This is a genomic window from Bradyrhizobium sp. UFLA06-24, assembly GCF_054967145.1.
Genome location: NZ_JADFUE010000015.1, coordinates 57,672 through 115,342, shown reverse-complemented (window position 1 = coordinate 115,342; position 57,671 = coordinate 57,672). Strand labels below are relative to the sequence as shown.

Below are 57,671 nucleotides of genomic sequence, written 5' to 3'. Positions count from 1 at the left end.
TGGACCCCAAAACGCTGGGGAGCGGACAGGCCGCGAGTGGCATCGGCTGGTTCGCCGCCCGCAAGCCCATCGATGGCAAGATTGGCGTGTTCGATCTGAAGGCGATTGCGCTCGGGCAGCGTGTCGATCCGCTTCCGGCGACCCAGCCTCCTCCCAGGACCACCAAGGAGGTCGTCGGTCGCTTTACGGCCCTGACATCGAAAGCGCCGTATGACCAGGATCCTGGAAACAACGAGACGGCCGCGCTGGACAAGATATCCACCGCGATCGAGAGGGACTACATCCGCTTCGACCCGTCGCGAGGCTGGTCCGTCGGCTTCTCCGCAGTATTCGCCGATCGCGTCGAGCTCGGCCTTGCGATGCGCGACGACGACATCTATGGCATTCGCTTCGGTGTCACGCTGTCGCCCGGCTCCAGCGACTATCTCTTCTCGCTGGATGTGCTGTATCGGAAGCTCAGTGAAAAGCTCGGCGTCTATTCGATCGAGATCGTCGCGCCGCCGGCCTGGCGTCAGCTGGAATTCGGCGTCGTCAGTGTCACGCTTCCAACGATCGCATTTGAGATCTATACCGACGGCGGTTTCACCGTCGATCTCGGTTATCCCTTCAACAAGGATTATGGACGCGCCTTCGGCGTACAGGTATTCCCGTTCATCGGATCTGGCGGGCTCTACTTCCGCCGCGTATCGGGGCCTGCTGCATGGTTGATCCCACAGCCTAGATTTCACCAGGGCGGCGGATCGGGCGCATTGATCGTCGATGATAGCCTTCTGACCTACAAGCCCGTCACCGAGGTCGGCATGGCGTTTCGTGTCGGCCTCGGCAAGGAGATCAACAAGGGTATCTTTCGTGCCGGGCTCTCGGTCACGGTGTTCGCCGAGATCGAGGGAGGCTATGGCGTGCTCTGGCACGATCCGGCTCGCCCGGAGGTGCGCCAGTGGACGCAGGCAGCATCCACCTTCGTCGCGATCCGCGGGCAGGTCGGCATACTCGGCGAGATATACGGCTATGTCGACTTCGGCATCGTGAAGGCCGGAGTCTCCATTCGCGTATGGGTTGCTTACGGCTTCGATATGAAAACGGACCACCGCATTCGCCTCTATATCGAGGCCGGTGTCAGCGTGCGGATTTCGGTCGTGATCGCCCGCTTCAGGGTGTTCGGCAAGACCATCGAGATCAGTCTGCATTTCAGCTTCTCGACGACCGTAGACTATTCCGTCTACGTCGGGTCGGACCGCAACACGCAGTACTACCTGTTCCAGCCGCGTGCCGGCACCGAGTCGATTGTCGTGACCGAAGCCGGCAGGCCGCTTCTGGTGTTCAAGGAGCCGCCGGCCTGGACCGAAAACATCAATCCGGCAGACTGGCGGCTCGCACCGGATCTTGGGCCATGGCGGATGCCCGTGTATCTGATGCCGGACATGACGCTCGCAGCGGCAGCCGACGCGTCCGTTCGCGCCAACGCCGTTTTTCTCGGCGTCATTCCCGATAGTACGGCCGATGGGCATCCCGTCGGCGGATCGAGCCTGGCTGTCTTGATGGCGGCCTGGACGATCGCAAACACCACGAACCGGAGCCCCGGTGTCGCCTTGCGCGATCACGAGATCACGTTCGACACGCTCGACAGAATTTCGCTTTGGGTTGCTGCGGGCGACACGATCTTCGACGGAACCGCCCACGCATCCGAGCGTCGGAAGCGCCAACCGTCTTTCCTGTTTGTCGATGCGCTGTTTCGGACCAATGTGGACGCGACGATCTCGCGTGCGCCGGACGCGGTCGATGGTGCCGCGCAAATCGGCGGCGTGTTCTTCCCGCTTCCGCCCACCGCGACGATCACCCGGAGCGGCTTTGCCGAATCGGAATGGCCGGTGACGACGCGCCTTGCCGACAAGCAGGTCGTCAACGATGCCTACCGCGAAAAGATCGACGCCGAACTCCAGCGTCAGATGGCCGCTCTTGTGCCTTCCCGAGTTGCCGAGTCGGTCGGCGCCGAGGCGGAGCCGCAGCGGCTCCCGATCGCGCAGGTCCTGTTCGAGGACTATGTCGGGTTGATCATCCGCGGCTCGATCTCGCGCCTTTGTGCCATCGCCGCGGAGAAGATCAGGACCGCAGCGCCGCGTGCGGATGGATCGCCTCATGCCTTCAGGCTGGGCGATCTGCTCGACGAACTGGAACGGGACGAGGTTCGCTCAGGCGTTCTCGCAATGGCGACGCGCCTGTTCTTGCATGGACCGCGGCTCCCCGACCCGGATTCGCCGCCCGCCGGCGTCATGCCTCCGAACCTTGCGCCCGGAATGCATCATGGTCTCTACCAGCTCGCCTGGCTGCAACATCCGCTCGGGCGCCCCGCCGTCCCGGCTGAGCGGCCGGCCTTCGTCATTGAGACGGGAGATTCGTTCCTGCGTGGCGGGGCGCTCACCTTTGCTATCGACGGCGTCGAGAGCGATGCCTTGGTCCAGTTCGCGGCCAGTGCGCACCTGTTTACCGACCTTGGCGGGCGCATCAGCGCCGCCGACAGGTTTCGAACGGTGCCGCGCGACTTCGCCGTGGGGCGCCCCCGCGTTCTCGGTGGCAACCGTGCCCATCTGGTCCCGTTCCCGGCCGAGGTCATTCGTCACCAGGCGAGGACGCGTAGCGAGGGCCTTCTCAGTCGTCCAGGCCTCCGTGCCTTCAGAATCGGCGAGCGGACGCGTCCGGAAGCCGCGGCAAAAATCGGCTCGCACGCCGTCATCGCGGTGACGCTGCGGCTGCAACTGGTGAAACCGGCCCCGGGTGCTGCCGTCCTCGATCGCTTCGAGATCGCCGGTATGCCCGAAGGCGATCGCGTTTGGCTGGATGCCCTCAACCTGGAGGCCGGCGGCGCGCAACGGATCGCACGCGCCGAGTTCTACAACGTCAAGCCGGATGGGCTTGAGCCGCTGGTTGGTGCAGCGACTTCGGCCGTGGTCGTGCAGAGTGACCTGTCGGCCGAAGCAAGGCCTTTCGGAGCGACAGAGCTGGCCGCGGAAACGGCTATCTCGGAGACCTATGTGGCTTCGATCGACGAGCTTCAGGCTTTTGTCGAAATCGTGCGGCGCGCGGGCGTCACGAACCGCGCCGGCACGAGTATCGGCTGGCCGACGGCTGGCAGTTCGATCCAGCAGCTCCCGCCTCGCCCGGAGGGTGATGGAAGCACGCCGCCGATCGAGCTAATGATGATCCTGTACCTGACCGAGGAGAGCGCGGGATACGCGAACGCAGTCGTATTCGATGTTCCTGCCGACCAGGCCGATCCTGCGGCTTATCTGGATGGTCACTCGTTCACGTTCCAGATCGACAGCGAAAACCCGTTGGCGCGGGCGGAGCTCAGCGAACCAATCGCTCCGGCCGGGGTCTTGCCCATCATCGTGACGCGGCCGGAGCGGCCCGCCGTTCCGACCGGTCTCAACGAGGAGCTTTGGGACCAGTTCGCCGCGCGCTTCTCCATGTTCGCCTATTCGGTCAGGGATGACAATGCCGAGCTGGTCTCGATATCCGAGAGCCTCGCTGTGGGGCACACCGACGACGAGGGCGTGACGGAGATGCTCACCTACCGGCTGGCCCTGCCGTTCGCCAAGCTGATGAATGCGAGGTCGCCCTATGCTGCCGTAGGCAAGACGCTGCAGCTCGCCGGTCAATGGCGCGACGTCTACGGCAACGATTGGTCGGGGCCGCCGCTCGCGAGCGTCCCGGTCAAAATCCGATACTCCGATCGCCTGATCCCGCTGAACGATTTGCCCGGGCTGCTGCTCGCATGGTGGCCTGGCAGCACTGCCGGCCGGCTCAACGTAGCCATGGTGCTTGATCCCCGCTCTGCGTCGTCAATCGTGCCGGAAGGTGAAGGCCCCCTGACCGACGACCAGTACCGGGCGCTGATTGAAATGTCAGATCGCGCCAGGGTCATCTACGCCCAGGCGGCATTGCAGCTTCGCGACGAACACATCGGCGTGTCGTTGACCGATGGCGGGAGCGAGCAGACTCGTGCCCTGAAGCGGTCGGTCGCGTTTGCGAGGCCCGACGTCGAGAAGCTCTGGAAGTTCATGGAGGCTGCCAGCGCAGCGTTCGGTGCGATGACGAGCGTGAGAGACTTGCGGACAATTCCGGCGACGACGGTCAGGACGGAAGCCGAACGGCTGTTGTCTCGCGATCCTGTCGTGTTCGGATTTGATGTCGAAGTTTCGGATGGAGAGTTCGCTGAGCTTGCATTGGCGCTTCGGGTCGAGCGCACCAGCCTGGATGGGCTGGATGGCACTGAGCCTTCCGATGTGAAGAGCGTGGTTGTGCCGTTGCCGCTGCCGCTGCGCCATGACGGCTCTGCCAAGCCTGCAAACACCGTGGCGTTCCCCGCCGGTTTTGGGCGCACCCTGGAAGAACTGGAGGCTTCCATGGCACACTTTGCGCCGCAGTTCCTGCTCGCAACGGGGTATGGCAGCGTCCCGGGGCTGGTCGAGCGGGCGATCTGGCTGGTGCGGCAAGACGTGCTTCCGCCGGCCAATCATTTCACCACCGCCGTGCGCCACGACCTCGCACTGCCACCCATTTCAACCGGCCTGCACAGCTTCGTTGCCGACGTGCCGACGTTCGGGGACGAAAAGCCCGTGCGGTCGGTTGGCTTCGACCGGATCGATGCAGATGCAACCGCTGCCCGTGCGCTTACGCTGTACGACGAAGTGCTCGATGTTCCGGCCGTGCAAAGACTGTCCGACACGCAAGGAGGCCGCGACGCTCTGCAGCAGATCCTGATCGCCAAGGCGTCGATTGCCGCGTCACTTGTCGCAGATCTTCGCCCCGTTCTCGATGGCCGGCCGGCCATCGGAAACGTTCCAAACGCGATTTTGAAGGACAGGGTTCTGATGCGGCTCTCCGCTGCAGATGCAATCGACACGATCTCGTATTACGAGGATCAGGCTGCCGTCCCGCATGACGAGGAGAAGCGACCGCAGGCATATGGAAGCATCGTGTCGCGTGACACCGGCGTCGTGCCGTACACGATGCGGCCGTCCGCGATGCAGATCGGAGCTCCGGCGAGCGGGAGACGGCACTTGTTTGTCACGACCGACGTGACGCCGAACTACGACAAGAACACCGTTCCTTCGCCGGCCGGGTATCGGCTGACGCACGTGCAGCGATTGCCGCGACCCGCACTCGAGGCCGTGGTGCCGGGAGATCCGGGGCGTTATCGGCCGACCGCATGGCTCAAGCTCGCGACACCACGGGTCTATGAGCTGCCCGATGCGGACATCCCGATCGTGCGAAAGCGGTATCCGCGGACGCCCGCGATCGAGGTTGAATCAATTGGAAACACGGTGGCGAACACGATCGGCGATGCGCGGCTTTGGAGGCATTCGCGAACGTGGAGCTACGAAGGCAGCGGAAGCGATCGACTCAAATTGACCCTCCGCTACAATCCGGGAACCGGCCCATTGCCCACGGAAGCATTACTCGGCCTTACCCGGGACGCGCTGCGAGCAAGGGCGTTTGCGATCTTTGCCGAGGCGGTCGAGCCCGTTCTGCGACAGCTCGGCAGGGAGGCGACCGGCGAGGCTGCTGCCAAATTCCTCGCGGCACGCGCGCAAGACCTCGCAAGCGCATTGTCGCAACAGATTATCGAATCCGAGGCCGCGCTGGTCGAGCGTCTCGATGTTTACGATGTTGCAGAGGAGGTCATGGCTGACGGCCGGCGCCGTCTTGTCATCAAGCGTGATAAGAGCCGCGCCGGTCTGCCCGGGCCCGGGAGCTTTGAGCTTTATTGTCCGGCCGACGCCGCCCATCCGAAGACCGACGATGTCGGTCCGCTGATCTTCAATGAGGGGGATCTGGCGAAGCGACTGAGACGGCTCGATGCGTTGGATCTCGACATTCTTGCCTATCGCTCCGTGCAGACGGAGCTGGATCTGACACGTAATGCCGAAATCCGGGGGAAACCTGTCGCCAAGGAATTCGTCTATCGGGTTCCGACCGTTGCGTCGGGTGCTCCGCTGGTGCCCATACTCACCGTGGCCGAGGTGGAGATGGCGTCGCAAGCTCGCTCGTTCGGCGAACACTTCGCCGCAATGCTGAAGGATCTGCTTGGGCCGCGCGGTGGCAGTGCTTCCGACCACGACGCGATTCTGGAAGAACTTTCATTGGATGTGCTCCTCACCTTCGAGCCGCTTCTTGCTGAAGAGGTCGATATCAAGGGAGACGGCCTGCACGTGTCGGGCCTTGCGCGCTCCGGACTTCGGACCGGGGACTGGGCGGGCTGGGTCGGCCCGTTTGTCGAATCGGTAGCGGCGTGGCGCCGGTCTTATCGGCCCGCAGCCGGCGGCGATTATATCTTTGACCTTCGTGTATTCGAGGCTGCGTCGAACCGGCCGATCATCCGGATCCGGCGCTGCGTCCTTCCCGCAAAGTTGATTTCTGGTTGACGGTAAGGGTTTAACGAAATGAATCTGCAAACGAAGTGGTGGCGTATTTCCGCGGCAATGTTGGCATTCATCGTGGCTTCCGCGGTTTCGCTCGGATATGCGGAGGCGGCGACGCCAAGCTACCTGCGATTGGTTGTCGGGGGTGTCTGTCTGCTCGGCGTATTTATGTTTGCAAGCGGCATCACCGGCGTGAAGACCGCGCTGGTCGACGAGTTCAATTGCTACTCACTGCAGCGCGTCATTACGTTCGGGTGGTTTGTCGTCCTCTCTTCGGCCTTCCTCGCAATTTCGTTCTGGAACGTTGCCTTGTGGAAGGCGGGCGGAAGCGGCGTGGTGCAGTCCTTCGTTGAGATTGATGCAAGCATCTGGGCGCTCGCTGGTGTCGTGCTCGGGGGCCTCGTCGGAAACGGCGTGGTTAATTCGATCCATGCCGCGACCCCGCCAAAGGATGCAGGTGCCCACGAGAGCGCTCTCTCCCCGGACCCCCGGCGCCAGGGGGCGATGTACCGCAATATCGAGATCGATGACGCGAAGCCTGCCGACATTACAACCAATAGCCAGTTTGGCGTTCAGAACACCGTCGATATGACGGCCGTGCAGCAACTGCTGCTTCAAGCCGCGGTTCTCGTTGCCTATGTGGTCGCGGTAGGTCGGCTTGTCGTGGCAACTGCCAGCAACGAGCCTATCGGACATCTTCCGGGTCTTCCCGCCGAACTGTTGGCTTTGCTCGGCGTGAGCGCGGTGGCTCAGGTCGGAAATGCAGCGGTCCCGAAGGCCAAGATCAATGGTGAGGCCGCGGCCCCGAAGCCGACGGAAAGATTTTGGACCGAGGGCAGCGAGCGGGCCGCGGAGAGGCTCGCACATGAAAAGTCTGGTCAGGAATCCGGCGGGCTGCCGATCACCTCAGGTGTTCTCAGTGCCCCAGAATGGGATTTGTTCAGGCAAAATCCCGTCGTCGGCGCTCTGGTTCTGTTACACGCGAAAACTGCCGTGAACGAGGCTCTCGCCAGCTACAAGTCGACGGCGCTCGAAGACGACAATGGCGATGCCTTTCGTCATGCGTTGTGGAACGCCCGTATGGCGGCCGACAGCGGCGTGGGCGTTGTCTGGGCCGAGAAATGGGCGACTACGCATGAAGACGGAAATCCCGGCAAGCCGCTCGCGACGCAAATGGACTTGTTCAACAACGGGGTCGGCCGCAAGGCGGGCGACGGCATGAAGGTCGATGAGGTCTTGAAAAAGGTGCAGGACTGCGTCGATACCGGCAGGTGCAGGGTCTTGCGCGCCGGAGTCCTGGTAAACTCGGACGGCAAATACAAGCTGTAGTTCGATCGCCGCGTCGACCGAATTTCGAATTTCAAGCAGCCATATGAGCCAAGGCGTACGCTTGCCTGGATTGAGTCAAGTGCCGCATTGACGAGCGGTGGTCGTTCATGCATCTTGAAGTAGTATGTTGATCCTATTTTGTCTGCCTGGGCCCGCGCGAATGGCGGGACCCTGGGTGCGGAATGTGTATTGCAATCACGATAGCATGCTGTGCGTATGGCAAAGCAGAAGCGGACCAGGAAGGTCACCGTCAAGCCGCGGTCCGGCAAGGGCAAGGCCGGCTCGCAATCTGGCGCAAGGGAGGCGGCGGTCGCGGCCGGGCCCGTGACCCTGGACGAAGCGCGCGTGCTTGCCGGCGTATCAGCGCCGGCGCGGCCACGCGCGGCTGGTCTCGAGACCGCACGGGCAGCGGTAGCGCAGTCGCCGTCGCTAAGGACAATTGGCCAGGAGCGCGAAAAGCTGCGACGCGAACAGCGCAGCGAGCGCGTTCGCCGGACCCGCGAATACCAGGCAGTCATGAAAATCATGAAGGCCCGCGGCACGTTGCCGCCGCGAGCGGGACGCGGGGAAGGCGGCGCCGAGGCGGCAGGCGAGCGCGGCGAGGCGTTCGCGCCTCTGCAGATCCTCGCCGAAGGCGATTCGTGGTTCGAATATCCCGTGCCGCTGTTCGGCGGCGGCATCGTTCCGCGACTGGAGCGACGGCTGGGCGTGCCCATCCTCAACCTGGCGAAGACGGGCGATGAGGTTCGTTTCATGCTGGGTGTCGAGGAGCGCACGACCCTGACCGAACGATTGACGAACGGCAGTCCCGCGGGCGGCGATTGGGACCTGCTGCTGTTTTCCGGAGGTGGAAACGACATCGTCGACAATCCGATGGCGCTCTGGGTCAAGGACTGGAATCCGACTCAGCCACCAGCGGCGCACGTCAATCAGCCGCGCTTTGCTGCGGCCTTGGCGCTGGTGCGCGCCGGATATGAGGATCTGATTGCAATCCGCGACAAATGCAGCCCCGACACGCATCTCATCTTTCATGGTTATGATTTCGCCATACCCGACGGCCGCGGCATCTGCAAATTCGGACCGTGGCTCAAGCCGACCTTCGGTCTGCGCAACTTTCCGACGATTGCGTCGGGCCAAGCCGTCGTCAGCGAGATGCTCGGGCAGTTTGAGGCGATGCTGGAGTCGCTGAGCGGTCCTCGGGTGACGGTCGTCAGGACGCAAGGTGTGCTGGCGCCGCAGGTGTCCTCCTGGCACAACGAACTCCATCCTGCGAAGGCGGGGTTTGAGCAATTCGCCGACTTGTTTCATCAGAAGATCAAACAACTTTTTCCGGCGCGCGTCGCTTGACCGGCGACAAGTTCGCCGGCGACGCCGTAATCATTTTCCAGCAACCGCGGAGCGCGAACGATGGCCGACAAATCCCAACGAAGCGATCTGATCGAGTTCGTCAAACGGTTGCTCGCGCGCAATCCCGACGCGGCGCAGAGCATCGCCAAACGGATAAGGGACAAGGCCGGTCTCGAGACGGCAAACCTCGAGGAAGCGCCGCCAAGCCCGCGTGATGTGATTGACCTTTTGACACGCAGTCCGATCGCCGATCTGGAGACGATCGTGTCTGAGGAGAGACCGGTTTTCTTCGTCGAGCGAAATGGAGAAGCCGGTCTCAATTTTGAGGATGTGTCGCTTATCGGTGTCGAGGCACAGACGCTGTTCGAATTGTCGAAGCAAAGTCGCGCGGTTCCGGAAGGCTTGGTCGACCGGGTCGGCCGCATCGACCTCGTGGACTTTCCGGGCGGTGCGCCATTCGCGGGGACAGGCTGGTTGATCGATGCCGGAATTATCGTGACCAACCGCCACGTGGCGAATGTCTTCGCGCGGCGACAAGGGCAGGGCTTTGTGTTCCGTCAAGGCGCCGGCGGCGGGACGATGAGCACGGTTTGGGATACCGGTCATTTTCGCGATGCGGCATCTGGTGGGCTGCGCCGCCAGATTGCCGAAGTGCTCTACATCGAGCCGGATGATGGGCCGAACGACATCGCCTTCATGAGGCTTGCGTCCCTTGGCCACGGGGATGAACTGCCGCCGTTCAAGATCGCAGGATCCGACGCTCTGGAAAACACCGCCGTTTTCACGCTCGGCTACCCCGCCAAGGCACCGCCATCGCGCATCTCCGATCAGGCGCTGATGCAGCGGCTCTATCGTGGCATATATGACGTGAAGCGGTTTGCCCCCGGCTACATCACGGCGCCGCGTGCCGGTGCCACGACGCATGATTGCACGACGCTGGGCGGCAACTCCGGATCGGTGGTCGTCGATTTCAAGACCCGCGAAGTCGTCGGCCTGCACTTCGCCGGCATCTATAAGGAGACGAACCTGGCGGTCCCGGCCAGCCAGCTCAACTTTTACGTAGCGAAAAAGCGCTGGACCCTGCCTCTGGTGATCGAGTCCCGGCCGGCGATCGCACAGGCGCCGCAGCCCGCCCCCGGCGGGCGGGGCACGGTGAGCGTCACGGTGCCGGTCACCATCACGGTCGACCTCGGCACGATATCGACTGTGGCCGGTGCGGCCCGTGTCGGGATGTCGGTCGAGCATGCCGCCGAGGCGTTCTGGAAGCAGAAGCCGGAAGGCGTGCTCGCAGCGCGCGTCGGCTATCTTGAGGATGACGGCCGCATCGGCGATACGCCCTGCATCGCCGTGTCAGCGCAACCAGGCGCGCTGGAGGGGCTGCGCGCGGACGGACCGCATTCGTTCCAGGGCTATCAGGTCCAATACGCCCCGGCCACGGTCGAAGAGCAGCTCGAGGGCCTGATGTCTCTCGAGGCCGCCGCGGCTCCGAACGCTTACGACGACGATGCCCGCCGCGATCCAAAATACCAGTTGAGTCCGGTCGAAGAACTGATGACGGTGCGCGCGCACGTCAGCCCGGAATACGGCTTCGATGAGCTGAAGGCCTTTATGAGCGAGGATGCAGGCTCCTGGGTTTCGGCGATATACGAATTTCGTGCATCAGCCATTAGCGACCTGATGGCAAAACGTCTCGCTGCCGGAACGAAGATCATCCTGGCAGCCGACTTCAAGACGTTCGCTGACGTTGACGACGAGACTACCGAATTCGATGCAGAGGCGATCTTTCAGAAGTGGGCCGATCGGTTCGGCGATGGCAAGTTCAAGCGCATCGCCGTTCCGCTCGGAACAACCGGCCTGGTTCAGCAGTCCTATCACATCAAGGTCACCGTCCGGAACGATGACAAGTTCTGGCTGTCCTCTGGCAACTGGAAGAGTTCGTCGAGCCAGCCGATCATCGATCCATCCGAGCGCGACAGGGCTACGGAGGAGGACCTGCCCGGCAATCGCGAGTGGCACGTGATTGTTCAAAGCCCAACTCTAGCCGAGCGATTTCGCGAGCACATCCTTCAGGATGTGCGGCGGTCGCATGACCTTGGCGGCAAGGAAGTGCCGGTGAAAGCGGATGATCGCGAGCCGCTGGTCGATGTGCCGGAGTCCGTCTTCGAAGCCATCGAGCGGCCGCGCGAACGCCGGCCGCCAGCGCGGCTGAAGAAGCCCCTGGAGATCACCGAAAGCATTGTCGCGGCCCCTCTGCTCACGCCCGACCGCGAAGGCGGAGTGTACAGCGAGGCCGTTTTGAAGCTGATCCGCTCCGCAAGGCGCAGCCTCGTTTTCCAGATCCCCTATATCGGAATGCCGAGCAACCCGCGGCAGCATCGCGGCTACATCGACGATCTGATCGGCGAACTGACCGACAAGCTGGTTTCGCTGGACGATGCCCGCGTGATCCTGCGCGCGGACAGCAGCAAGAAGTTCTCGGATCCCACCCACTCTGCCTGGTATTTTAAGTCGAAGGGGGTCGACATCGACTCGCGTCTCAAGCAAATCCCCAACCATCATACCAAGGGTATGGTCGTCGACGGCAAGCGCGTCCTGATCGGGAGTCACAATTGGAGTGGCATGGGGGTATCGACCAACCGCGATGCTTCACTGATCTTCGATCACGCCGGAATTGCAAAGTACTTTGCGGACGCGTTTGAGATCGACTGGGATCGCGCCGACCCGGTCCCGCCCAAAAAGTTCGTCCCACGGCCGCGCGGCGAGGAGAGCGTCCTGATGGTTCCACCGGGAGACGAGGCGCCGCAGCGGCCCGGCTATCGTCGGATGCGACTCTCGGACTATCTCGCAATGGTGGATGAATGAGAGCGACTCAAGCCGCCATGTCCAACTGCCCATTGCCGCCAACATCGAGCAGATCGAAATTGCCGTGCTCCTTCAGCCAATAACAGGTCGGCCGTCTTCGATCTAGGTTGTCCATTAGCCGGGCCCCCCGGATGGGTGCAAATCGAACTTCTCCTCCATTTTGGACGACGTCTTTGGAAAGCTTGGAAAACGGGCGCAGGTCTATACGTTTTCGGGAAACCACGACATGTACCGGGACGGCGCGGAGATTTCAGTTGCAAGTAACTACCGACGCCGAATCTGGTGATCCCCTTACAGGGGGTTCCGCTCGTTAGCTCGGGCCGGTCGCTCGCGAATCCCTCTGCAAAGTAGCACCCTGCGACAACATGGCGCGTGTAATATCAAGCTTGAGCCGGCCAACCCTCAGCTTCTTCGGTGTCCACATCGAAGAACTTGAGCGGTCGGGATGGCAATTGGCACTGGCTGTCCTATCTCGGCGTGCGCGAGAGCCAATCGTACACCTTCGATATTATGTCTTTTGATAATTGTTTTCTTAGTTGATTGTCTGCCTCGCGGTCGAACGATTTTATTAGCTCGTCCTTTTCCGGCGGTGTCTTCGATGCCTTCCAAATCTTCACCCAAACTTTGGTCATCGGATTTGAGCGTCGGAACGGGCGCCGACGGCGTCCGTCGGCGTCACGCCTATCTCATCGACGATCCCGAGCGCGGCGCGTTCACGCCGAGTATTGCTGCACAATCGCTTTGCCGCGCGCCGAGATTCCGTCCAGCACCGTGTCAAGCACCGGTTCTTTCAGGCCCTCGACCCTCGCCTCCTTCACGACGTCGCTGAGCGCGTCGGGAATCTTCTCGCCGAGCGCCACCAATCGCGCGATCATCTCGTCGGGATCCATTTTCATCAGTTCCCCCTGGCGTCTCCAATGCCGCGGCAGGACTTCTGAGAACTTGTAATAGCCGCCGATCTTCATCGCCATGCGCAGGCGTCGCCGCTCATGTTCGTCGTTGTCGTAAGGCACGAGGCTCAGGACGTCGTAGAGTGGCGCAAGAAACATCCGCCGGCCCGGGAGGTGGATGACTGAGAAGTTCTTCGCGTGCGCGTCGGTACCGAGCACCAGGAAGCTGAAGGCGATCATGTCAGCGAACGCCGCCTTGTCCGCCTCCGGATCGGTAGCATAGCGCAGCACGTCGTTGGTGATCTGCTCGATCGAGGGTCCGCCCTCGCTCTGGTACTTGACGGCGGGATGCACGCCGAGCGCCTGGCACATGTCTTCCTGGTGGAATCGTCTGACGACGCCATCCTTGTCGATCTCGCGGTCGTACCGGGTGACGACGATCGCGACCTCTTCGCCAAACTTCCCGACCTTAGCTTCGGCCGCCGTGATCCCGAGGTGGTTCGCGAGGCGCAGGCACGCGTACTCGTTCTCGGTCGTGCCTCGCAGGTGAGGCATCGGCGGCTTGAGGATGTGCGTGGTCGCCCGGCGGCCGCTCGGTACGCCCCATCGCTTTCCGTCGAACAGTAAGGCCATCTTCGGCTGCGCGCCGGCGAGACTGAAATGCCCCCGGTCGCCGTCGCGACGTCCCGTCCAGGTCCTCTCCTCGCGCAGGCGCTTGAGGCGGTTCGCGACCTCCGCCTCGTCGATCCACTGAACCTCCCCAGGCGAATCCGCATTGGCGGCCATCCACTCGTCGGTGACGATCTGGATCGCGCCGGCGCAATCCTCTCCGACCTTCGACAGCAGAGCGAACGCGCTGTTCGGCGACACGCCGTAGATCTGTCCCCATTTCTGCAGGGTCTGGTCGCTGTCCGGAAGCAGATTCCAGAGATAGTTGGCCACCTTCGCGCCGGAGTGCTTCTTGGCGGCGAGAGGCAGGGACATCGAAAGCGGAATTTGAACCCTGTCGGCCGCGAGCCAACCATCGGCGTACTCGATGGCCAGGACGCCGGTATCCATCTGCTCGAGACGGCCGATCGGGACGCCGCCCATCAGGACGTTCATGAATTTGCTCATCGCCGCCGTCCCTTGAGAAAGCTCGGCTCGTCGAGCGCCAGATCACCGGTATCCAAGTCGTTGTTCCGTAGAGATCCCGGCACACTGTCGATGTTCAGGTCGATCCCCAGCGCGGCGAAGGCCTTTAGCACCGTTCCGAGGCTCGGATTCTCCAGGCGGCCGGTCTCGAACTGCGAGATCCACTCTTGGGTGGTCCCCAGCGTCTGGGCGAGTTGCTTCTGGGTCAGCTTCCGCCGACGGCGGGCTTCCCGGACGGCCAGTCCTAAGTCACTGATTGTCTTCAAAATCATGCCGTCATCCCGTATGAGATTTAAGATATATAGGCCGAATATGATTTTTACGCGATATCAAAAGGATATTAGTTTTACATAATATCTTAGAATAGGCCATAAAACTCATATGGGTGCGATCGGCGCTCGCTCGCTCGCCCGCGATCAGCCTGAACGACTTCGCCGCCTTGGTTGCGGGTCCGCCGCATGACCACCGTGCCGCGGCCCCGGTGAAGTACCCGGGGGCACGTTTCTATGCCCACGGTGAAAAACGGATAAAGGCGGTCAACGTCTGCAGGCGAGGGCGATCTCGCGCAGGTAGATCTCCGCCTTGAGGAAAGCGATCTCGTCGTTGACAGCCGCCTCGCCGACGTCGATGTACCAGGATCTGGGCTGCCGTCGCTCCATCTGTAGCCGCGACGTTTCAGGACATCCTTCAGATCGAACGGCGACTGCTCGGCCCACAGCCTTACCGTTCTCTTTCGGGCTTGCTCTAGCAGCACCGCAAGCGCCGGCGCGCCTGCGGATGGTAGTCAGGATCTTGATGAGGGCGTGACAGTCGTCGGCCCTGTGCGCATGGTGAAAGAAGCCGGCACCGTTCAACAGGGATCCGAGTTGGGCTCCCGCGAATCCATGGTGGCGCCGTTCCACCTCGGTGGCCGAGCAACCCCATGCCTTGTGCTCGAACACGGCCCCGAAGCGAAGGCTTCGGATCCTAGGGCAATCAGCAGCAACGCAACAGTGACCCCCGCCGTACGATCCTCACCCTCCCTCTATATTCTGTTTGGCTTGGAGAGAGCAGGCCTGAATCGTGCAGGCGACGCAAATTAGCAATCGTGCGCTGGAGCAAAGTGCTCTGAGACTGTTGCTCGAACGCTTCGGTGCTGCAGCGTCAAAGGCCGGACAAGAGCGTGAGTTCTTTAAGACGTGGGGTCGTTCGCGGCTGTTACGCAGGCCGCACCGACCGCGTTGCTTTTGACGTCCTCGACCTCAACCGCGATTTCGAAGTCAGGAGGCGGTATCATCCAAACAGCACCGCCACTGCGACGTGATCGAGAAGGCTGGAAGTAGAGCGCCAGCCGCGCGTTGAACGCAGGCGTCCTCCGGTATCAGGTATCGAGCATCCCGACGAGCGCCGAAAAGCAGACAGTCAACTATCGGTCGCCGCTCGCGCTCTCGCATAAAAGGCCTGAAGTTTTCTGGACAAGAAGTTGCTCGGCGCGGCCAGAGCCGCATCGAACACCCAGTTTATTAGCCCCAACTGCTCTTTTGCGCGGCCATCCTGCTGATCGCTCTCAATCCTTCGCTCCATGCAGACGCGCAGGCGGGCCAACTCCCGGCAGAGGCGTGAAGGCGCGCCAAATAGTAGCCATCGCGGCAGCTGGTCGTAGAACATCTCATGCCGGCCGGTCTGTGCGCACATGCTAAGAAACCGCGACAGCGGAAACTCCATGGTGAGGACGCCAGCTGACTTCGCTTCCTCAAAAAGCCGTTTCTGCATACTCGCCATGGCGTCGAAAACTTCCAGGGCGCGCGTCATCGACGGCTGTTCCTGCTCTCGAGACCGCAAGTAGGCGCGGAGACGTTCGAGGCGTTCCCTTGCCGGTGGATGTGATCGAGGCGCGGTCTCTTGGGACAGATCCTCAATCCATGCAGCCAACGTCAGGATCAGCCACGCCCCCAGAGTGCCCGATATAGCCACATCATCTCCATCGGCAGAGCCGATCAATTCCCGAAACGCGAAACCATCAGCAGCGAATTCCATCTCGAAGTGACTTGTATCTGTTGTGGACAGGTCTCCAGCCGCCACATGCCCGCACTCATGCAGGAGAAGGAACTGGATTGCGAAAAATCTAAGGTTGCTCCCAGCCTCAAGTGGGTGCCCCCAACGCCGGACGTCGGTGACAAGTGGAATTGCTCCAAGTTCCCTGATCACGTCCGGCGTGTCAGCTGTTCCGAGGTGAACGTACCGGTGGATCATCATTCCGAACTGCCAGCCGATCTGCTTAGAACACCGCTTGGCGAGGTAGGGCCGGCTGGAGAAGCGGACCAGCCGACGCCTTAGCCGCAGCAGCCACGGCTCTGAATCCTTTCCAAGCCCCTTTTTGGTCAATGCGTTTCCGAGCGTCTCGCATAGACTTGTGTCCGCGGGCAGCATGAGCATTTCGGCACCGCTCGAGATTAACGGCATCGCACCCATCGGCAACGCGATCACGTAGCCGAGTCCTTGTGATGACCTGAAGGAGTAGACGTGTCCGTTGAATTCTGCGTCGTTGACGGTTCCGGACGCGATCCCCGCGTCCGCTCGGCAGATTTGGCGGAGAGCCGGAGACTTCGAAATCAAGTCCTCGAAGGCGTTGTGCACCCAGTCTGTCCGCTTCAGAAACGAGGAGTAGCGATCGATAAACGTCCCATCCGCGATGCCTAGGACCTTGAATTGTGCTTCCAGATCCGGCGGCGCCCACAATAGATTCGACCCACCGCCGCACGGCGGCACGAGCTTCAGTATCCAGTCCAGCAACTCGGTCGTTTTCTGCAGCTCGGCTAGGAGTTGTTGTGGCGTCATCACTTTCTTTCCGGTCCCGGGCAGATCAGTCGCTTTTGTCCTTGGCTGGAACGCACCCTTTGCAGAGCGTCGCCACGCCTACCCGGAAGAAGAGTACCGCGACGCCCGCAAAGACTAGCGGACTCAGGGGGACAGTGCCTGCAATCGCCATCGGAAGGAGAACCGGCGTAATCCATTTGGCGAGAGCTTGCGCGTCGCCTGCGACGGACTGAAGGCCGGGGCAAATCCTCTCCAGCACATCTCGTCTCTTTACGAGAGACACAGCCTCGTTCAACGCAGATTGCTGTTCGGCTCTCTCCGGGTTCGTGTCGACTGGCTGTTCAGGTAGCGCGTTCATGCTGCCCCGGAGCGCCAGCTCGAGCTCCATGGACTGAAGCGAGTTAAGTACCTCTTGCTCAAATTGTGCCGTCTTAGCATTTTGCATTTGTCTGTACTCCGTATTCAGGTTGGAGCAGGGGCGCGCCGGGTTAGGCAGTAACCGGTATCAATGATCGTCTAGCCACTCTCGTAGGTTAGTCCCCCGGTCGGCACGAATAGTCGAAAGAAATAACGCGCAGGCTGAATCGTTGACGAAAAAGGGCTATGCCAACCGGATAGCTCCAGAGCGCGGCTCTGGTCGCTGCCCGTCAAGGCCCAAGCCCGCTCCCCGGCCGGTCGCTTCGGCGAGATCTGGCAGCATTACTACGGCGGCCGCCGCAAACAGGCGTGGCAGGACGGCAAAATCAGTGAAGTCATTGGGACTACGGCGTTACGACCTGTCCCGCCCTTGTCATCAAGCTGTTCTGGCTCGCAACCGTGTACGGATCGTGCTGATCATTTCGTGAATAGATCCGGTAGGGCCCAGCCGTTCGCTAGGGGCGTCTCGTGGATCACGATCCTGTGGTACGGCTTAGCTACCGGATTGGGAAATGCGAACAAATCTGTCGAGCCTTCGACGAACATGTTTGCTCCGAGCGGCGTCAGGGACGGCAGATGATCTTCAAGATAATCCACATGAGCTCGATTTGGAGCAAGCCCGTCCGACGGATAGAACGTGTAGCGCCCGCTGAAATCGGCCGCGATAATCTCAATCGCTACAAAGTACGTCTCGACCCGGTGAACATCCTGGGTAGCACCCGGCACGACTGCAGCATCTTTAAGATGCTTCCATTTTCCGCGACCAGGAATCAGTTCAGTCTCTCAGGTAATTGAGCATACTATTGCAGGCGTCATCGGCCTCAGCGAAGCTCTGCAGCGGCGAGCCGAGCACCCTGATCGCGCCACGGCTCTGGTCAAGCGGACGCCACGAAGCGACGTAGCCGAACCTTCCGCGAAAACCAGGACCGGTCGGGCCCTGCAAGCTTATAACGAACGAGTAGCCGCCGCTGCGTGCACTCCAAATTTCCATGTTTTTGACAGCGCGGTGGAACTGCAGGGGCATCATGCACCGTTCGCCTGGGCAACTCGACAATGAAATTCTTCCGGCGGACCCACTGGCGTACAAAATCCGAAACTCTAACCGCTGCCGGATGAAAGCGCAGTAGCAGGTCAGCTGGTCTGCCAGGCGAAGCTGTCGTCTAAGTCCTCTTCAATCACCCCGGCCGCGTATAACTGATCGAGCAGGTCGGCTACTGCGAGCACGCTCGCTCCGTCAGTTGTGACCTGCCTAACCAGCTCCGACGCTGTGCAGTTGCCGCAGGCGATTAGATGGCCAACGGAAGTCGGAGCGATGTCGTCGAGCACCCGGTGTTCCATGTTGCGTGACCGGAGATGAAAGCATCGGTTCCCGGCCTGGTATTGCAGGTCCCTGCGGAAGCGGATCGGCAATTTGGGAGCTGGGCTCTCGAGCATATGCTGGTCAATCATGCGCTGCAGCCCCTCGCGGAACTCGTCAGGCGTCCTGAAGAAGCGTTCACTCAAGACGCGGTAGCCGAGAGGCCAGCGTTTGCTACCCGGCACCGGCGTCACCAATTGTAAACGCCCCTGCAGCATATTTACGAGAAAGCCGGAAACACAGGCGATGGTCGTGTGATCGCCCTCCAGCAAGGCGATTGCATCATCTTTGTTGGCGACCCTAAGTTTCTCGCTCCGCTCGCGCGCGCGCCCAGCAAAAGCCTTTGCAGTCAGCGCCTCCTTGCCCTGCAGGACGAGTTCGACACCGATCAGCTCCTCAGGCGAAAACGCCATGTGAATCTGGTCGAGATGTGTTGTGCTCAGCGCGGAGAAACGATTTGTCACGGTGCGATAGCGCTTGAACAGTTCGAGCACGCGCGTGGTGAGCGCGCGATCCCTGATCGGGGCCGCCGTCGTTGTTTGTGGCAATGCGCCCGTGATCTGATAGTAGTCGAATAGAAAGCGGTCGTAGTGTGGGTTGTCCATAGGCTCTGTGGCCCAGTAGCAGAAACCAGTACGGGCAGCCGAACCAAACATCTCGCTCGCGATACCGACCACACCGCGCCAAAGCGCTGCATGCTCTTCGCTATATTCGTAATAGCCTTTGAAGCGGTCGGCCGAGAGGCCGCAGAACCAACAACCGACGGAGCAGCCGTCGCTCAGCTCGAAAGCGATGATCGGGTACGTGACCGACGCCGCCGTTACGCCCAATTCGTCGTTGCAGCGCCGGATTTGGCGCTCGCGCCAAGCATGAAAGCGAGAGTTGATCGTCGACATTTCGCCCTCTTCGCGCAGGATGCCGCGATGGCGCAACATCTCGCAGATAAACTCGTCCCACATCATAGCCAGGGGCCAGGGCGTAGACTCCGGCTTGAAGCGGTGTTTCAGGTAGCCGCCGCGCCAGAGCGGCAGCATCTTCATTGGGTCAACTTCGATGCCGTAGCGCTCTGTTACCGCGCGAGGAGAATCAACGTTCTCCGAAAGCGCCCTGCGGAACTCCAAGTCACAGCCAGCCGCTCCATGAAGCGCTTGATGTGTGACAACGTGCGCAGTTGCTCGGGGGTACGCCGGTCAAAGATCTGTCGGCAGTGTTCGGTGGCAGTGTGCGTCATACGGTGCGGGTGCGCCCTAAAGCCGCATCTCTAGGCCTGAAAGCAATGATCTCACGCCTGACGAGGCGTGATTTCAGTTCTCTTCGCACCGGTTCGTCTCCTTGAGGACGAGCCAATGCGATCAGAGCTGAAAACATGTCAGGCCGCGACCGCGACAACAACTACAATAAGCAAAACGATAGCGACCAGGTCACGGCCGGCTTCCGCGGCTTGCACGGCGCTCGTGGGTGCCTCCGACGATGAACTAGCCAACGCAGTGGTATGCACAATGCTGCTCAAGCCCGCACCGCTTAAATCCTGCCTGCCGCCGACAATCGCGTCGACCTGCATCAACTCGTGTCGGCCTGGCGCTCGGATGCTGCTCCTAATCTCGTCAACCGTGAAATCGTAGCCGTGACTTCTTCCGACCGCTACAATCGGTGCAAGACCTGTAGCACTCTGCTTAAGGTTTTCGAGCAGACTACCCTCTTTCGTTAGATTCTTGACAAACCGTTCTACCTCAGCCTGCGACATAGCCGGGCCTCTGCTGTTGCTACCTATCCGTCGCCTTGGAAGCGATCGGTGATCATGCCGTAACAAAGCAATCCGCATACCAAACTGAAGTTGCCGCTTTTGCGCTTTGTCCGACCGTGCGTATCGTCAACTTGCCGACATTGGTCTCGAACCTAACAAGCGCTCAGTGTCGAAGTCGCCGCTGAAATGTCCGCTTCCTCCAAGCTCGCCCTGACACGAGCGCCATCTGCATCACGCTGAGCGTCAATAGCAGCCGGGACAAAGTTGGCCGTTCGTATTGCCTCGCCTGAGATGAAACACGCCGCTTGATCGATGTAGCTCCGGTTGTCAGTCGGAGGTTGCATCATGACGCGCAGGATCGGAGGCGCCGGGGACGTCGCGAAGTGCCCATTACACGCAGTGGCAGCCGCAGTCCCGGGATCACCGGCACGGCCGCTCCTTTAGCCGTACGCGGGATGATCGGCTCGGCCGCTTTGCGTCTGAGCGATTTCGTTCTTCATCTAATTAGGTGAACAGTTCGCTCCGCGCTTGCCGGAACTCTCACGTAGGTCGCGCTCTCGTCTGTTCTCGCGCTGGCGCGACTATGATTAGCGGCCCGAGCATGGCTCAAATTGTAAGGCAGAACGACTGGTCGCGAGTAGAGATCGAAATTCACATGTTCGGTGCAAGACTGGGTCTGGCCGCGGTCCGCATCGCCTGGACCTCCTAACCAGCTTTACCGCCAGATGAATGCGATGCACGACGCAAATCTGCGCGCCGACTGCGAGGTCGGGCGGAATGAGACGTTGCTCGGAGATGATCGCATCAGACGTGGCAGATGCGGCCGCCGGTTTATCTCCCTTGCTTGACCTTTGTCAGCTTCTCGAAAGCCAGCCTCTTTAACACTCGAACTTGGCCTCTCGATGACGAAGCCACCCATGTCTGAATTCGTGACGAACTTCAGCTCACTCCCTGGGGGAGATCTTCAAGTGGCCTTTGTTCTCATAATAGAAAGGGGAGCTTTATGGATCCGAACCCGATCGATAATGCCCGTTCACCAGAATCACCAACGGCGCACGTCTGGACACAGGAAGATCATGATTTGTTCAGTCAGATCATAAATGAAGCTGGACCGATCATCATCTGCCGCACCTGAGGAAGCGGTAGATGTCTCATTTGCCGGGACTGAAGATAGTTGCCGCTCTCGTTGTGGAGCAAACAGTTCTCCGGCTCCGCCAGCAGATCGGGCACCGTCTGGCAGCCATGATTTCCAGCGGCAACACTCAGACCGAGCACCTCTTCGAAAGTCGTGCCCGGAACAACGAGCTCAGGCGAAAGATCAAAGATCTCACGGAAGCGCCGGTTTACAACTCGCAGCCGCCCCCACTATCGTAGAGGCAGAGACCCTGAGACATGTGCGTCAGCGCCGCATCCAGTCTCAGGTTCGTCGCATGCAACTCGGCTTTCTGATGCTTCAAACTGGTGATATCGCTATAAACGAGGATAACGCGCCCCTCTTGGGTCGGACTGCGGCTGACTCGTAGCCACCGTCCATCTGGGAGTTGAGCCTCGCTCGCCAATCCTTCGACGTCGTCAAAGACCTCACGTTGGGTAATTTCAGCTGCGGTTGATTCATCGCTCGGTACCTGGTCGGCTCGCAAAAGATCGGAATGGATAAGCTGCGAGGAGCAGCCGATGAATTCGCTCGCTCGGGAATTGATCAATGCTATCTGTCCGTTCGCATCTGTTTGTAGGAGCGTAGCCTGCGGGCCCAAGGTATCGATGCCCGAATCATGGCAGTCAGCAGCAGCCGCTCTGGAGCATGAGACGACAGATGTCCGCAGTGTCGCCGCATTGGCTCCTTCGGCGATCGGGATGCTCAATTTCCGAGGTCGGGCTCCCGTCGCCAGCATGAGCCGGTGATACGCTATTGCTGATCCGTTTGAGAGCGTGACAATACTGGCCGCGCGATCAATTGAAATCACTTCGCTGCCCTGGCGATAATCGATCCCCAAGCTCGGCAAGGCGTTCCGACGTGACAATCAATTTTGGTCCAGGGTTGACCTCGTCGCTCAGGACCGCCTTCGACAGAGGTGGGCGCTCATACGGCAGCGTACTTTCATTGCCGATGACCACCATGCCAGCAGCCTCCCGCAGAGCGACGGCAGCGGCGTTACCAGCTTCGCCCGCCCCAACGATCACTATCGTGGATTGGTTACTCACGCGACTAAACGATTTACGGGTGACGACTGCTCATCGTTCGCCGCCTCCTCAAACAGATTGCGCGCACCAGGGATTTGAGCAGGACAGCTTCCTGCCAGCGGTCCGTGGTGTCGTTGCCCAGCCGATCGCTAATTGCGTAAGGCTGTGGGCCAAGTTCGCATGCGAAGGTGAGGCGGGCATCCGCAGCAGCGCGTCTTCCAGCTCTTGAATCCGGATTTCGACCATCCAAGAAATAGGTCCAGCCAGATCTTGTGTTGAGGGAACGTGATCTCGACCTGTATCTGCTCGCGAGACGCAACACGGCCATGAAATGCCCAAGTGCGATCGAGCACTCGCCGCACCAGCGCTTCGTCCTCGTCCGAGATCGGATACCAGAATTCGCAGCTCACCAAGAAGTGCGAGAGATCGGCAAGCAGGCGCATCTCCGGAACCTGATCCATCAGGTCGAGCGTGAAGAGGAGATCCGTCGTCATCCTGTTGCGATGCGTTTCGAAGTAGATTACCCAACTTTACCCGGATGCTGAGTTCGTGCGCTGTGACCAATCCGACATCTTTTGAATAATAGCGAGCGGGGGCCAGAATTCCGCTCTTATCTCTTCTCCGCTGGCAGACCGGTTCGTCTGCTTTCTCCCAAGACTTGAGCCGCTGCCGGAGAAATCCGGCGGCGGTCTTTTTTGGGGCGTCATCATGCCCACTTGGCAGTCGAGATATCGAGGTGATTGCAGCCGGTCCGATGGACGGATAGCGTAACGATAGTCGTGCCTGACACATCCCGCCCGTTGCGCCGTCTCATGTAACGAAAAAGACGGGCTACGAAGTAGATCATGGGACGGAGCAGCACCGGAAACGATGTGATAAGTGGTTCAGGCTCATCCGAGGCCCGAACGGCGAGTTCATCGAGCTGGAAGCGCGCGCTGTCGCGGCCTCCCGATGCCGTGCACCCCCGCTGCAAATCGCTCGGAAATCTGTAATCCCGTGGGGTTCTTCAGCGGCGTCACCACGATCGCCTCCATAGAATAGCAATTAGCGACGGGGCCGCATCCAACTTTTAGCTAATGCCTATTGCAACGCCAGCTGCGATTGATTCCGGCGATATCGACGAGATCACCTCGCGAGGCAGCCCAGCATTGCCAGTCCCGAGCAGGAAATGCACAAACTGCGCTGAATTCCCCCTAGATCGTGAACCTGCTGTTGACGCTCCCAGATACGCATATCAGGTCGTCCTGAGACCGCTGTTGAGCGCGTCCTCACCAGCCAAACGGAAAAATGCATTCTCTCGAGCGACAACGATTCACCGAAGGCTTGAACCCGCACAGACTTCATCGCGGAAAGGCGGCCAGTCTTCTGGGGTCGTCAAGACAAACCCATGCTCGGGAAGCTGCGGATCACAGACAGTCCCGCGCGTCACTTTGCTCAAGTTGGCCGCTTCGAAGTCGTCCCATCCAAAAGCGCGGCCATTGGAAATGACGATCCGTGCTGGCCAAGACTTACCAGCTCCATCTCCTCGCTCATCGTCCGTGTAAGAGCCTCTGCTGGTAGATGGATGAGTCCGTCCAGATGGGAGCCAAATCGCTTCTCCGCTGCAGTAATTTCAGAATCGCTCGCGACGGCAAACAACGCCTTGAAGCCAAGGCTTATGAACCATTCCTTCCGCCGAAGTTCGAGCTCCTGTCCGGCATCAACAGGTACGCCCGCCGCCGACCGCTCGATCATAGATGCGCGCGGAAATTGGCGACGCCGGTGATGCCGGCATCCTTCAACGATTCGGCCCTATCCTCCCAGCAGGCGAACGGGTCGATCATGATTATCGCCGCATAGAGAGCCGTCGTTGCCTGGTCGAGGGTTAGCAAGTCTCGCAAAAGACAGTCGTTCCAGTCCAGGATTGGCAGGGTCGCCATGACCAGCAGGAAGCCTTTTGGAAGGCTGCGCAAGGAGGGCGCGTAGACTTGCAATTGTGCGCCTTTAGCTATGTCCGACATCTGTGTAGCAAGTTTGCCGCGAACTCTCGCTCTCAACGTTTCTACCCAATATTACCCATTTGGCCGCCTCACCAATCTTATACCCGGGTAGAGCCGGGTCTAGACCACCTATAGTTAGGTATGATCTGGGAGGAAGATCGTGTCTCACCATTGTACGGACGACCAGAGGTCGGCCCGTGATGGTAACCTGTCCGAACTAGCGACTGGATCCGCGACTACGGATGCGGTCGCGATCGTGGCCACGCTGGATACCAAGGGCCGCGAGGCGTCTTACCTTGCGGACATTATCGAGGCGTGCGGCCGCAAGACCATCCTGATCGACGTCGGCACTGGGAGGGATGGCGGCGACAAACCAGCCGATGCGAAGACCCCCACGGAACTCTTGAAGCAGATTGCTGAAAGGACGCGCAGTAAGGTTGGTGACCTCCTGGGGGCAGGAACGATCAGCGCGATTGTCGGGGTTGCGGGGGGTAGGGCAAGCGCGGTTTTCGGCGAAGTTGTGTCTGAGCTGCCTTATGGCTTTCCGAAATTTCTGGTGAGCAGCGCAAGGCCTGCGCTACTCGCCGAATTGGCCACTCACAGCGACATCATCCTCTATCCGACGCTGGTCGATCTGTTCGGCATCAATGTCTTTACCAGTAGGGTGCTCAAGAACGCGGGGCGGGCCATTGCGGCCACGCACTATGCTCCCGTCAAGCTTGGACGAGACAAGAAGATCGTTGCGATAACGGCCTTCGGCGTGACCACGCCGGCCGCGAATCAATGCGTAGCGCGGCTTGCCGACGCCGGTGTAGACGCGATCGTCTTTCCGGCTAACGGGGCGGGCGGCCATAAAATGGAGCAGCTGATCGCGGCTGGTGAATTCGACGCCGTCATTGATTTGACCATAACGGAGCTCGGAGACGAAATCGTTGGAGGCACCGCAAGCGCCGGTCCGGATCGGCTCAAGGCAGCGTCGCGGCAACAGATTCCGCAAGTGATCGCGCCCGGTGCGATCGATATGGTCAATTTTGGCCTGCCATCGAGCGTTCCTGATCAGTTTCGGGGTCGCCAGTTCTACGCCCATACGCCTTACACGACGCTCATGCGCACAACTGCGTCTGAGAACGCGAGCATTGGCCGGCTTACGGCAGAACGGCTATCGCGTGCCAAAGGACCCACGATGGTCCTTTGGCCGGCGAAAGGCGTATCCGATTACGTAGTTGGCGGTATCGAGGCTTGGGATCCTCTCCGGCTCGACCTCGATGCTCTCTTGGACAAGTTCTGGGCTGCTGGGTTCTCCGGCGTCATCAACTATCCGACGATCTCAACCATGGGCGACAACTGGCGTGACCGCCGCGGCCGCGTCGGCCTTGGCTTTGAACGTGAGGTCGAACTGATCGCTCTCGCGCGAAAGAAGAATATCTTTTCGCTCGCCTATGTCGCAAGCCCTCAAGACGCCAAAGCGATGGCAAGTGCAGGGGCCGACTGCATCGTCCCACATGTCGGCGCAACGCGCGGTGGCCTTGTCGGTCATGAGGAGGGGCAATCCGTTAAGGAGGCGATCCGGCGCATCAATGAGATCAACGCGGCGGCGCGAAGCATCCGGTCGGACGTGCTCTCGCTTTGCCATGGTGGGGCAATTGCCGAGCCTGAAGATACGATCGAGGTCTATCGGACGACCGAGTGTGTTGGCTTTGTTGGCGCATCCTCGATCGAAAGAATTCCAATTGAGCGGGCAGTGAAAACAGCGGCGGCGGAATTCAAAGCTGTCCCGCTTCCGCAAACTCATTGATGTTCACTGCAACGTGCAGCGAGGCCGCATGAACGCGCCAAATGACCGAGCTAAGCCGGACACGATTGCTTTCGCCTCAAAAGGAGGGACGAGAGCGGATCAGGACTGGGAGACAGATGTCCTCGTGATCGGAAGCGGTGCGGCCGGGCTGTCGGCGGCGCTCGATGCGGCAAAGGCCGGACTGCGCGTCATTGTATGCGAGAAATCTCCGCGACTTGGCGGAACGACGGCCCTTTCGAATGGCATGATCTGGGTTCCTTGTTCTGCTCAGGCGCGCGCGGCTAACATCGATGACACCATCGCCAATGCGAGGACATACCTGCAGCACGAACTCGGCGTTCATTATCGTGCGCAATTCATTGATGCTTATCTTGAAGACGGCCCGGCGGCGCTAACTGCGCTCGAGAACGGCACGAGTGTCAAGTTTACCCTGGCCACTACGCCCGATTATCACTCGAGCCAACTTGGCGGCGCTGATAAGGGACGGGCACTGAGCCCGGCCCCCTATGATGGGCGGCTTCTCGGCAAGGACTTCGATTTGATTGGTGATCCCATTCGGGTTGTGCTCGGGGGCATGATGATCTCATCGAGCGAGGTGAGAAGCTTTCTCAACCCACTCCAATCTGTTGCGTCGCTCAAACACGTCGTAACTCGCCTGAGCCGCTATGCGCGGGACCGGCTCAGCTTCAGGCGTGGTACTGAGCTCAGCGGTGGGAATGCCTTGATCGCGCGGCTGCTGGTGAGCCTGCACGAGTACGGCGTAGAAATTTGGCCATCTTCTCCAGCGGTCGAACTCACGCAGGAAGGCGGGCGCGTCACGGGTGCCATTATCAAGCGGATCGACGTTGGCATCCGCGTGCGCGCCTCACGTGGTGTTGTTCTCGCAACTGGCGGCTTTGCCCGGAACGCGCAGTTGAGAACGGACGTCAGTGGTGCACACCAGCATGATGTTACGTTGGCCCACGCCGATGTTAACGGTGATGGCATTGGGCTTGCAACTACGCTCGGGGCCGCCATCGACAAAGATGTCGCATCGGCAGGCTTCTGGACGCCGGTGTCAATCCTGAAACGCGGCAGCGGCTCGCAGGTTGTGCCATACGGCTGGCTCGACCGGGGCCGTCCTGGGGTCATTGCTGTCGGTCCAAACGCCAGACGCTTCGTCAACGAATCGAATTCGTATCACGATATTTGCCTGGCAATGTTTGAAAACGGCTATCCAGCAGATAAGCGATTCTACTTCATCTGCGATCGCCAGTTCGTTCGATTGAGGGGCATGGGGCACCTACTGCCATGGCCCTGGACGTTGAGTATCGGTAAATATGTCCGCCTTGGCTACGTCAAGGCAGGTGAAACGATTTCTGAGCTCGCAAAGCAGCTGGGACTAGATCCCGCTGTGCTTCAAAAGACGATCGAGGAACACAACGCGCACGCTGCCCAAGGACGGGATCCCCTCTTTAAGCGTGGGGAATCGGCTTTCAATCGCACGCTCGGCGATCCGACCGTCGGAAAAAATCCAAATCTTGGACCAATCAAGAGCGGACCATTTGTCGCGCTGCCGATCGTTCCGGCAACGCTTGGCACGGCGACCGGATTGGCGACGGACAGTTACGGAAACGTCCTGGATGCACAAGGCAATGCAATCCAGGGTCTTTATGCTTGCGGCAACGACATGACGTCGCCGATGCGCGGGATTTATCCCGGGGCAGGCATAACAATCGGTCCCGCCATCGTATTCGCATATCGCACCGTCAACGCAATAGTGCTTTCCGCTGATCAGGAGCAAAAAGCCGTCGCCTCCAGAGCTTGACGATCTACCACACTCGTCTGTGGCGGGGAATATGTGCTCGGGTCCGGGGCGCGCATCGATAGAAACGTCGGCCCCGACCCGCGACATCCTCGAGGGGCGGCCGGGTTCGAGTTTGGTGAGCCCGGCGGAGGGGGAGATCGCCGCACCAACTGTCTACGATGTATCGCAAAGAGCTGGGCTCCCAACAGGTGTTCCAAGACATATGACAGCGCGAGAAATCGATCGTTCAACAGCTAGGCGGCGTAGTGAGGAGTCGAAAATGTCAGGACAAGCAGCGCAGGCGTCTGCTTCCCCGACGCGATCGCAATCCGCTGGCCGCGAGGCAGTGATGCAACTCGACAAGATCGATTTTCGTCTTCTTGATCTTGTCCAACGAGACAATCGCCTCTGTAGTGAACAACTTGGAGGGAAGGTCGGCCTATCCGCATCCGGAGTTCAACGTCGGCTGAAACGCCTTCGATCGACGGGTGTCATAGAGGCCGACGTTTCCATCATTTCTCCAAAAGCAATTGGCCGTAACGTGACCGCAGTGGTTCTCATTTCCTTGGAGCGCGCGCGTGCCGATACCGTTGATCGTCTAAAGAGGCAAATTCGCAACATGTCTGAAGTGATGAGCGCATTCTGCGTTACAGGTCTGGCTGACCTCGTCTTGCTCGTTACCGTAAACGATATGGAAGATTACGAGCGGTTTGCCCGGCGCCTTACAGACGAAAGTTCAGACATAAAGCGCATTGAAACAATGGTTGTCATGGATCGGTTCAAAGCAGGATTTACTTTGCCAATAGCCTCCATCGCATGGTGTTAAGCGACTGACGAAGAGGACATTGGCTTGCTCAACTACCGTCGACCGCAGTCCGTAAGGGGCGGCTTTGGTCTTTATGACTCGATCGATGTATCGGTCGCTGATTGAGGCTTCTCGAGCTGACGTGGAGAGTACCCCTTCGCATGCCGTCGCGGCCGCGGGGGCAGATCTTGCCGCTAAAATTGGCGCCAAGGTCATCATCGGGTTCACGGCAGGCGGGACGACGGCTGCTCGGATCTCGCGCAGCCGGCCGCCGGTGCCGATCCTTGCCCTTACCCCCGGACGAGAAAGTGGCTCGGCGCATGTGCTTGTTGTGGGGGGGGGCGCAGTGCCGTGTCTAGCGGTCCTTCTGGTTATGAGGAGATGACGCGGATCGCCTCGGCGGCCGCGCACCACGAAGGCTATATTCGATTGGGCGACTTGGCTTTGATTGTCTCTGGAGTGCCGTTTGGACTTAGAGGCGCGACAAACAATCTTCGCGTTGTCGCTTGTTAAGACAATGCCCTTATCGCGCTGCAGAAGGCCACCCGATCGTCATATGGACCACCTCAGGATTCAGCTGTGACCGGGCCCGATATTGCTTGAGTTCGAGGCAGCATCAGCCTTCCAAGCTGAATACGAGGGTTCGATTCCCTTCACCCGCTCCACTCCCTCCCAAACTTTCCTAGAAATTCCGTAAATTATCGAAATACATAGACTTTTCGGGCTGTGTTTGATACGTGTATTCTCAAGAAACGTCCAACAAAACGTCCAACATTTCGTCCAACACGTTCTTGAGAATGCCCGACTTTCTCACCCGCCGTCACGGCACCTGGCAGTTCGTTCGTCGCGTACCGATTGAGTTCGCGAAGCTTGATCGTCGCCGTGTCATCAAGCATTCGACGCGCATCAAGATCGCTGATGATCGCGCAGGGCGGCGCGCTGTGCGAGTTGCGCAGCAGCTCAACGAGCAACTCGAGATATTCTGGAAGGGACTCGCGAACGGGCAGCGGACAGAACAGCTCTCAAGCTATGAGTCCGCGCGGCAGCGTACGCGCTCGCTGGGGTTCGAATACGTCGAATACGACGAACTGCTACGTCAGCCGCCGGAAGCTCGCTTGCAGCGCCTCGAGGCCCTCGTCGCAAAAGGGGTAGCTGATGATAGTGCCGCCCGTGCAGCATTGTTCGGGGCCGCGAAGAGGCCGGCCTTTATGCTGTCCGCTCTGTTTACCGAATAAGAAGCCATGACAAAGGACGAGGTGAGGGATCTTTCGCCCGATCAGCTCCGCATTTGGCGCAATGGGCGCTCGCGCGCCGTTGAGCGGTTCGTGAAGATTGCTAAAGACAAGCCCATCAATGAAATCAACGAAGAGGACGGCATCAATTACTGCGAATGGTGGCGTGGCCGCATCATTGCCGAAGAGGCCGAGCCCAAGACAGCCAACAAGGATATTGGTCAACTCAACCGATGCTGAAGGAAGTCAGCATTCGGCGGCGGCTCAACCTGCCTGACATCTTCAAGGGACTTCGGCTGAAGGGCGGGGTCGAACGGCCACGGGTCCCCTATGAAACAGATTTCATCCAGAAGCGACTGCTTGCAAAGGGCGCCCTGGATGGCTTGAACGAGGATGCTCGACTGGTCTTGTACGTGGTGGCCGACACGGGTCTGCGACCTTCAGAGGTCGTGAACCTTCAGGAAGATGCGATCATTCTGAAGGGGCCAATACCTCACGTGAAGATCTTGCCGGAGGGGCGCCGCCTCAAGACGGCCGATTCACAGCGAGAGATACCGTTGGTCGGCGCTGCGCTCGCCGCCATGAAAAAGCGGCCGCAGGGCTTCTCGCGCTATCGTGATAAGTCTTCCAATCTATCCGCGGCGTTGAACAAGTATCTTCAGGAGAATGGGCTGCGGCCCACGAAGGAACACACCGTCTATTCGCTGCGACATAGCTTCAAGGGCCGGCTGATCGCGGCTGAAGCCCCCGATAGCCTCATCGACAGTCTCATGGGCCACAAGACCTATAAGCCGAAGTACGGGAAAGGCCCGTCGCTTGAATTGAAGCTCAAATATCTTCAGCGGATTGCCTTCAAGGCGCCTACTTCGCTGTAGGCCAACAGCCGACGCCGAGCGCGTGCCTTCGTATCTTCCCTGTCCTTCAATTCCTGATGCTCGGCCTCAAATTTTTCGTACATCGGGACCCAGAAGTCGCCATCCTGCTCGATGAAATAAGCGAGCAGCACCAGCGCACGCTCGATGCGCTCGATCATCGTAAGCTGAGATGGTGTAGCTCCTTGCATCGCGGCGTGCCCGGTTGTGCACGACAATCGGAACACCGCGAGCCGCAAAAGTCCTTCGTAATCTCTCGGAAATGCGGCTCAGTGACGAGCTTTCCCATTTTGTACAACCTGTTCTCTCTCCTCCAACTCCACGCCAGTCGCCTTTTCTAGCTGGCTCTGATCGTGCATGCTGCGACGATGCTATTGTTTCTTGCGAACGTCTTAGAGCAATTGGATTTGGCCCTCGAGCACCTATCGAAGGGCGACGTTAACAATGCGCGCTTCGGCGTGATGTTGACCGACAACGCCCTTGAACTCGTCTTGCATCAGATCGCCAAGGACAAGGCTTCTGAGCTGAAGTCATTCTCTTTTCGGGGGGAGACCTACGAGCACCAAGAGGCCCTCGACAAGGCCCTAGGTCGGACCTTTCCGGAGAAAGTCGCGTTTGCCCGATTGACGGGTGAGATGACCGAGGAGATCGCGCAGACCGTGCTCATCATGCATGGCGTGCGAAACGAGGTCTATCACGCCGGTTTGCAGCACGAGGCAATACTGCCAAGCCTTGCTGTCTTCTACTTCGATGTCGTGTGCGGGTTCCTCAACGGGTACCGGCCATTGTATTTTGGGTGGTCATCCGGTCAGCGTCTCCCAGATCGTTCGAAGAAGTATTTCAAAGGGCATCCTAGCTTTCCCGGCGAGATCGAGGATTTTGGAAGAGGCTGTGGCACATTATCTGCCGCATGCGCGCATAATAGCGTCACCACGGTCGCCACCCTTGCCGATCATCTCGACGAGATCATTCAGGAACAGGACACTTGCATTAAGATCGTAGCCGACGGGGTCTATGAAAATCAGCGGACGACACGGGATCAGGCTGTTGTTGATTGTCAGACTTGGCCTCTTGCCTTCTCGCAAGAGGCGATGGCGTTTGCGCAGAAGCGCGGTTTTTCCGGAAACCGACTTGAGTTCGTCGAGTGGCTCGGCAAAAACTATCCGCTAAAAGCCAAGCGCGACCCAATCCAACGTTGGGCGCAGCGCGCGGACAAGCTGCGCATGGAAAAGAATCCGCACAGCGCACTTCGACACTACAAGGCATTTATCATGGAAACCGAGCGGTTACGGGAATGGATATTGGAAGCCGCCGACGCCTGTGAGCGTGAAATCGACGCGGCGATCGATCGCGCACGCGGCAAATAAATTGATCCGGAAATCTACATAAAATTTCGGAAATCGAAGACGTCATCGACCATATTTGGATTTTGCTGGATAATTCGCGCGAAGCGCTGAGAATATTCGAGCGTCACCGGCAGTTTTTTATAGAGCGTATTGTTATTCCAATCCATTTTCGTAAGCCCGAGAATGCCCGCGCAGGTATCGTGCCATCCTCCCGCACCGGTAAACCGTTTGAGCAGAAGCGGGGATGGGATTGGTTTGAGATTGCCTTCCTTGTAGACGGGCTTGGATGCCGTCATGTGGACGCCGTTCACGCTGCCTTGTGACCAGAAAAATGCGGCATCGGGGGTTAGTGGTAGGTGTGTCCCGCGGAGAAGGGGGTAGCCGGAGGCGCGTTTGTTATCGCCATAGGCGAGTGCCATCCAGTTCGATGATTTTACAATCTGGACAAGCTCGACATTCGTCCGGTCGCTGAACGCATCGAGGGTCCCCAGGATCTCCTCCTCCCTGAAGGGGGTATTCTTATGTACCGTCACTTTTTTAGGAGGACGGCCCGAGTGGCCGCTCTGATAGATTTCAAGGCTGCGGGACATCACGGCCATCATTTCATTGTAATCGAGATACGGATTGCCGCGCCGGTCCTGCGTGAAGCTCTTGGTATCGTAGGCAACGAACTGAAAGCCAGTGCCGTCCGGGTCGAACACCTGGCTACAGCAGGTCGTATAGTCAGTCCCGTCGCTGCCTTTCTTCATCGCATAGCTGATGCCGATATAGGCCTCGTCGGGGTTTAGGCCGGCGAGCTTCCAGGGAATTCCGCCAGCCTTGGCATAAAGTGCCACGCTCAGGCCCCACATCACATTCGCGCGGCATTTGCGCAGGAGGGCGCCCGCTAGGACAATCTGGATCGGAATCCGGGTTGGTGCGCAGAATGCCTTGAGAAAATCATGCAGGTCGAAGCCCGGCGATTCAAAGCAAGCTTCCCAGGAATTCGGCAGATACATGAGCAGTACGTCAAACTCGGCCCGCTGCAGGGTGAGCTTGCCGATCGCATCGAAAATCTGACGCGCGAGTTCATTGCGATTGCCCTGAAGCGCGAGCTGGTTGAGATCCTCCGGCATTTCGAACCGGCGTGCTGTCTCGGAAATCAGCGGGGTACGGAACAGCTGTTCGAAGCCCGGATATTCCGGATAGTAGTTGAGCGCTTCGCGCGGCCGAGCCGAACCCTTCAGTTCGCGGAGAATGCCGTCCAGCTTTGGCAGCAACCCCTTCGGAGCCAGTAAGGCGACGCGTACCCGCGTTGGGATACCGAGCGGCAGGCTATAAGGACCATGCTGAAGAAGGCCACGGAGGGGATGCTTGTCCAAGCCGTTACCGGCAAAAACGAGGTCCGGTTCGGGGATCGTCGCATATCCATCCATTTCCGAAGGCGATGCAGTCATGCAATCATCCTCCGGCTAAAAGCCGTGCGCGCATTGACGACGATCTTCGGCGAGCCGGGACCCTCCGGTCCTTCGAAAGGCTTCAAAACGTGATCGGCCGCTCGCCCCGAGCTGGGAAGCAGGACATTGATCCATGCCGAGAGCAATGCGTCGCCCCGGTTGTTGAACCGGTTTCCCAGCCGCTCATCCAGAAAACTCGTGGCTTGCTGTCGTGCGTGCTTAGGCCAAATCCAGACATCGGGTTTCAGGACAAGCCAGAACCGGCCGTCAATTTCGTCCACATCGAGCCGGACCGCCTCGGCCCACCACACTTCTTCGGATTTGGGGTGATCCGGGGTTATCGCGGAGACCATGCCATCAATCCGGCCATGCAGACTGCCCCCGACACATTGAGAGATGCCCCGTGTCAGGTCCGGATTAAGATGTAGCCGATCGAGAATAAGGACCGATCCGCCGCGCCAATCCCGCATCAGCAGCGGCTTCCCTCGGATAAGGGAAAGGCCTATCGCACGCTCTATGAAGCCCTTAAGCTGGAGATTGTTCGCGTAATCCTGAAGCGGTCCTTGATGGAACACGGCGACAGCGAGGTGAGATCTGTGCCAAACGCTTGCCGCAGGGCCTGTTCGCCGCCCCATGCCAAAATCGACGAGCCTTTTGTCGCAATGATCTTATTACGTGCCTGCTTTTCCGCGGCGTGAATATCATCCCAGTCCTTGGGCGCCGCAAAACTGAGTTCAAGGCAACTGTCGGGTAGCTCTATCAACGGAAGTGCATTCAGGCGGAGAATTGGCTCGCCGGTGCCAGCTCCCTTGCGCGGAATAGAAACGGCTTGAGAGCCGGTCCGGTCGATCTTCTCGATGAGTTCTTTTGGCCTCTCCGGGAATTGCTTCCAGATCCGTGACATCAGGGAATCGAAGGTTTCGATTTCGATGAGCTCGGCGCGCACCCCCTTGGCGTGAGCCGCTTCTAATAGCGCGGTCACGGCCGGGAGCGGCTGCCGCCCCTTCAGGGTTGTCCAGTAAAGGCCATGGGGGAATGGATTGGGGCCGTCAAGAACGCGGTGAAGGAGCTGCATCACGCTCTCGTCACGACCGCTGTAGCCTGCCACGATCATGCCGAACCGATTGCAGGCCGTTACAAGGCAGTCGCCCATCTCGGCATTTTGTGTTTTCAGATCCTCCGTAAGATTCTTGATGCTCGTGAAGCGAAAGTCGCCGTGAAGCTTGCAGTAGATGGGGAAGGCATCGTTGTTCAGTGCTTGCTTTGCGGCGTAGCTTCCTTCGAGATGAAATGCAGCGAGGCTCTTGCCGGTCACTTCCGCAACGGCGCGTTCGACAACCGTGTCGAAGTTGGTCGTAAACACGACCTTGATTGCTCCCGTGCTGAACAGGCCGCCAAAGACTCTGTGACCGAGAGTGAGGGATGATGCTTTCTCGGAGAGCTTAGCTTGCAGATAACGGCTTTGCCGTTCGAGGTCGGCGCCGAAGATCAGTTCGAAACTTCGGCTATAGGCCGTGGGATCGCTCGACGCGGGAAAGCCGCGCGACATCAGATAGGATTCGATCTTCTCGCGGACCGCAGCGTTTTGCAGATCGTTCGACGAAACTTCCTGGTGCTCTTCAGAACAATAGTAGCGCCGCTTTAGATCCCAAATGATATCCCAGGCTGTAGGTAGGCCTGCACTTTGGGACGAGCCCGCGCCGAGCATCCAAGCAAACATGCCTGGCGCTTCCGTTACGATGCGGATGAACTCTGCTTGCTCCATTGGTTCAGGCTAGCTTTGCTGGGCGCATACAACCACTGATAAAATACTACTTATATAATCGCCTTTGAGTTGACGGGCGCGAGGGAAGGCCGATCGGTCGTCGCGATGCGGATTGGGGACGGAAAGGCCTGGCAAAATTGCTCCCGAAGCGTGCGTGATATGTTCTTTCGCGTGAATGGGGTGTTCCGGCTGTCCACAGCTTTCAGAAGGCCTGCTGAGCCGGCATCCGGCGGTCTAAGACGGCTCCGCCGCGGCTGACCTAAGGTACTGAAAGGATTTCATAAATTTACGCCGAATTCTGGCTGGTTTGCTGTTCTTAGAGATTATCAAGTCATAATTGATTTATATGAGGAATTTCAAACTAGCCATCGGTTTGAATATATGCTATATTATCAAGCATGACTAGATCAAAGGGACGCCTTCTAAACCAGCTCGACAAGCTCCTCCCAGAAGGGCTGCTGGTGGATTCAGCTTGGCTCAAACGCCACGGCTACTCCACCCAGCTTCAAAACCTGTACGTAAAGTCAGGGTGGCTCGAACAGCCCAACCGCGGTGTTTTCCGGCGTCCGCGTGGCGCCCTAAGCTGGCAGCAGGTTGTCATATCCCTACAAACCATCCTCAACCATTCACCGCTTGTGGTTGGCGGGCGGACGGCGCTCGAGCTGCAAGGCTATGCACACTACCTCCCGCAATCGACGACGCGCGTTCATCTCTACGGACCAAAGGCACCGCCGCACTGGGTTCAGAAGCTGCCGCTGTCCGTCAAGTTCGTCTACCACAACGACCGGCGGCTCTTCAAAAACGAACCCGTCGCAAAAGGCATAAGCAGTGTGCGTTGGAACGTCCAAACCGGGAAGATGCTCGACGTCACGGCCTTTCGAGGAGGTGACGTAGCCCAACTGAACTGGGGACAATGGGATTGGCCTTTGACCTTATCGACGCCTGAGCGCGCTGTCTTTGAGCTGCTCGACGAATTGCCCAACAATGAAAGTTTCGGGCAAGTCGATGCTCTCCTTGGCGGCCTCGCCAATCTTCGGCCGGATCGCCTGCAAAAGCTCTTGCAGGATTGTGTGAGCGTGAAGGTCAAACGCCTCTTCTTTTACTTTGCAGATCGCCACAAGCATGCCTGGCTCAAACGCCTCAGCAAAGAAACCGTCGATCTGGGCCAAGGCAAACGCATGCTCGTTAGAGGTGGCGTCCTCGATCCTACCTATCAGATAACCGTTCCCGGAGACCTCGATGGCGTTCGCTGACGTTTATAAAAAGCAGGTCGCGCTACTGCTGCGCGCTCTTCCGTTTGTCACCGAGGAAGAGTGCTTCGCCCTGAAAGGCGGCACCGCGATCAATCTGTTCGTTCGCGACATGCCCCGACTCTCCGTGGATATAGATCTCACTTATGTTCCCATAGCACCACGAGCTGAATCCCTTGCCGACATTGACGCGGCGATGAAGCGCATAGTTGGCAAGATCAAAGAGAAAATCCCAAGTGTACAGGTCCACGAAACCCAGAAAGAGGGGGGCATCGTCAAACTTGTCGTTCGTAGCCAGCACGTCCAGATCAAGATTGAAGTCACGCCGGTGCTGCGCGGTTGCGTCTTCGAGCCCGTTCTGACCTCCGTGCGTCCCGCCGTCGAAGGCGAGTTTGGGTTTGCAGAGGCCCGCACTGTTTCCTTCGCCGACCTCTATGGTGGAAAAATCGTCGCCACTTTGGATCGCCAGCATCCGCGTGACCTGTTCGATATTCGCGACCTGCTGGCCAATGAGGGAATTACCGATGAACTCCGCAAGGCCTTCATCGTCTACCTCTTGAGTCACGACAGGCCGATGTTCGAGGTACTTGGCTCGCCGCAAAAAGATATCAGCGACGAATTCCTTCACGGCTTCGAAGGGATGACCGACAAGCCCGTGTCGAAGGACGAGCTGAAAGACGCGCGCAAGAAACTCGTTGATGAGATCGTCGGCAAGATGCCCGAGGATCACCGAAAATTCCTAGTGTCCTTCGAACGTGGTCAACCGGATTGGGATCTCCTCGGCGTGCCTGATACTGCCAATCTGCCGGCCATCAAATGGCGCCAGCAGAACCTCGACAAGCTCTCGAAGGAAAAGCGGGGCCGGCTTGTCGCCGATCTTGAAAAGGTCCTCATCAAATAGCGCAGTAGCGCGAGCCTTCTCACGCCCAAAGGGGGGCTACAACTGTTGCGGGAGCATGCTATGCTGGCCTGTTTTTTTGGCCCCTTCCTTTCAGCTATCCAGACAAAAGCGATGACGACTAAAGTGACACGCAAGCATCCGGTTTCCAAAAAGATCTACGACAAGCACATTCAACTCTTTCGCTACCTCAATGATGCTTGGATATTTACGCATCTGCTTCGGCCTGAATTGGACAAAAAGGCGGAGGAGCTGCGCGGCAGCAAGTCGAGTGCCAAGAAGGAATACTCGGTACCCAAACGAAACCAGGATGTCGTGAGCAGACGGCGCGATAGGGATGTCGGTGACGTGTTTAAAGCGCAGTGCGACCGGGGGATATTCGAAACAAATATCGTCGCGATAGTGTCTCGAGTCGAAGCGTTCATACAAGATTGCCTTAGAATTGCGATCCTCGATACGCCGGAGAAGCTTGTCCTGATCGGCGACAAGAACATTCCTCTTAATCTCTTTCTTGAATTGGAGGATCGCGATGTCCTTCTCGAAGCCGTGATCGAATCGCGTTGCCAGGAACTGCTATTCGCGAAACCAAAGGACTACTTGGAGAAATTCGCGAAAGTTCTTTCGATCGACATCAAGAGCGAGATCCTTGAAAGCTTTATCGAAATGAAGGCGTCGCGCGATGTGATCGTCCACAGCCGGGGTGCGATCAACAAGATCTATGTCGAAAAAGCCGGAAGGAAAGGACGAGGGGCGGTCGGAGAGGAATTGGTCGTGGACGAGCCATATTTCACGGACGTGATTGAAAACGCTAAGTTGCTCTCAGGTGCAATTCAGCGCGAAACGGAAAAGAAATACAAGTGAACCCATTTAGATGTGGCCACGTGGCTGAGGGTATTGCGTTGAATCAGATCGCGGTTGCCGGATATATCGGTAGAAGCTTGCCCCGTCGAAGGTGGAGTGCCGTGAGCGGCGCACGAATAGGAATAACGCGCATTCGACGCTGCCTTCATCCGGCATGAAATCGGCGGCCATATTGCGTCCCATCTCGTGCCACTCTTGCCGATCGGGCAGTATTTTTAGCAGATGGATGGCCAATGCGAATACTTTGCTGCCAATCCGGAACGTAACGTAGGAGATGTCGTCCTCGGACGAAGAAACTCCGCGCCTAAACCGTCGTATTCTGCGTTCGAGCTCCGCGAGCTGCGGCGGCATTTGATTGAGAATGACGTTGATGATATCGAACCGGTGACGCTGCATATCATCGCGATAGAGTTCGCGGACGATCGCCTCCCACAACGGCGGCAGTGAGATGCCATGAACTTCGACCACAGTCCTGTCCGCCCGCGACTTTTTGGATCTGCGCACCAGCGAGTCTGAGGCAAAAAAGACGATGCGCTTGCCATCCAGTGCGTCTCGGTCCACCCATAGTCCGTTTGTCAGGTAGGCCGAGAGTATGTCCTGCTCATCGCCCTCAAAGTCGAGAACCTGCTCAAGCGTAGCCCGACGCGTAAGGTAATGGATGAGCGACACCTCGCTGTCCAGAAACCGAACGATCATCTGCAAGTCGCCGAGCGACAGGACGGGCGCCCAGGGCGTCTGCTCGGTGACCAAGCCAAGCTCTTTCAAATAGTGACGAGCGCTGGTGAGTGAGGCGAAGTGCTCAATGCAAATGCTGAAAGTGAACACCACCTTCGGCTTGTCTAAATTGAGGTTGATTTGTTGTCCCGTAGTCTTGAGCCGCAAACGCGCGCTCTTCTGGCGCGTATCAAGGTAATTCTGCAGGCGGCCCGATTGCACGCCGGGTTGCACGAAGAGTTCATTGAAATTCTTTCGTAGGCTCAGCGAGCCGCCGCGCCGAGCCGCATCTTTGATTCGGCCTGACTTGGCTTCAAAGACAAAGATGAAATTGCCGACCACCGCGACAACATCGTTCTCCCAAACCTGGCCGGTTTCCGAATCATCCCAGGCAACGCCGCGATAAACGGATGCGCTTGGCATGGCAGTCGTGACAAGATCTGCGATCGCCTCTTCAAGATAGTTTGCACGCGCACTTTCATAAGCAACTTCGAGCGCGCGGTGACCCTCCATCAGGGATTCAAGGATTACGAAGGGGAAAGAGACTATGAGGTGAGGCAGCGGCGCAAAGAGGCTCCCATCATCAAGCAGGACGTAGGGACGCCGCCAGATGGGATTGTTCAGATATATGTGCTCGGGATTGAATTCTGAGAGGCTACCCGGCCTGATTGCCAAGCTGTAAAGCACGTCGACGATTGGTGCGGGAAAGGCGGCGTCGAGATCTTCTCGAGAAAGTGTATAGATCCAGGGGTGCGCGAACTCCGACACCTGAAATGCAGCCATCCGGAGATCCTCCAGATCGCCCCACCGGTTTGTGCAATTGCCCCATACGCGGTTTGCAAGCGGATACGAGGAACAGAAGAAATCGATACATTCGACCAGCTCGGATCGTCGCTTCGTATTGAGAAGATCGTGCATACGCTCTGTGAAGATCTCGAACCGTTCCTGGACCAAGTCCATCAAGCGAATGGCGGCGCGAAACAAATCGGAGAGCCTGTAGCCGAGTGCAGTCTCAGAGGAGATGTCGATTTGCTTCAATATCCCGTTCAGCGCGTGCTCACAGTCTTCTCGTGAAAATATGTTTCGATAGTACAGAGTGAAAAGACGAGCACGGCGGCTCACGTACCTTTCGATATCGGTCTCATTGCCCGTATTGGATTGCTTGTTCATAAATCCGCGCAGATGCCGCCGGACGAAGCGCCAGTATCTTCCCAGATTGTTGGGCGAGACCGGATTGGTCGATGGTCGTTGGGGGTTGAGCAGCATCAATATCTGCGTGATCTCAACTTCGACTTGCTTAGGCATTTCCGGACGTTCGACGCGCGGGTTAGTGAGTATAAACCGCGATGCGGTACGGGCGAGAACCGCAAAGGGATCACGGATCCTTAAAAACAAGGTCAGTGCTTCGAGGCTGGATTCAAAATCGGCTTGCCATTGGCGAGCGTCCCAATCCTGCGTATTGGCAAGTTCGGGATCGGGCGGCAATTCCAATCGCTCATAGCCCGGCAAGCTTTGTTCTAGGTCCGTCATTGCACCTCCCGAAACAAGAGAAAGCCAAGTGATGGCAGCGGTCAAGTGAGGAGCCGTAATGCTCTAGGTGGCGCCGGCTCTGGACGGAAATCGCTTGCTCAGACCAAGCCTTACCGACGCGACATGCCTTTCAGCTCCGCCCGACGCTTGGCGACAAGGTGACGCGTTTCTGAGGTGTCGAAGCCGGCCTGCTCAAGCTGGCGTATCGTTCCAGTCAGTGCAACGATCTGCGCCCGAAGATGAAGCAATCTGCAGGAAGTCGATTGGCGCGGCTTTCGTGTGCCATGGATCTACACGATCGACAGCGACATCTTCGTTCGTCCCAATTCGCCGCCGTCCCCCGACACGCTGAGCTGGGAGGACCGAGCCTACGACGATGGCCACGGCGGGACATACGAAGAAGAGCGCCCGGTCGAGCTGCACCTGGAGGAGGTTGCAAAGACCGAGCTGACGGCGTGGGACCAGAGCCGATGGGCGACCGTCGAGCAGGCGAAGCAATCGGTTTTGTTCGAGACGCCGATCCCTCACTTCCTCGTCCGCGCGTTCCTGGCCGAGGGCGTTGATGAATTCCTTGCGCACATCACGACGATCGAGGCGGCGCTTGGCTTGCGCGCGGACTATCAGAAGAACTTTCGCATCGCGCCTGATCGCCACAAAGGGAGGCGCGCCAAGAATAGAATGCGGGGACGGGTGGCCGGCCTTCTGGGCGATCGACGCTTCGCCGACCAGTATGAGCAACTCTTCAACGTGCGGAGCGCCTTCCTGCACGGGCGCGCCATGACCGCCATCTCGACGAAAGAGCGGGTGATGGCGCGGTCCTTGGCCCGCCAGGTCGTCGAGGCGCTGATCCTTGCGACGCTCGCGGGGCCGATCAGCTCGCGGGAGGACTTCCTGGACGGTCTGCTCGATAGGGGCGCGCCGTTGATCTAGCCGGAATGGACGGCTCCCGGGCAGGTCCGCCGGCTTGAAAACTGTCAGAAAACCGCGTATATTTCTGACAGGAGAACGGTCATGCAACGGTTAACCGAACAGATTCTCGCGCATGCCGAAGGGTTGCCGGAAGGCACGCCTGTGGCGGCTAAGAGCTTGCTCCACCTCGGTAATCGAGCCGCGGTGGATCAGGCCTTGTCGCGTCTGACCGAGCGGGGCCAACTGATCCGGGCCGGTCGCGGCGTCTATCTTCGTCCCGTCACGAGCCGGTTCGGCACGAGGGCTCCCTCCGTCCAACAGGCGGTCGAGGCGCTCGCCAACCAGCGCGGCGAGGTCATCGTTCCGAGCGGCGCTGCGGCCGCCAACACCCTCGGCCTCACGACACAGGTGCCGGTCCGATCGGTCTATCTGACCTCCGGCCGCAGCCGAACGATGAATCTCGGCAAGCAGGTCGTCGAACTTCGTCACGCTCCGCGGTGGCAACTCGCCCTTGCTCACAAGCCGGCGGGCGAGGCGGTGAGAGCGCTGGCTTGGCTTGGGCCGGAGAAGGCGGAAGCCGCCCTGAAAACATTGAAGCGGAAGCTCCCGCCGTCCACTTTCAGCGAACTGGTCGCGGCAGCGCCGCAACTTCCGACCTGGCTCGCGCGCAGCGTGGGAAAGGCGGCGCATGGCTGACGCCTTTCTCCTCCTTCCGGTCGCCGACCGCCGCGAGGCGCTAAGCGTCGCGGCCGATCAGTCGGGACGACCAGCGCACCTGCTTGAGAAGGATGTATGGGTAGTGTGGGCGCTCGCCACGCTCTACGGATCGGCGCTCGGCGAGCATCTGGTATTCAAGGGCGGCACGTCACTGTCGAAGGCCTATGGGGTCATCCGGCGGTTTTCCGAAGACGTCGACCTGACCTACGACATCCGGGCGATCGCGCCCGATCTGGTGGACGGTAACGGCGAGGCGTTGCCGAAAACACGCAGCGAAGAGAAGCGCTGGTCGAGCGAGGTGCGCAAGCGCTTGCCGGAGTGGGTGGCGGGGGCCGCACAGCCGGTCATCGCGGACGCGCTGGCCGCGCAGGCGTTGGTTGCCACGATCCGCGTCGAGGGCGAGAAGCTGTTCATCGACTATGAGGCGACTGCGGCAGGCTCCGGCTACGTGGCGCCAAGCGTGATGCTGGAGTTCGGCGCGCGATCGACGGGCGAGCCGGCAAGTCTGCGGGATATCGCCTGCGACGCATCGGGCCTGGTCGAAGGCGTGGTGTTCCCGACGGCACGGCCCCGCGTGATGCACGCCGAGCGAACCTTGTGGGAAAAGGCGACGGCGATCCACGTCTTCTGCCGGCAGGAGCGGCTCCGCGGCGATCGCTTCGCGCGACACTGGCACGACGTCGTGCGGCTCGATGAGGCCGGGCTTGCGGAAGCGGCTTTCGCGGATCGCGAACTGGCGAACGCTGTCGCGCGCCACAAGTTCGCCGAGAAGGCGGCTGACCGTAGTCCGATCGATTACGCGGCCGCCGTGAATGGCGGTTTGCAGCTCGTGCCCGGCGGCGATGCCTCCAAGGCACTGCAAGAAGATTACGGCCGTATGGTCGAGGACGGGTTGCTCTTGGACGATGCCGAACCCTTCGAGGCGCTGATGGCGCGCTGCGCCGATATCGCCGCGCGTGCCAACCGCGCGGGCGCATAGAAGGGGGAGGCGAATGCTTAGTCGGGGATCGGAATGGCGGAGGTGGGAGCCGCATATTCATGCACCGGGCACGGTGATGAACAACCAGTTCAGCGGCCCGACGGCCTGGACTGACTATCTCACCGCACTGGAGCGGGCCACGCCGGTTATCGAGGCGATTGCCGTCACCGACTATTACGTCACGGATACCTATGAGGAGGTGCTGAGGCACAAGGCCGCTGGCCGGCTGCCTGCCACCAAGCTGATCTTCCCGAATGTCGAACTCCGGCTCGACGTGGCCACGGCCAGGGGCGGGTTCGTCAATCTTCACCTGTTTGTCAGCCCGGAGGATCCAAAGCACGTCGAGGAATTGCAGCGACTGCTGTCGCGCCTGCAGTTCAACGTCATGCAGGACCGCTTCGACTGCACGCGCGCGGACCTCATCCGGCTTGGCAAGAAGGCCGACCCGAACATCACCGACGACAACGCGGCGCTGGCCTATGGGGCCAACCAGTTCAAGGTCAATTTCCAGAAGTTGCGTGAGGTGTTTTCGGAGAGCGGATGGGCGAAGAAGAACATCCTGATTGCGGTCGCGGGCGGCGCGACCGACGGAACGTCGGGCGTGCGGGAGGCTGCGGACCAGACGATCCGACACGAAATCGAAGGCTTCGCGCATGTGATCTTTGCCAGCAGCCCGGCGCAACGCGAGTTCTGGCTCGGCCAAAGGGATCTTGCCCCTGATGAAATGCGAACCCGATACGGTGGGTTGAAACCCTGTCTGCATGGGAGTGACGCCCACAAACTCGACGATGTCGCCTCGCCATTCGGGGACCGGTTCTCCTGGATCAAGGGTGGGTTGGAGTTCGATGCCCTGCGCCAGGCGTGCATCGACCCCGGCGGCCGCGCGCATGTGGGTGCCGAACCGCCGGCATCGGCAACGCCATCGCAAGTGATCTCGGGAATCGAGATCCTTGATGCACCTGGATGACGACGCCGGTCCTTCCGCTCAATCCCGGGCTGGTTGCCATCATCGGCGCCCGCGGCTTCGGCAAGACCGCGCGGGCCGATATGATCGCGGCGGGATGCGACTCGATCTCGGACGAGGCGTGGAACGCCGAGGAATGGGCCAACCCCTCTTTTCTCATCCGCGCCCGGCCCCTTGTCGGCGATGGGAAGGTCAAGGTGAGTTGGGCGTCCGGAGAGCCGAGCATCCGCGCGCTCGATGGCTCGGATGCGAACGGGCCTTTCAGCTATGAGCGCGTGCGGTATCTGTCGCAGCAGTTCGTGGAGGAGCTGTGCTCGTCGAGCGGGCTGACTGACGGTCTCCTGCGGGAAATCGAACGTGTGATCTTTGAGGCCCATCCAGACGACGCTCGGGACGGCACCTTGGACTTCGCCGAGCTTCTCGACCACCGCGCGTCGCGTCATCGCCTCGCGCGCGAACGCGAGGCCGAGGTCGTGGCGCAGATTTCCGAGCGCATCGGCACCGAGCTGGAGAAGGAAAAGCTGATTGCGACCTATGAGGGGCAGGTTGCGCAAAAGAAGAAGCTCGTCGACGCCTACACGGCGGATCGTGCGAAGCTCGTTTCGGCCGGTAGCGAGAAGCGAGCCCAGCGTCACACCGAATTGGCCGGAACCGCAAACCAGATTCGAGCGAAGCTGCGCCAGTTCGCCGGCCAGCGGCAGACCTTCCTGGCAATGCAGGATGAGGTGAAGGACCTGCGACGCAATCAGGCCCCTGAAGCGCTGAGACAGGCCCAGGCGCGCCATACCCACAGTGGCATGTCGGCAGAGCAGTGGGCGTCGTTCCTGCTGGACTACAAGGGGCCCGTCGACAACGATCTCGCCGGCTATGTGAAATGGGTCGATGGTGAGATCGCCAAGCTCAAGGGAACGACGCCGGCGCCGAGCGATCCGAATACGCCGTACTTTCGAGACGACGTCGATCTCAGCACGCTGTCACAGGCCGTCCTTGAAGCGGAGATGGCGCGGCTGGAAAAGCTGGTCAGCGCCGACAAGGAGACGCAGCGGCGATACACAGCGCTCTCTGGCAGCATCGCGACCGAGACTGCAGCGCTGCAAACGCTTACCGACAAGCTGAAAGACGCGCAGGGCGCCAGAGATCGGGCGCGTGAGCTGCAGACGCAGCGCGAGGAGGCTTATGGCAGGGCCTTCGACGCGCTTGTAGCGGAGCAGTCTGTGTTGGAGGACCTTTACGCGCCGCTTATGGCGCGGCTCGCCGCGGCGTCCGGCACGCTCAAGAAGCTCTCCTTCTCCGTCACGCGTGTCGCCAACGTGGAGCAATGGGCCTCCGAGGCGGAAGACGGTCTGATCGACCTAAGGAAAGTCGGCGCATTCCGAGGCAAGGGCACACTGCTGCAGAAGGCGAACGAGGTGTTGAAGGGCGCGTGGGAGGTCGGGGATTCGGCCGCCGTCATCGCGGCGATGGCTGAGTTCCGACGGCTTTATCAACAGGACCTGTTGGATCATTCTCCGGTCGCGCGCACTGACCAGGCAGAATTCCGCGCGTGGTCGAAGCGCTTCGCACAATGGCTGTTCAGCACCGATCACATCTCGATCCGCTATGGGATTGATTACGATGGTGTCGACATCCGCAAACTGTCGCCAGGCACCCGCGGCATCGTGCTCCTGCTCCTCTATCTAGCGCTGGATGACAGCGACAACCGGCCGCTCGTGATCGACCAGCCCGAGGAAAACCTAGATCCCAAGTCGGTTTTCGATGAGCTGGTCCACCTCTTCATCGAGGCGAAGGCCCACCGCCAGGTAATCATGGTCACGCACAACGCGAACCTCGTGATCAACACCGACGCGGACCAGATCATCATTGCCGATGCCGGGCCGCATCCGCACGGCTCCCTGCCGCCGATCTCATACAGGTCGGGCGGGTTGGAGAACGCGGAAATCAGGAAGGCGGTCTGCGACATCCTCGAGGGAGGAGAAGGCGCATTCCAGGAGCGAGGCGCGTGAGGTTGGAGCGATGAGAGTGGAGGTCACCGATTCCATCGAGCATCCCCCAATTCGTATCCGTTGGGAGGCGATATGGCGACGAGGGCGATCTTTGTCGGGGTCAACAAGCACCGGGATTTGCGATTCCGGAGCTCAGCGGCGCGCGGCGGGACGCCACAGCGCTGTGGGCGCTGTTCACCGACACGATAGGGGCCTTTCGGCACAGCTCCTTGTCGATGAGCGGGCGAAGGCGATAATCTCTCAAGCCGTTCGTCGTTTCTGATCTGAGCACGGCCACTACATGGTCCACGATCGGCGATCAGCAGAAGGTGTCCATGGAGCGGCTCACCCTCAACTATGTCTGGAAGCAGAAATCAACGCCGGTCGTGCTGCGCCGGACCGGGCGTGGTGAGAAGCTTCGAGTGCGACTGCCGTTTGCTGACGAAAATCGACAATGGCTGCAGAACGGCCGGCGAACAGCAGTTGAATGGATCGGCGGGACGGACGCCTATTGGGAGTTACCGAAGTCCTGGTTCAACGACTTCGTCGATCGGGCGCTACAGCGTTACGGCAAGGTCTACATCATCCAGCCCTATCGCGAGCAGGAGATCTGCGCGCGGGCGTGTCAGGAAGCGCTGGGGCACGAATGCCAGTGTTCCTGCATGGGCGCCAACCATGGCATCGGCAATGACGGCAGCTGGTTCGAGGTCTCCGACACTTTCTCGACCCGCTGGGGCGAGCGCGAGCTCGCCTGTCGTCTGCTGACGGCCCGGTAAGGACGAGTACCCGATCAGACGCCTACGTCATCGGGCAACGGATGAATTGCTCGACTGCGCCATCGAGAAACACCCGCTCGATGTGATGCCCGGCACCTTCGACGAGACTGCGTGCCACCATCGGCAGCTCCCGGACAGAGCGCTGCACGTCATCCATCGCGATCGGTGTGTCGCTTTCCGGCACATCGATCCGAGTGACGTTGTTCTTGCCGACCAGCAGGTAGGCTTGGCCGAGGGCATTGCGGGATTGCGCGCGGGCGGCCGCATTGAAGGAGCGCATGAACGCCCAATCCTTGATGCCGCCGTTGCGCGCCCGCTCATCGACAGTGAAGCTGGACTCACCAGTTCCCAGGCTCAGGATACGCACGTCCTCTCGCGCAATGTCGAAGCAGGCGAGGGCGTCGACCAGGGCATTCATGACCGGATTGTTGGCCCAGATCCCGCCATCGATCATGATGTAGCCGTCGTCCTCGACACCGGGGTAATAGGACGGGGCCGCCGTCGTGTGGAGCGCCACATGCGCGAACTTCTTGTGGCGGTCCTTCTGGTAGTCCGGGTGGTGCGGCGTCTTGTAGAGGAACGGCTCGCCGTGCCGCCCTTCGAAGCTCGGGATCACCAACCGGGTGACGGCATCGTCGAGCACCTTGTCGCCAAAGATCCTCAGCAGCTCTTCCTTGAGGGTGCCCTGGTCGTGCTTCGGCTTGAACAGCCAGCGCAGCACCCTCGACACCTTGCCGAGCCCAGCCGCCGGCGGAAAGATGCGCTCGCCGCGCTCGAGATAGATGTTCAAGGCCTCTCGGGCCGTCATCCCGTGGGCAAGGGCGAGCGCGATGATGCCGCCCGTCGAGGTGCCAGCGATCATGTCGAAGTGATTGGCGATAGAGCCGCCGCCAAGGAAGCGGCTTTCGAGTTCGGCCAGCACCGATGCAGGAAAGACGCCACGAATTCCGCCGCCGTCGATCGAGAGGATGCGGAAAGGGCGGCCTTGGGGCCATGGCTGCTTCAGGCGAGCATGTTGGATCGTGCCGTCGGAACGGCGCGGCGGAATATAGTTCATTGCATGGTCCCCATTGGTTCGGCGGATGCCGATCCTGCGTGCCGCCCGCCGCCGGTCCAGCGCCCGGTCATCAGCCAAAGTTCGTAGCAGGCGAGCCAGTCGAGTGCCCAAGGGACGGTCGTGCTGGCGATCGTCATCGCTGGTGACCATTCCCCCTCACGAGGATCGAACAGGCAAAGCGTCGGATCCTCAGCCGGCGGATAGACGTGGGGCAGTTGCCCCTCAGAATTACCGGGCAACCGAACCAGCTCTGGTGAGAGCACCCGAACCTCGGGGAACGATCCGAGCTCGTACCGGATCTCCAGCGAGTAGCTCGCATATTGGGGCCTCACGCTCCCCACCCACCGCGCAGACTGCGCGCGGCGGTCAATCCGGCGTGCCGCGAACTGCGGCCACGTCGCGTTCATCGCGGCGACCTGCTCGTCGATGGAGAGGATCGCCGCCGCCATCAGATTTTGCGCCCGAAGAAGGTGTGGGGCCGCGCCGCCGAAACGGCCGGATTGACGATCGGCGCCGCGACCGCGGCGGCGGAGGGCAACAGCACGCCGCCTCGCCGCGTGTAGAGTTGACGGGATTGCTGGATCCCGCCACCAACCTCGGTTGCGATCTGGTCCGCGGCACGGGTCACGACGCGGTCGCCGAAGTCGTCGCGCAACGTATCCATCATCGTGTTGGGGAACATCTCGCCCTTGCGCATCGCCTCGAGCGAACGGACGAGCTCCTGCAGGTGTTCGGCGAATTCGTCCTGCTGAGCAATGGATTCCGGCCAGCGGTCGGTGAAGACATCGGCCTCGCAGATCGGATTCGCGACATGCAAGAGCCGGCCGTAGAGCGAAGCCTGCTCGATGTCGCGGATGATCCAGCTCGCGAGGCGAACGAGCATGGCGCTGAGCGACATGTTCGGCTGCGCGGCGAGCCCGGCGTAGTAGGAGAGCATCACCGACGGCGGAATGCGGCCGCTATAGCTGGCATAGCGGATGTTGCGGAAGCGCTTGAGGAGCTGAAGAGCGAGCGTCGCGGTGTTCTTGACGATGAAGTCGCACTGATCAGGAACATCGTCCACATCGGCGTCGGCGCGAGCGGCAAGGCCGGCATGGTCAAGCCAGCGCCGGTGGAACTCCTTCGCCATGCGCAGTTCGAGCGGCGTCCTGCTCGCATACCACTGCGCGAAGCCATAGGCGTTCATGTCGACGAGGCGATCGTCGTCGGAACGGCGCGGACCCTTGGCGTGGGTGATCAGGCTTTCGCGATCGAGCCTGGCGTAGACGCGCAGCGACGGCGTGACGTCGAGATGCATCTTGTCGGCGTAGAACAGGGTGACGCAGCGCGTCTGCCGCAACACCCGCTGCACGGGATAGTCGGCGAGTGCTGCTTCGAGCTCGGTCAGGATTTCAAGAGGGGCCATGCTGCGGAAGCGGCCGCCGAGCTGCGAGACGATGTCGAGATCGTACTCGTCGTCGGTGCCGCGCGTCGAGATCGTGGCGTCGATCGCCATGGAGCCCTGCGGGTAGAAGTGCTCGATCTGGTCGAAGAAGGCGGTCGTGGCCTCGAGGTGGCGCCGCACCGCCTCGTAACGCGACTTCGCCTTGTCATGCAGCGAGGGCGGCAGCTGAACGCTGAGCGCAATCTCGGCGAGGATACGGTCGAGAGGGTCGTCGAAGGGATTGAGGCCGGTCGGCGCAAGTTGGATGCTCAAAATCGATCTCCACAGCGGGCTGGGCTGCGTCTGTGCATCTCGCCACCGCCCGCGCGATGTTCGGGATGATATCAACATTTGTACGTCTACTCCGAACAAGATGGGGAGCTTGAATGCGTCTGTCAAGGGACTTAGAATATAGCTACTCCGAACGCGGGGTCGGGCGGATCGAGTGGAAGGACCGGCTATGAAATTTGGTGAGCGAATCAAGGACTTACGAACGAAGAAGGGCTTGACGCTCGATCAGCTCGCGCAGGAGACCGGGTCATCGAAGAGCTATATCTGGGAGCTCGAAAACAAGAATCCGCCCCGGCCGTCCGCCGAGAAGCTGTCTGCGATCGCCAGCGCGCTGGGGGTGACCGTCGACTACCTGTTCGGGGCCGACACGCAGACGCTCAGCGAAGCGGAGGATACCGCCTTCTTCCGGCAGTATAGCGGCCTGCCGGAGGAGACGCGCAGGCAGATTCGCGAGATGGCCCGAATCCTGGACACAAAGACCCACAAATGAGCGAGCCGAGCCGTCCACGGCCGCTGAAGGAGGCGGCGCGCATCACGCAGATGCTCGACCTGGTCCTTGGAGCTGATCGGTTTGATCGCGCTCCGGTCGACGTGATCGGCCTCGCGCTGGAGTACTCGCGCAAGGTCGCGCCTGACAGCCCGATCCACGAGGTGGTGGAGCGCAATATTTCGGGCTGCGTCGGCGCATTGGTCTATGGCGAGGCGAGGCCGCGCCAATGGGCCATCATGTACCATGTCGGCCAGTCTGACGGACGCCGCTCGTTCACCGTGGGGCACGAGTTCGCCCACTACGTCCTGCACCGCCAGTTGATCGAAGAGGACGGGCGTTTCGACGGCGGCATCTATTGCGACGAGAATGCGGTGGTTCGTCGCAGCGGGTCCGGCATCGAGCAGGAAGCCGATGAGTTCGCTGCAGCGTTGCTGATGCCGTTGCATGACTTCCGTCGCCAACTGCCAGCTAAGGCTCGCGCCGATTTCGAGACGCTCGGCCGGCTCGCAACGCGCTATGGTGTTTCACTAACCGCCGCAATCTTGCGCTGGCTCGAATTCACGGAGACGCGGGCGATCATGGTGGTGTCGAATGAGGGTTTTGCTCATTGGGCAAAGCCGAGCACTGCAGCGCTTAAATCGGGGCGCTATATCCGCACGAGGGAGACCGTGTTCGAACTCCCCGCGCAGGCCTTTGCGGCACGATGCGACTATTCCGACGCGGCACGGACCGGTGTCACGCAACAGGCTGGAGTCTGGTTTCCGGAGCCAGTACTCGAGATGTGTTTTCGTTCTGAGCGATATGATCAGGAAATCACGGTGCTCCAGTTTGAGGCGGATGGCCCGCGCTTCCAAGAGGAAGAAAAGGAGAGTGACGTCTTCGATCATTTTGTACGGAACGGACAGGCTCCGGATCGTTAGCGCTTAAGCGGATCAGTTGATGGATTTTGTTCATATTGCGATTTCTGCCCGCCTGGCCCACGGCGATCTCGTCTCCGCCGACGCTGCCCTTGAAACCGGCCCCACCGATGACGGCGTCAGGCTCATTCTGATGAAACAGCTTCTGGTGTCCTGCGCGAACGTCACCGATCTCGAGCTGATCTGCCGTGCGCTCTACAAGGACCATCCGGCCATTTCGGAGATCATCACGCCGCATCGGCGCAACTTCGATTTCGCCAAGTACATCCGGAACATCGCGGTTGGTCACGTCAACCCGGCGCTCAGCCAGAAAACCCAAGCTTAACGTCGTTCTGATGAAACCTGGCGCGTCGGCCGAGGCGTTTCTGGGCTACGCGGTGTTGGAGAGCGCGATCAACACTTTCGTGGATGGCGAACGGCACCGCATCTTTGAAAGCGACACCGACCTGGCTTACCCGCCGGACCTAACCCGATTCCTAAATTTCTTGGGGGCGACCGTGCATGTCGGGATCGCCTGGTGGCCGCCGCCGCGCTCGAGCAAGCCAACCTGCCCGACTTCAACGAGAACTGGCTGGAGTTGTCCGCCAAAGCGGGCGCCACTGACTACGCGCAGGGGTAGGGATGGCTGACGATCTAGAACACCTCGACGACCTGCCGAAGCGTGACGCCAATCATGTCAGGGAGGAGAAGGCGGAAATGGCCTTCCAGGGGCGCCTCACGGCGAGCGGTCGCTTCATCCTCCAGCGCGCCGACCGCAAGGACTATGGTACGGACTGCGAGATCGAAGTTGTCAACCAGGAGCAGGCGACCAACGTTAGGGTCCACGTGCAGCTCAAAGGGACCGAGCGCCCGCTCAACGCGGATGGCTCTCTCAGTATTGAGGTCAGCCGCTCAAACCTGAATTACCTGCTGATGCACCCGCACAGCTTCTACGCTGCCTACCACATCCCGACGTCGTCGCTGCGCATCTGCCTCGCGGAGAGGGACAGGATGTTGGCCGGACCTACGCGGAATTCCGTGCCGAGTTCGACTGCCAAATCGAGCACGTCGACGACAAGGATGAAGTCGCCTTCTTATGGGATCGCCTTGGGCACTGGGCGCAAGATGAAGCGAACTGGATTGAGGCTGAGTTCTGTTTTCGGAAGGCCTACGATCTGGCGGGCGGTCACTACGGCTACTGTCTCGGGACCGCCCTCAACTTTCTCGGGCGGTTTAAAGAGAGCCTGCCGATCCTGCGCGAACAGGCCGAGGGCATCCAGCCTGACGCCGTGAGCTGGTTTCAGCTCGGCGTGGCCTATGGCGTTCTTGGCCAGTCCGCGCAGGCCATCGACGCCTATGAGAAGGCCCTCGCGCTGGATCCCGACTACGATCTGGCGATGTTCAATCTCGGCGGCACTTACTGGAACAGGGGGGAGAAGATTGAGGCTTTGGCGATTTGGACCACGGCCATCGACCGCTTCCCAGATCACGAGCTCGCCGCCAAACTTCGACGTGACATGTCTGTCTTTTTTCGGCCCGATCCCAACCGATGAACCCTATCTTTGGACGACGTCGGTCCCGCTCAGCCGAGGGATCGCCAAGCGGATGTGACGGTGCTTTTCACGGGGGACATTTGGTCGGCAAGCATGGCCGGTGACAGTGCGGTCTGCATTCCGAAATATTGCTTGCTATCGTCGTTCTTGACGGTAGTTTTTTTCGGCCTATCGGAAGTGCGTTGGACGAATAAAATGTCCATGTGGGGCACTCCCTGCCGATAGATGCTGAAACCTCGAAAAAATTTTCGCCGGAAAAATTCTGCGAAATCAAAAGCGTAGGATTTTGACGGTATCAGTGTCGGTATTTTGCACTGCGCAGGAAAAATTTGACAATAAATTCAATTAATTAGATGGTGTTTGAACAATCGGGGATCATCAACAAGAAGCCTGGCCAATGGAATGGAATCCACTATCCCCGCCGGACCGAACGCGCTTGGTCCGATACCACGTTACTAACTAAGTCGTCGAGAGGGCCCCTATGTGACGAGCGACCGCATCGTCTCGGATGCGCTGATCGACCATTTCGTCGGCCCCCCTGAGCCGCGCCCCATTCAGGACGGGCAGGCGCTCGATGGCCAGGCCAGTCCTCTCGGTCTCCCGTTGCATGCGCTCCAAGTGTTCCAGTGTCAGCCGCCGCGCGGCGAGCAGCTGCTTATCGCGCTCCAGGCTTTCTGCGAGGCTGAAAATCCTCGCGCGCAAGCTGGGGACGAATGTCATTGGAAAAGTAGCCTGCGGCCTTACTGCGACAAAGCGTTGGTAAAGCGCGGAGCATTGAGCAAGGAGCGTCCCTGTTTGAGTCCGGGACGAAGGAGCGGCGCCACAGGCAACAACGCGCAAATCTGGCGCGTAGCTGTCCGTCTTGGAAGGTGCTTCGTGTATCCTGTGCGCTACGCGGCGGGATGGGCGGTCGTGCATCGGATCAGCCGGCATCCCTTCGAACACAGCCTCGTGCCGTGGGCGGCGATCAAGGCGGCGGCGGACCACATTGATCCGCAGCTCGCCGCGCCGCTGCTGCTGGCGCTCGGCGCGCAATTGGCCGTCAACTGCGATGCCGCAACCCTGGAGGCTCTTCGCAGCACCAACACCTCCGACGCCCGTGTGGCGCTCGCCCTGTCAAGGATCGACGACCGTCGAGCCGTGCGGGAGCTGGCGATCAAACACGCTCTTCTGGCGGTGGACCACCCATTCTTCGACAACAGCGATGACGTCTCGACGGAGGACACCCCATTACCCCGCTGGCCGCTCTCCTCTCGCGGTCGCGCCTGGCTTTCGTCTCTGCAGGATGGCGCCGACGTAGAGTCGACTCTGTTGTGGATGATGACCCAACGAACGGGCCTGCCACTGATCGACAACGGATTCGACCCAAGGCTGCTGCGGCGAAAGGAGGGCGTGCCGATCATGACCTTCGCCGAGATTTTCGGGATGGAGTGACGGTCGCGCGGCGGCGCAAGCTGTCATGGCAACCCGAACCGCAATCTGGCGCAAGGCTCTGGGCACAGGCAGCCGGTCGCATTCAACTACAATCAGGAGGATCGCCAGTTCATGGTGCAGGGAGAAGAACAGGAGAAAAGGGTTTGTGTTCGGCACAAGTTTGCAGACCATGGGCTGAACCCGGCTGTCGAAACGATTATTCTCGGGACATTCAATCCGGGCCACGAGGCCAACAAGGCGGAGTTTTTTTACAGCAGTCCGAGAAACCAGCTCTGGAGGCTCCTGCCCGGCGCGTTCGGCGAGCAGGATCTGCGCCGCGCTCAACTCGCTGAGAAACTCGAATTCCTGTCGCGCAGGCGCATTGACTTTGTTGATCTGATATTCGAGGTCGAGGTTGGGGAAGGTCGCGAGTGCGATCGGCCGGACGCCTACATCGATAGTCGCGTCACCCGGTGGCAGGACGTCATTTCGGAACTGGAAACTCTGCAATCACTGCGCCAGGTCTGCTTTACGCGAAGGGGAGTTGACGGCATTCCGAACATGAGGTCCAGGATCGAGGAGATCGAGCGATATTGTGGCCGTCGCGGTCTGGTGTTCAAGCGGATTGTCACGCCCTCAGGGGCCTACAGAAGAGAAGATAAGCAGTCAGAGTGGACCGGTTTTTTCAATCCGCACGATGATACGGATTAAGAGGCTTTCGCTTTAACGGTTGCGCAGCGCGGTGGAGTTTGTCTCAGAATTCGCTTGAATATCTGGTGCAACCTCTAATAGCATAGCCGGATTGTATCGAGCGCTGTTTTTTAAAGGCGCTTTTTATCGCGGACCTTTCTCAAGAGCGGCGAACCCTGCTTCGCATTGCGCCGGCCAGGTGTGCCTTGTCCGGTATCGAACCCGAAATGTTGGTCGATAGCCGCACTGCAGCATTCAGTGAAGGAGGTATTATTTGCCGCTACTCGTTGATTGGCCACCGCTCGACGAAGATTGGCCCCGCAGAGCGGTAAGCCATCACCCCGAGCCTTTCATCTGCGAGGGGGCAGGCAGGTATTCTCAGTCAGTTTATAGAGTTTGATGTGGGAGAATTTGGAATGCGAAGCCGTGTCACGTTCCAGCTGCAGCGGATCCTCGAGCAGACGCACGAGGCAAAATCACTTCAGGCAATGAGCTTCGCGAAGGCGCTCGCTCCCGGCGCGCAAACCACCAGCCGACCTGACGTCCCCGACGGGTTCTCGGCGCACGATTATGCGATTTTTCTGCTGCACGTCGCCGCCGAGATCGAGCACGGCCTTCTCATCCAGTATCTTTTTGCGGCTTACTCGCTTGGCGGGCCTCAGGTGCCAGAGGTGCATCGGGACGAGGTAGCGCGCTGGCAGAGCATCATCCTGGGCGTTGCGCGCGAGGAAATGGGGCACCTCATCACGGTCCAGAACCTGCTGAAGCTGCTCGGCGGCCCGCTCAATCTCGAGCGCGACGACTTCCCCTGGGACTTGCCGTTCTATCCTTTCCCGTTCGCGCTCGAGCCATTGAGCCTCAAACTGCTCGCCCGCTATGTCTGCATCGAGAGTCCGCAGAAATGGCCGGATCGCTGGGTTGGACGCAAGGCGGACATCGAGAAGCTGGCATTCCCGGGCGGCGCGAGCGACTTCAAGCGGGTTGGCGTCATCTACGCGATCTTGAAGTCGCTGCTTGGGGACAAGAAGCAAATACCCGACGCGCTGTTCCATGCAGACACCCTGAGCTTCCAGGCGAGCTTCGCCGAATGGGGCCGCGGCTACGCGAAAGGCGCGCGGGGCGCAGTCGAGAAACGAGCCGAGACCCCTGATGTCCTCATCATGACTGCCCATTCCCGATCCACTGCGTTGCAAGCCCTCGATGCCATCGCCGAACAGGGTGAAGCTGCCACCGATGACGTCAAGGACCCGTCGCCATCGCATTTCGAGCGGTTCATGGAGTTGTTCCTCGCGATGGAGGAGGCGGGATCGACGTGGAGTCCCTGCCGGCAAGTCATCCCCAATCCTCGCGCTGTCGGCGATCCCGGTGCGGTGCCAGGCACGAATTATATCGACAACGACACCTCGCGAGCCTGGGCGCGCCTTCTCAATCTGCGCTACCGCATGCTGCTTGCCTACGTCGCCCACAGTTTCCGCATCTCGGGAGACTATGGTCCGTCCGACGGACTGACACGGGGGTCGGTGCTCAATCGCGCGTTCGGCGAGATGTATAATCTCAGGGCGCTAGCAAACATATTGGTCACGCTACCTGCAGGCGATCCGGCCAAGCCGGAGCGCGCCGCGCCCAGCTTCGAGCTTCCTTACTCGATGGCGCTGCCGGTGCTCGAGCGGGATGCGTGGCGCCAGCATGTCGATCTGTTGCAGGCCTCGGAAGCCCTGATCGCGCGGCTACGCGGAAGTGCCGGGAAGGGCGCCGATTCCTTCCTGGAATCGCTTGCTGCGCTCGACGCTCAGGCGATCAATGTTTTTGAAACCGCGATGCAACGGAGTTCCGCACCGGGTCTGGCATACGGCGTGGGAGGACGCGCATGACGATCCACGAACTTCGTATTCTGCCGCCGCTGGCGGTCGCGCGGCTTGGCGCCTCGTCGACGCCGCTGGCGGCCTATCGGCTGGAAGTCGATGCGGAAGCGGCCCTTGGGTATCGCAGGATCGTTCCGGACGAGACATTCGAGCTGCACGTCGAGACGGGCGAGATCAAACGCGCTTATGTGCCTGAGCGGATCAAGTTTCGCGACGGCGACGACGTGCGACCGGTTGCGCCCTTCCTCGAGGTGTTCGCGCGAACCGCCGACGATGTGCTCGAGCCGTTGACCGTTGAGCTGCTTGCCGCGTACGGCCTCACGCCGGCAAATTTGAGCTGGATCGTTCACCTCGGGTGCCGGAAGATCGAGCGCCGCACCTTCGATCCCAATGATCGGATCGAGGCTATCGTCAAAGTCGATGACCACGCCCGCCATCCCGTTCTGGCCACCTGCGCCAATTTCCGCGACAATAAGACGCTGCCGCTTGGTTGGGTGCAATATGTCCGCCCGAACGAAGAGTTCCCCGAGATTCGCTTTCGCTTCACGCCTGCGGCAGGTCGTGTCTACGGTGCGAGTCCGTCCGGTAAGCCCTATGATCCGAAGGGGCCGGAGCCGGTGCATACTGATTCGAATGTGCCGCCTGAGCGCATCCTCTACGATCCGGCGAAGGGGGGCTGGCTCGGCTATAAGGAGAGTGGGACGGCAAGTTACCTGCTGACCAATCCCGCCGCGATTTTCACGTCGGTCGCCGACGGGAGCGCGGGCTATTTCGACGACGAATGCGACGGCGTGATCTCGGTTTCTCTTCAGGTCGGCGGCAAGAAGCTGTCCGCCTTCGCGCGTATCGGTGCCGGACCGCCGACCTTCGCGCCCGACACGATTCCCATTCGTACTGTTGCCGACGAATTGGAACAGGCCG

51 protein-coding genes and 2 pseudogenes (2 of these 53 cut by a window edge) are annotated in these 57,671 nt (G+C 59.9%); 30 read left to right on the top strand and 23 right to left on the bottom strand.

Going from position 1 to position 57,671, the window contains the following annotated elements:
* From IF809_RS15180 to IF809_RS15165, 4 genes are all read left to right on the top strand, one after another.
* Nucleotides 1–6,425: the 3' portion of a hypothetical protein gene (locus IF809_RS15180; protein ID WP_212477298.1), read on the top strand. It extends 3,499 nt beyond the left edge of the window; the window shows 6,425 of its 9,924 coding nt (coding positions 3,500–9,924); its start codon lies off the left edge, out of view; it ends in the stop codon at nt 6,423–6,425.
* A gap of 18 nt (nt 6,426–6,443) precedes the next feature.
* The gene (locus tag IF809_RS15175; RefSeq protein ID WP_028160482.1) at nt 6,444–7,751 is read left to right on the top strand and encodes a DUF6973 domain-containing protein; all 1,308 of its coding nucleotides are present in this window, start codon (nt 6,444–6,446) and stop codon (nt 7,749–7,751) included.
* A 657-nt stretch (nt 7,752–8,408) separates the two neighbouring features.
* Entirely contained in the window at nt 8,409–9,098 is a 690-nt protein-coding gene (locus IF809_RS15170) for a hypothetical protein (protein ID WP_157461074.1), read from the top strand.
* Nucleotides 9,099–9,158: 60 nt separating this feature from the next.
* A complete protein-coding gene (locus tag IF809_RS15165) occupies nt 9,159–11,960 on the top strand; it encodes a trypsin-like peptidase domain-containing protein (protein ID WP_028143542.1) in 2,802 nt (933 codons plus the stop codon).
* A 713-nt stretch (nt 11,961–12,673) separates the two neighbouring features.
* On the opposite strand, the gene IF809_RS15160 is transcribed toward IF809_RS15165, so the two are convergent.
* From IF809_RS15160 to IF809_RS15090, 15 genes and pseudogenes are all read right to left on the bottom strand, one after another.
* Nucleotides 12,674–13,966: a type II toxin-antitoxin system HipA family toxin gene (locus IF809_RS15160; RefSeq protein WP_028143541.1), complete on the bottom strand. Its 1,293-nt coding sequence runs from the start codon at nt 13,964–13,966 to the stop codon at nt 12,674–12,676.
* Nucleotides 13,963–14,256: a helix-turn-helix domain-containing protein gene (locus IF809_RS15155; protein ID WP_035711448.1), complete on the bottom strand. Its 294-nt coding sequence runs from the start codon at nt 14,254–14,256 to the stop codon at nt 13,963–13,965. Before IF809_RS15155 ends, IF809_RS15160 begins: the two co-directional genes overlap by 4 nt.
* Before the next feature lie 264 nt (nt 14,257–14,520).
* A complete protein-coding gene (locus IF809_RS15150) occupies nt 14,521–14,643 on the bottom strand; it encodes a hypothetical protein (protein WP_306330604.1) in 123 nt (40 codons plus the stop codon).
* A gap of 742 nt (nt 14,644–15,385) precedes the next feature.
* Nucleotides 15,386–16,801, bottom strand: a complete 1,416-nt coding sequence (locus IF809_RS15145; protein WP_035711445.1) for a hypothetical protein — start codon at nt 16,799–16,801, stop codon at nt 15,386–15,388.
* 25 nt (nt 16,802–16,826) lie between these two features.
* A complete protein-coding gene (locus IF809_RS15140; RefSeq protein ID WP_028160485.1) occupies nt 16,827–17,225 on the bottom strand; it encodes a hypothetical protein in 399 nt (132 codons plus the stop codon).
* A gap of 389 nt (nt 17,226–17,614) precedes the next feature.
* Entirely contained in the window at nt 17,615–17,923 is a 309-nt protein-coding gene (locus tag IF809_RS15135; RefSeq protein ID WP_028160486.1) for a hypothetical protein, read from the bottom strand.
* 49 nt (nt 17,924–17,972) lie between these two features.
* On the bottom strand, nt 17,973–18,224 hold the full coding sequence (locus tag IF809_RS15130; protein ID WP_370126333.1) for a hypothetical protein: 252 nt from the start codon (nt 18,222–18,224) through the stop codon (nt 17,973–17,975).
* A gap of 104 nt (nt 18,225–18,328) precedes the next feature.
* Nucleotides 18,329–19,675 (bottom strand): radical SAM family RiPP maturation amino acid epimerase, encoded by a 1,347-nt coding sequence (locus tag IF809_RS15125; protein WP_100213762.1) that lies wholly within the window; start codon nt 19,673–19,675, stop codon nt 18,329–18,331.
* 248 nt (nt 19,676–19,923) lie between these two features.
* A complete protein-coding gene (locus tag IF809_RS15120) occupies nt 19,924–20,298 on the bottom strand; it encodes a Nif11-like leader peptide family natural product precursor (protein WP_018645240.1) in 375 nt (124 codons plus the stop codon).
* A gap of 1,089 nt (nt 20,299–21,387) precedes the next feature.
* Nucleotides 21,388–21,624, bottom strand: a complete 237-nt coding sequence (locus tag IF809_RS15115; RefSeq protein WP_232208683.1) for a hypothetical protein — start codon at nt 21,622–21,624, stop codon at nt 21,388–21,390.
* 17 nt (nt 21,625–21,641) lie between these two features.
* Nucleotides 21,642–22,292, bottom strand: coding sequence for an NAD(P)/FAD-dependent oxidoreductase (locus IF809_RS15110; protein ID WP_071916585.1), 651 nt, complete (start codon nt 22,290–22,292; stop codon nt 21,642–21,644).
* On the bottom strand, nt 22,249–22,479 hold the full coding sequence (locus tag IF809_RS15105; protein ID WP_245289550.1) for an FAD-dependent oxidoreductase: 231 nt from the start codon (nt 22,477–22,479) through the stop codon (nt 22,249–22,251). Before IF809_RS15105 ends, IF809_RS15110 begins: the two co-directional genes overlap by 44 nt.
* Nucleotides 22,480–22,513: 34 nt before the next feature.
* Nucleotides 22,514–23,000: pseudogene (locus IF809_RS15100) on the bottom strand (sugar phosphate isomerase/epimerase); the annotation flags it as partial.
* 913 nt (nt 23,001–23,913) lie between these two features.
* Nucleotides 23,914–24,213 (bottom strand): hypothetical protein, encoded by a 300-nt coding sequence (locus IF809_RS15095; protein WP_223153739.1) that lies wholly within the window; start codon nt 24,211–24,213, stop codon nt 23,914–23,916.
* Complete coding sequence (locus IF809_RS15090; protein ID WP_223153738.1) at nt 24,210–24,479, bottom strand: hypothetical protein; 270 nt, start codon at nt 24,477–24,479, stop codon at nt 24,210–24,212. Before IF809_RS15090 ends, IF809_RS15095 begins: the two co-directional genes overlap by 4 nt.
* A gap of 235 nt (nt 24,480–24,714) precedes the next feature.
* Here IF809_RS15090 and IF809_RS15085 point away from each other — a divergent pair, with 235 nt between their 5' ends.
* The 8 genes from IF809_RS15085 (at nt 24,715) to IF809_RS15050 (ending at nt 30,951) form a co-directional block, all read left to right on the top strand.
* On the top strand, nt 24,715–26,253 hold the full coding sequence (locus tag IF809_RS15085) for a phosphoenolpyruvate hydrolase family protein (protein ID WP_049803097.1): 1,539 nt from the start codon (nt 24,715–24,717) through the stop codon (nt 26,251–26,253).
* 28 nt (nt 26,254–26,281) lie between these two features.
* Nucleotides 26,282–28,060 carry an FAD-dependent oxidoreductase gene (locus IF809_RS15080; RefSeq protein WP_212477297.1) on the top strand — a complete coding sequence of 593 codons (1,779 nt, stop codon included), beginning with the start codon at nt 26,282–26,284 and terminating at the stop codon, nt 28,058–28,060.
* Nucleotides 28,061–28,388: 328 nt separating this feature from the next.
* The gene (locus IF809_RS15075) at nt 28,389–28,865 is read left to right on the top strand and encodes an Lrp/AsnC family transcriptional regulator (protein WP_080588720.1); all 477 of its coding nucleotides are present in this window, start codon (nt 28,389–28,391) and stop codon (nt 28,863–28,865) included.
* Between the two features lie 73 nt (nt 28,866–28,938).
* Complete coding sequence (locus IF809_RS15070; RefSeq protein ID WP_081369388.1) at nt 28,939–29,229, top strand: pyruvate kinase alpha/beta domain-containing protein; 291 nt, start codon at nt 28,939–28,941, stop codon at nt 29,227–29,229.
* Complete coding sequence (locus tag IF809_RS15065) at nt 29,226–29,357, top strand: hypothetical protein (RefSeq protein ID WP_244429220.1); 132 nt, start codon at nt 29,226–29,228, stop codon at nt 29,355–29,357. Before IF809_RS15070 ends, IF809_RS15065 begins: the two co-directional genes overlap by 4 nt.
* 284 nt (nt 29,358–29,641) lie before the next feature.
* Nucleotides 29,642–30,079 (top strand): hypothetical protein, encoded by a 438-nt coding sequence (locus IF809_RS15060; RefSeq protein ID WP_202949167.1) that lies wholly within the window; start codon nt 29,642–29,644, stop codon nt 30,077–30,079.
* Nucleotides 30,080–30,085: 6 nt separating this feature from the next.
* Nucleotides 30,086–30,316 carry a hypothetical protein gene (locus IF809_RS15055; protein WP_202949168.1) on the top strand — a complete coding sequence of 77 codons (231 nt, stop codon included), beginning with the start codon at nt 30,086–30,088 and terminating at the stop codon, nt 30,314–30,316.
* On the top strand, nt 30,310–30,951 hold the full coding sequence (locus IF809_RS15050; protein ID WP_202949169.1) for a tyrosine-type recombinase/integrase: 642 nt from the start codon (nt 30,310–30,312) through the stop codon (nt 30,949–30,951). The genes IF809_RS15055 and IF809_RS15050 overlap by 7 nt, the downstream gene beginning before the upstream one ends.
* Here IF809_RS15050 and IF809_RS15045 read toward each other — a convergent pair.
* A complete protein-coding gene (locus tag IF809_RS15045) occupies nt 30,915–31,109 on the bottom strand; it encodes a hypothetical protein (protein WP_080588721.1) in 195 nt (64 codons plus the stop codon). The two genes, IF809_RS15050 and IF809_RS15045, sit on opposite strands and share 37 nt — an antisense overlap.
* Before the next feature lie 192 nt (nt 31,110–31,301).
* Here IF809_RS15045 and IF809_RS15040 point away from each other — a divergent pair, with 192 nt between their 5' ends.
* Complete coding sequence (locus IF809_RS15040; protein WP_155795456.1) at nt 31,302–32,315, top strand: hypothetical protein; 1,014 nt, start codon at nt 31,302–31,304, stop codon at nt 32,313–32,315.
* 14 nt (nt 32,316–32,329) lie between these two features.
* Here the strand turns inward: IF809_RS15040 and IF809_RS15035 are convergent, their stop codons facing one another.
* The 3 genes from IF809_RS15035 to IF809_RS15025 form a co-directional block, all read right to left on the bottom strand.
* Nucleotides 32,330–33,730: an argonaute/piwi family protein gene (locus tag IF809_RS15035; protein ID WP_038936587.1), complete on the bottom strand. Its 1,401-nt coding sequence runs from the start codon at nt 33,728–33,730 to the stop codon at nt 32,330–32,332.
* Nucleotides 33,727–34,083 carry a hypothetical protein gene (locus IF809_RS15030; protein ID WP_049803084.1) on the bottom strand — a complete coding sequence of 119 codons (357 nt, stop codon included), beginning with the start codon at nt 34,081–34,083 and terminating at the stop codon, nt 33,727–33,729. The genes IF809_RS15035 and IF809_RS15030 overlap by 4 nt, the downstream gene beginning before the upstream one ends.
* A gap of 161 nt (nt 34,084–34,244) precedes the next feature.
* Complete coding sequence (locus IF809_RS15025) at nt 34,245–35,495, bottom strand: SIR2 family protein (RefSeq protein WP_049803085.1); 1,251 nt, start codon at nt 35,493–35,495, stop codon at nt 34,245–34,247.
* A 398-nt stretch (nt 35,496–35,893) separates the two neighbouring features.
* On the opposite strand from IF809_RS15025, the gene IF809_RS15020 reads away from it, so the two are divergent.
* The 3 genes from IF809_RS15020 to IF809_RS15010 are packed head-to-tail and all read left to right on the top strand — an operon-like array spanning nt 35,894 to nt 38,504.
* Nucleotides 35,894–36,748, top strand: coding sequence for a type IV toxin-antitoxin system AbiEi family antitoxin domain-containing protein (locus tag IF809_RS15020; protein ID WP_038936588.1), 855 nt, complete (start codon nt 35,894–35,896; stop codon nt 36,746–36,748).
* Nucleotides 36,735–37,646, top strand: a complete 912-nt coding sequence (locus tag IF809_RS15015; protein WP_038936590.1) for a nucleotidyl transferase AbiEii/AbiGii toxin family protein — start codon at nt 36,735–36,737, stop codon at nt 37,644–37,646. The genes IF809_RS15020 and IF809_RS15015 overlap by 14 nt, the downstream gene beginning before the upstream one ends.
* A gap of 60 nt (nt 37,647–37,706) precedes the next feature.
* Nucleotides 37,707–38,504, top strand: a complete 798-nt coding sequence (locus IF809_RS15010) for a hypothetical protein (RefSeq protein ID WP_038936591.1) — start codon at nt 37,707–37,709, stop codon at nt 38,502–38,504.
* A gap of 6 nt (nt 38,505–38,510) precedes the next feature.
* Here IF809_RS15010 and IF809_RS15005 read toward each other — a convergent pair whose 3' ends face one another.
* The gene (locus tag IF809_RS15005) at nt 38,511–40,748 is read right to left on the bottom strand and encodes a hypothetical protein (RefSeq protein WP_038936592.1); all 2,238 of its coding nucleotides are present in this window, start codon (nt 40,746–40,748) and stop codon (nt 38,511–38,513) included.
* Nucleotides 40,749–41,027: 279 nt separating this feature from the next.
* On the opposite strand from IF809_RS15005, the gene IF809_RS15000 reads away from it, so the two are divergent.
* From IF809_RS15000 to IF809_RS14980, 5 genes and pseudogenes are all read left to right on the top strand, one after another.
* Nucleotides 41,028–41,678, top strand: a complete 651-nt coding sequence (locus IF809_RS15000; protein WP_441258658.1) for a hypothetical protein — start codon at nt 41,028–41,030, stop codon at nt 41,676–41,678.
* An 81-nt stretch (nt 41,679–41,759) separates the two neighbouring features.
* Nucleotides 41,760–42,353 carry an AbiEi antitoxin N-terminal domain-containing protein gene (locus IF809_RS14995; protein WP_038936594.1) on the top strand — a complete coding sequence of 198 codons (594 nt, stop codon included), beginning with the start codon at nt 41,760–41,762 and terminating at the stop codon, nt 42,351–42,353.
* Nucleotides 42,346–43,353: a nucleotidyl transferase AbiEii/AbiGii toxin family protein gene (locus IF809_RS14990; RefSeq protein ID WP_038936595.1), complete on the top strand. Its 1,008-nt coding sequence runs from the start codon at nt 42,346–42,348 to the stop codon at nt 43,351–43,353. The genes IF809_RS14995 and IF809_RS14990 overlap by 8 nt, the downstream gene beginning before the upstream one ends.
* Before the next feature lie 13 nt (nt 43,354–43,366).
* A pseudogene (locus IF809_RS14985) lies at nt 43,367–46,320 on the top strand (TrlF family AAA-like ATPase).
* Between the two features lie 314 nt (nt 46,321–46,634).
* Complete coding sequence (locus tag IF809_RS14980; RefSeq protein WP_038936596.1) at nt 46,635–47,075, top strand: hypothetical protein; 441 nt, start codon at nt 46,635–46,637, stop codon at nt 47,073–47,075.
* Nucleotides 47,076–47,097: 22 nt separating this feature from the next.
* On the opposite strand, the gene IF809_RS14975 is transcribed toward IF809_RS14980, so the two are convergent.
* Genes IF809_RS14975 through IF809_RS14965 form a run of 3 tightly spaced genes read right to left on the bottom strand, consistent with a single transcriptional unit; the run spans nt 47,098 to nt 49,828 of the window.
* Nucleotides 47,098–48,132 carry a CBASS cGAMP-activated phospholipase gene (locus tag IF809_RS14975; RefSeq protein WP_038936597.1) on the bottom strand — a complete coding sequence of 345 codons (1,035 nt, stop codon included), beginning with the start codon at nt 48,130–48,132 and terminating at the stop codon, nt 47,098–47,100.
* Entirely contained in the window at nt 48,129–48,581 is a 453-nt protein-coding gene (locus tag IF809_RS14970) for a hypothetical protein (protein WP_063701336.1), read from the bottom strand. Before IF809_RS14970 ends, IF809_RS14975 begins: the two co-directional genes overlap by 4 nt.
* Entirely contained in the window at nt 48,581–49,828 is a 1,248-nt protein-coding gene (locus tag IF809_RS14965; protein ID WP_038936599.1) for a nucleotidyltransferase domain-containing protein, read from the bottom strand. Before IF809_RS14965 ends, IF809_RS14970 begins: the two co-directional genes overlap by 1 nt.
* Before the next feature lie 187 nt (nt 49,829–50,015).
* On the opposite strand from IF809_RS14965, the gene IF809_RS14960 reads away from it, so the two are divergent.
* From IF809_RS14960 to IF809_RS14920, 9 genes are all read left to right on the top strand, one after another.
* Nucleotides 50,016–50,336: a helix-turn-helix domain-containing protein gene (locus IF809_RS14960; RefSeq protein ID WP_038936601.1), complete on the top strand. Its 321-nt coding sequence runs from the start codon at nt 50,016–50,018 to the stop codon at nt 50,334–50,336.
* Nucleotides 50,333–51,256 carry an ImmA/IrrE family metallo-endopeptidase gene (locus IF809_RS14955; RefSeq protein WP_038936602.1) on the top strand — a complete coding sequence of 308 codons (924 nt, stop codon included), beginning with the start codon at nt 50,333–50,335 and terminating at the stop codon, nt 51,254–51,256. The genes IF809_RS14960 and IF809_RS14955 overlap by 4 nt, the downstream gene beginning before the upstream one ends.
* A 16-nt stretch (nt 51,257–51,272) precedes the next feature.
* Nucleotides 51,273–51,578 carry a hypothetical protein gene (locus IF809_RS14950; RefSeq protein WP_202949171.1) on the top strand — a complete coding sequence of 102 codons (306 nt, stop codon included), beginning with the start codon at nt 51,273–51,275 and terminating at the stop codon, nt 51,576–51,578.
* A 296-nt stretch (nt 51,579–51,874) separates the two neighbouring features.
* Nucleotides 51,875–52,525 carry a DUF4365 domain-containing protein gene (locus tag IF809_RS14945; RefSeq protein ID WP_038936603.1) on the top strand — a complete coding sequence of 217 codons (651 nt, stop codon included), beginning with the start codon at nt 51,875–51,877 and terminating at the stop codon, nt 52,523–52,525.
* Nucleotides 52,522–52,785 carry a tetratricopeptide repeat protein gene (locus tag IF809_RS14940; RefSeq protein WP_038936604.1) on the top strand — a complete coding sequence of 88 codons (264 nt, stop codon included), beginning with the start codon at nt 52,522–52,524 and terminating at the stop codon, nt 52,783–52,785. The genes IF809_RS14945 and IF809_RS14940 overlap by 4 nt, the downstream gene beginning before the upstream one ends.
* Nucleotides 52,786–53,268: 483 nt before the next feature.
* Nucleotides 53,269–54,219, top strand: a complete 951-nt coding sequence (locus tag IF809_RS14935; protein ID WP_155795455.1) for a hypothetical protein — start codon at nt 53,269–53,271, stop codon at nt 54,217–54,219.
* Nucleotides 54,220–54,330: 111 nt separating this feature from the next.
* Nucleotides 54,331–54,909 carry a uracil-DNA glycosylase family protein gene (locus tag IF809_RS14930; protein WP_038936608.1) on the top strand — a complete coding sequence of 193 codons (579 nt, stop codon included), beginning with the start codon at nt 54,331–54,333 and terminating at the stop codon, nt 54,907–54,909.
* Nucleotides 54,910–55,304: 395 nt separating this feature from the next.
* Nucleotides 55,305–56,759 carry a ferritin-like domain-containing protein gene (locus IF809_RS14925; protein ID WP_049803087.1) on the top strand — a complete coding sequence of 485 codons (1,455 nt, stop codon included), beginning with the start codon at nt 55,305–55,307 and terminating at the stop codon, nt 56,757–56,759.
* Nucleotides 56,756–57,671, top strand: the 5' portion of a protein-coding gene (locus tag IF809_RS14920) for a hypothetical protein (protein ID WP_038936610.1). Its footprint extends 464 nt past the window's final position; the window shows 916 of its 1,380 coding nt (coding positions 1–916); its start codon is at nt 56,756–56,758; the stop codon falls past the right edge of the window. Before IF809_RS14925 ends, IF809_RS14920 begins: the two co-directional genes overlap by 4 nt.

Coding starts and splice junctions, on each gene's coding strand:
- IF809_RS15055 (WP_202949168.1), top strand. CDS start 30,086: ATGACAAAGGACGAGGTGAGGGATCTTTCGCCCGATCAGCTCCGCATT.
- IF809_RS15080 (WP_212477297.1), top strand. CDS start 26,282: ATGAACGCGCCAAATGACCGAGCTAAGCCGGACACGATTGCTTTCGCC.
- IF809_RS15005 (WP_038936592.1), bottom strand. CDS start 40,748: ATGACGGACCTAGAACAAAGCTTGCCGGGCTATGAGCGATTGGAATTG.
- IF809_RS14960 (WP_038936601.1), top strand. CDS start 50,016: ATGAAATTTGGTGAGCGAATCAAGGACTTACGAACGAAGAAGGGCTTG.
- IF809_RS15145 (WP_035711445.1), bottom strand. CDS start 16,801: ATGACGCCACAACAACTCCTAGCCGAGCTGCAGAAAACGACCGAGTTG.
- IF809_RS14990 (WP_038936595.1), top strand. CDS start 42,346: ATGGCTGACGCCTTTCTCCTCCTTCCGGTCGCCGACCGCCGCGAGGCG.
- IF809_RS15070 (WP_081369388.1), top strand. CDS start 28,939: ATGACTCGATCGATGTATCGGTCGCTGATTGAGGCTTCTCGAGCTGAC.
- IF809_RS15025 (WP_049803085.1), bottom strand. CDS start 35,495: ATGGAGCAAGCAGAGTTCATCCGCATCGTAACGGAAGCGCCAGGCATG.
- IF809_RS14980 (WP_038936596.1), top strand. CDS start 46,635: ATGGAGCGGCTCACCCTCAACTATGTCTGGAAGCAGAAATCAACGCCG.
- IF809_RS15130 (WP_370126333.1), bottom strand. CDS start 18,224: ATGATGCCCCTGCAGTTCCACCGCGCTGTCAAAAACATGGAAATTTGG.
- IF809_RS15050 (WP_202949169.1), top strand. CDS start 30,310: ATGCTGAAGGAAGTCAGCATTCGGCGGCGGCTCAACCTGCCTGACATC.
- IF809_RS15030 (WP_049803084.1), bottom strand. CDS start 34,083: ATGGTCTCCGCGATAACCCCGGATCACCCCAAATCCGAAGAAGTGTGG.
- IF809_RS15060 (WP_202949167.1), top strand. CDS start 29,642: ATGCCCGACTTTCTCACCCGCCGTCACGGCACCTGGCAGTTCGTTCGT.
- IF809_RS15075 (WP_080588720.1), top strand. CDS start 28,389: ATGCAACTCGACAAGATCGATTTTCGTCTTCTTGATCTTGTCCAACGA.
- IF809_RS14925 (WP_049803087.1), top strand. CDS start 55,305: ATGCGAAGCCGTGTCACGTTCCAGCTGCAGCGGATCCTCGAGCAGACG.
- IF809_RS14995 (WP_038936594.1), top strand. CDS start 41,760: ATGCAACGGTTAACCGAACAGATTCTCGCGCATGCCGAAGGGTTGCCG.
- IF809_RS15065 (WP_244429220.1), top strand. CDS start 29,226: ATGACGCGGATCGCCTCGGCGGCCGCGCACCACGAAGGCTATATTCGA.
- IF809_RS15010 (WP_038936591.1), top strand. CDS start 37,707: ATGCTGGCCTGTTTTTTTGGCCCCTTCCTTTCAGCTATCCAGACAAAA.
- IF809_RS15160 (WP_028143541.1), bottom strand. CDS start 13,966: ATGAGCAAATTCATGAACGTCCTGATGGGCGGCGTCCCGATCGGCCGT.
- IF809_RS15175 (WP_028160482.1), top strand. CDS start 6,444: ATGAATCTGCAAACGAAGTGGTGGCGTATTTCCGCGGCAATGTTGGCA.
- IF809_RS15150 (WP_306330604.1), bottom strand. CDS start 14,643: ATGGAGCGACGGCAGCCCAGATCCTGGTACATCGACGTCGGCGAGGCG.
- IF809_RS14975 (WP_038936597.1), bottom strand. CDS start 48,132: ATGAACTATATTCCGCCGCGCCGTTCCGACGGCACGATCCAACATGCT.
- IF809_RS15140 (WP_028160485.1), bottom strand. CDS start 17,225: ATGCAAAATGCTAAGACGGCACAATTTGAGCAAGAGGTACTTAACTCG.
- IF809_RS15120 (WP_018645240.1), bottom strand. CDS start 20,298: ATGTCGCAGGCTGAGGTAGAACGGTTTGTCAAGAATCTAACGAAAGAG.
- IF809_RS15020 (WP_038936588.1), top strand. CDS start 35,894: ATGACTAGATCAAAGGGACGCCTTCTAAACCAGCTCGACAAGCTCCTC.
- IF809_RS15015 (WP_038936590.1), top strand. CDS start 36,735: ATGGCGTTCGCTGACGTTTATAAAAAGCAGGTCGCGCTACTGCTGCGC.
- IF809_RS14930 (WP_038936608.1), top strand. CDS start 54,331: ATGGTGCAGGGAGAAGAACAGGAGAAAAGGGTTTGTGTTCGGCACAAG.
- IF809_RS14955 (WP_038936602.1), top strand. CDS start 50,333: ATGAGCGAGCCGAGCCGTCCACGGCCGCTGAAGGAGGCGGCGCGCATC.
- IF809_RS15035 (WP_038936587.1), bottom strand. CDS start 33,730: ATGACTGCATCGCCTTCGGAAATGGATGGATATGCGACGATCCCCGAA.
- IF809_RS15090 (WP_223153738.1), bottom strand. CDS start 24,479: ATGTCGGACATAGCTAAAGGCGCACAATTGCAAGTCTACGCGCCCTCC.
- IF809_RS14970 (WP_063701336.1), bottom strand. CDS start 48,581: ATGGCGGCGGCGATCCTCTCCATCGACGAGCAGGTCGCCGCGATGAAC.
- IF809_RS15095 (WP_223153739.1), bottom strand. CDS start 24,213: ATGATCGAGCGGTCGGCGGCGGGCGTACCTGTTGATGCCGGACAGGAG.
- IF809_RS15045 (WP_080588721.1), bottom strand. CDS start 31,109: ATGATCGAGCGCATCGAGCGTGCGCTGGTGCTGCTCGCTTATTTCATC.
- IF809_RS15155 (WP_035711448.1), bottom strand. CDS start 14,256: ATGATTTTGAAGACAATCAGTGACTTAGGACTGGCCGTCCGGGAAGCC.
- IF809_RS15165 (WP_028143542.1), top strand. CDS start 9,159: ATGGCCGACAAATCCCAACGAAGCGATCTGATCGAGTTCGTCAAACGG.
- IF809_RS14945 (WP_038936603.1), top strand. CDS start 51,875: ATGGCTGACGATCTAGAACACCTCGACGACCTGCCGAAGCGTGACGCC.